This window comes from Sphingomonas pruni NBRC 15498, from assembly GCF_001598455.1.
Taxonomy (GTDB): domain Bacteria; phylum Pseudomonadota; class Alphaproteobacteria; order Sphingomonadales; family Sphingomonadaceae; genus Sphingomonas; species Sphingomonas pruni.
On the sequence record NZ_BCYZ01000011.1, the window covers coordinates 1 to 57,671 of the forward strand.

At 65.8% G+C, this 57,671-nt stretch carries 45 protein-coding genes and 1 tRNA gene (1 of these 46 running past the window's edge); 17 read left to right on the forward strand and 29 right to left on the reverse strand.

Annotation, left to right across the window (positions count from 1 at the left end):
• The first annotated feature begins 168 nt into the window (after nt 1-168).
• Nucleotides 169-2,223, forward strand: a complete 2,055-nt coding sequence (locus SPR01S_RS04940) for an NAD(+) synthase (protein WP_066585750.1) — start codon at nt 169-171, stop codon at nt 2,221-2,223.
• A gap of 99 nt (nt 2,224-2,322) precedes the next feature.
• Here SPR01S_RS04940 and SPR01S_RS04945 read toward each other — a convergent pair whose 3' ends face one another.
• The 6 genes from SPR01S_RS04945 to SPR01S_RS04970 all read right to left on the reverse strand — a co-directional run bounded on the left by SPR01S_RS04945 (nt 2,323) and on the right by SPR01S_RS04970 (nt 11,496).
• Entirely contained in the window at nt 2,323-5,532 is a 3,210-nt protein-coding gene (locus tag SPR01S_RS04945; protein ID WP_066585752.1) for an autotransporter domain-containing protein, read from the reverse strand.
• Between the two features lie 146 nt (nt 5,533-5,678).
• Nucleotides 5,679-8,123, reverse strand: coding sequence for a TonB-dependent receptor (locus SPR01S_RS04950; protein WP_066585755.1), 2,445 nt, complete (start codon nt 8,121-8,123; stop codon nt 5,679-5,681).
• Complete coding sequence (locus SPR01S_RS04955; protein ID WP_066585757.1) at nt 8,120-9,061, reverse strand: FecR family protein; 942 nt, start codon at nt 9,059-9,061, stop codon at nt 8,120-8,122. Before SPR01S_RS04955 ends, SPR01S_RS04950 begins: the two co-directional genes overlap by 4 nt.
• Nucleotides 9,062-9,097: 36 nt before the next feature.
• Complete coding sequence (locus SPR01S_RS04960) at nt 9,098-9,622, reverse strand: RNA polymerase sigma factor (protein WP_066585761.1); 525 nt, start codon at nt 9,620-9,622, stop codon at nt 9,098-9,100.
• Nucleotides 9,623-9,760: 138 nt separating this feature from the next.
• The gene (locus SPR01S_RS04965; RefSeq protein ID WP_066585762.1) at nt 9,761-10,765 is read right to left on the reverse strand and encodes a glycosylasparaginase; all 1,005 of its coding nucleotides are present in this window, start codon (nt 10,763-10,765) and stop codon (nt 9,761-9,763) included.
• The gene (locus SPR01S_RS04970) at nt 10,762-11,496 is read right to left on the reverse strand and encodes a copper homeostasis protein CutC (RefSeq protein ID WP_066585764.1); all 735 of its coding nucleotides are present in this window, start codon (nt 11,494-11,496) and stop codon (nt 10,762-10,764) included. The genes SPR01S_RS04965 and SPR01S_RS04970 overlap by 4 nt, the downstream gene beginning before the upstream one ends.
• A gap of 84 nt (nt 11,497-11,580) precedes the next feature.
• Here SPR01S_RS04970 and SPR01S_RS04975 point away from each other — a divergent pair, with 84 nt between their 5' ends.
• Entirely contained in the window at nt 11,581-13,710 is a 2,130-nt protein-coding gene (locus tag SPR01S_RS04975; protein ID WP_439646723.1) for an AsmA family protein, read from the forward strand.
• Between the two features lie 187 nt (nt 13,711-13,897).
• Here the strand turns inward: SPR01S_RS04975 and SPR01S_RS04980 are convergent, their stop codons facing one another.
• The 16 genes from SPR01S_RS04980 to SPR01S_RS05055 form a co-directional block, all read right to left on the reverse strand.
• Nucleotides 13,898-15,433, reverse strand: a complete 1,536-nt coding sequence (locus SPR01S_RS04980; RefSeq protein ID WP_066585766.1) for a hypothetical protein — start codon at nt 15,431-15,433, stop codon at nt 13,898-13,900.
• Nucleotide 15,434: 1 nt separating this feature from the next.
• Nucleotides 15,435-16,415, reverse strand: coding sequence for a hypothetical protein (locus tag SPR01S_RS04985; protein ID WP_066585774.1), 981 nt, complete (start codon nt 16,413-16,415; stop codon nt 15,435-15,437).
• A gap of 9 nt (nt 16,416-16,424) precedes the next feature.
• Nucleotides 16,425-17,699 (reverse strand): hypothetical protein, encoded by a 1,275-nt coding sequence (locus tag SPR01S_RS04990; protein WP_066585775.1) that lies wholly within the window; start codon nt 17,697-17,699, stop codon nt 16,425-16,427.
• 10 nt (nt 17,700-17,709) lie between these two features.
• Complete coding sequence (locus tag SPR01S_RS04995) at nt 17,710-19,059, reverse strand: hypothetical protein (RefSeq protein WP_066585776.1); 1,350 nt, start codon at nt 19,057-19,059, stop codon at nt 17,710-17,712.
• A 31-nt stretch (nt 19,060-19,090) separates the two neighbouring features.
• Nucleotides 19,091-20,143, reverse strand: coding sequence for a hypothetical protein (locus tag SPR01S_RS05000; protein ID WP_066585777.1), 1,053 nt, complete (start codon nt 20,141-20,143; stop codon nt 19,091-19,093).
• 42 nt (nt 20,144-20,185) lie between these two features.
• Complete coding sequence (locus SPR01S_RS05005; RefSeq protein WP_066585778.1) at nt 20,186-21,982, reverse strand: hypothetical protein; 1,797 nt, start codon at nt 21,980-21,982, stop codon at nt 20,186-20,188.
• Between the two features lie 55 nt (nt 21,983-22,037).
• Nucleotides 22,038-23,492: a S8 family peptidase gene (locus SPR01S_RS05010; protein ID WP_066585779.1), complete on the reverse strand. Its 1,455-nt coding sequence runs from the start codon at nt 23,490-23,492 to the stop codon at nt 22,038-22,040.
• Entirely contained in the window at nt 23,489-24,331 is an 843-nt protein-coding gene (locus SPR01S_RS05015) for a hypothetical protein (RefSeq protein WP_218016707.1), read from the reverse strand. Before SPR01S_RS05015 ends, SPR01S_RS05010 begins: the two co-directional genes overlap by 4 nt.
• On the reverse strand, nt 24,328-24,585 hold the full coding sequence (locus tag SPR01S_RS05020; protein WP_066585780.1) for a hypothetical protein: 258 nt from the start codon (nt 24,583-24,585) through the stop codon (nt 24,328-24,330). Before SPR01S_RS05020 ends, SPR01S_RS05015 begins: the two co-directional genes overlap by 4 nt.
• Complete coding sequence (locus SPR01S_RS05025; RefSeq protein ID WP_066585781.1) at nt 24,582-25,700, reverse strand: hypothetical protein; 1,119 nt, start codon at nt 25,698-25,700, stop codon at nt 24,582-24,584. The genes SPR01S_RS05020 and SPR01S_RS05025 overlap by 4 nt, the downstream gene beginning before the upstream one ends.
• A gap of 23 nt (nt 25,701-25,723) precedes the next feature.
• Nucleotides 25,724-30,139: an N-acetylmuramoyl-L-alanine amidase gene (locus SPR01S_RS05030; RefSeq protein WP_066585782.1), complete on the reverse strand. Its 4,416-nt coding sequence runs from the start codon at nt 30,137-30,139 to the stop codon at nt 25,724-25,726.
• A 4-nt stretch (nt 30,140-30,143) separates the two neighbouring features.
• The gene (locus SPR01S_RS05035; RefSeq protein ID WP_218016708.1) at nt 30,144-30,539 is read right to left on the reverse strand and encodes a DUF3467 domain-containing protein; all 396 of its coding nucleotides are present in this window, start codon (nt 30,537-30,539) and stop codon (nt 30,144-30,146) included.
• Nucleotides 30,540-30,686: 147 nt separating this feature from the next.
• Nucleotides 30,687-31,661, reverse strand: coding sequence for a sigma-54 interaction domain-containing protein (locus SPR01S_RS05040; protein WP_218016709.1), 975 nt, complete (start codon nt 31,659-31,661; stop codon nt 30,687-30,689).
• Nucleotides 31,662-32,084: 423 nt separating this feature from the next.
• Entirely contained in the window at nt 32,085-32,711 is a 627-nt protein-coding gene (locus SPR01S_RS05045) for a 2-dehydro-3-deoxy-6-phosphogalactonate aldolase (RefSeq protein WP_066585792.1), read from the reverse strand.
• On the reverse strand, nt 32,708-33,577 hold the full coding sequence (locus tag SPR01S_RS05050) for a 2-dehydro-3-deoxygalactonokinase (protein ID WP_066585795.1): 870 nt from the start codon (nt 33,575-33,577) through the stop codon (nt 32,708-32,710). Before SPR01S_RS05050 ends, SPR01S_RS05045 begins: the two co-directional genes overlap by 4 nt.
• Nucleotides 33,578-33,581: 4 nt before the next feature.
• Nucleotides 33,582-35,201, reverse strand: a complete 1,620-nt coding sequence (locus SPR01S_RS05055) for a sodium/sugar symporter (RefSeq protein WP_066585798.1) — start codon at nt 35,199-35,201, stop codon at nt 33,582-33,584.
• A gap of 103 nt (nt 35,202-35,304) precedes the next feature.
• On the opposite strand from SPR01S_RS05055, the gene SPR01S_RS05060 reads away from it, so the two are divergent.
• Nucleotides 35,305-36,024, forward strand: a complete 720-nt coding sequence (locus SPR01S_RS05060; protein WP_066585801.1) for a FadR/GntR family transcriptional regulator — start codon at nt 35,305-35,307, stop codon at nt 36,022-36,024.
• Between the two features lie 103 nt (nt 36,025-36,127).
• Here SPR01S_RS05060 and SPR01S_RS05065 read toward each other — a convergent pair whose 3' ends face one another.
• From SPR01S_RS05065 to SPR01S_RS05090, 5 genes are all read right to left on the reverse strand, one after another.
• Nucleotides 36,128-37,291 (reverse strand): aldose epimerase family protein, encoded by a 1,164-nt coding sequence (locus SPR01S_RS05065; RefSeq protein WP_066585803.1) that lies wholly within the window; start codon nt 37,289-37,291, stop codon nt 36,128-36,130.
• Between the two features lie 12 nt (nt 37,292-37,303).
• A complete protein-coding gene (locus SPR01S_RS05070) occupies nt 37,304-38,152 on the reverse strand; it encodes an SMP-30/gluconolactonase/LRE family protein (RefSeq protein ID WP_066585804.1) in 849 nt (282 codons plus the stop codon).
• A complete protein-coding gene (locus tag SPR01S_RS05075; protein ID WP_066585806.1) occupies nt 38,149-38,436 on the reverse strand; it encodes a hypothetical protein in 288 nt (95 codons plus the stop codon). Before SPR01S_RS05075 ends, SPR01S_RS05070 begins: the two co-directional genes overlap by 4 nt.
• A gap of 508 nt (nt 38,437-38,944) precedes the next feature.
• On the reverse strand, nt 38,945-40,822 hold the full coding sequence (locus tag SPR01S_RS05085; protein ID WP_245661880.1) for an NPCBM/NEW2 domain-containing protein: 1,878 nt from the start codon (nt 40,820-40,822) through the stop codon (nt 38,945-38,947).
• A 151-nt stretch (nt 40,823-40,973) separates the two neighbouring features.
• A complete protein-coding gene (locus tag SPR01S_RS05090) occupies nt 40,974-42,077 on the reverse strand; it encodes an SGNH/GDSL hydrolase family protein (RefSeq protein ID WP_066585813.1) in 1,104 nt (367 codons plus the stop codon).
• 444 nt (nt 42,078-42,521) lie between these two features.
• Between SPR01S_RS05090 and SPR01S_RS05100 the strand changes: the two genes are divergently transcribed.
• Nucleotides 42,522-43,505 carry an alpha/beta hydrolase gene (locus SPR01S_RS05100; protein ID WP_066585817.1) on the forward strand — a complete coding sequence of 328 codons (984 nt, stop codon included), beginning with the start codon at nt 42,522-42,524 and terminating at the stop codon, nt 43,503-43,505.
• Between the two features lie 93 nt (nt 43,506-43,598).
• Here SPR01S_RS05100 and SPR01S_RS05105 read toward each other — a convergent pair.
• Nucleotides 43,599-43,688: transfer RNA gene (locus SPR01S_RS05105), tRNA-Ser, on the reverse strand.
• Between the two features lie 134 nt (nt 43,689-43,822).
• On the opposite strand from SPR01S_RS05105, the gene hspQ reads away from it, so the two are divergent.
• From hspQ to SPR01S_RS05135, 6 genes are all read left to right on the forward strand, one after another.
• Nucleotides 43,823-44,203 (forward strand): heat shock protein HspQ, encoded by a 381-nt coding sequence (hspQ, locus tag SPR01S_RS05110; protein ID WP_157081960.1) that lies wholly within the window; start codon nt 43,823-43,825, stop codon nt 44,201-44,203.
• A gap of 164 nt (nt 44,204-44,367) precedes the next feature.
• Nucleotides 44,368-46,812: a TonB-dependent receptor plug domain-containing protein gene (locus tag SPR01S_RS05115; protein ID WP_066585827.1), complete on the forward strand. Its 2,445-nt coding sequence runs from the start codon at nt 44,368-44,370 to the stop codon at nt 46,810-46,812.
• A 140-nt stretch (nt 46,813-46,952) separates the two neighbouring features.
• On the forward strand, nt 46,953-47,333 hold the full coding sequence (gene rplU / locus SPR01S_RS05120) for a 50S ribosomal protein L21 (protein ID WP_066585830.1): 381 nt from the start codon (nt 46,953-46,955) through the stop codon (nt 47,331-47,333).
• An 18-nt stretch (nt 47,334-47,351) separates the two neighbouring features.
• A complete protein-coding gene (gene rpmA, locus SPR01S_RS05125) occupies nt 47,352-47,621 on the forward strand; it encodes a 50S ribosomal protein L27 (RefSeq protein WP_066585833.1) in 270 nt (89 codons plus the stop codon).
• Nucleotides 47,622-47,790: 169 nt separating this feature from the next.
• Nucleotides 47,791-48,342: a GNAT family N-acetyltransferase gene (locus SPR01S_RS05130; RefSeq protein ID WP_245661876.1), complete on the forward strand. Its 552-nt coding sequence runs from the start codon at nt 47,791-47,793 to the stop codon at nt 48,340-48,342.
• Between the two features lie 73 nt (nt 48,343-48,415).
• A complete protein-coding gene (locus SPR01S_RS05135) occupies nt 48,416-49,012 on the forward strand; it encodes a TetR/AcrR family transcriptional regulator (protein ID WP_066585836.1) in 597 nt (198 codons plus the stop codon).
• Between the two features lie 209 nt (nt 49,013-49,221).
• On the opposite strand, the gene SPR01S_RS05140 is transcribed toward SPR01S_RS05135, so the two are convergent.
• Nucleotides 49,222-50,232, reverse strand: a complete 1,011-nt coding sequence (locus SPR01S_RS05140; RefSeq protein ID WP_066585839.1) for a helix-turn-helix domain-containing protein — start codon at nt 50,230-50,232, stop codon at nt 49,222-49,224.
• 131 nt (nt 50,233-50,363) lie between these two features.
• Between SPR01S_RS05140 and obgE the strand changes: the two genes are divergently transcribed.
• From obgE to lptF, 7 genes are all read left to right on the forward strand, one after another.
• A complete protein-coding gene (gene obgE / locus SPR01S_RS05145; protein WP_066585841.1) occupies nt 50,364-51,410 on the forward strand; it encodes a GTPase ObgE in 1,047 nt (348 codons plus the stop codon).
• A gap of 49 nt (nt 51,411-51,459) precedes the next feature.
• Nucleotides 51,460-52,578: a glutamate 5-kinase gene (gene proB / locus SPR01S_RS05150; RefSeq protein WP_066585925.1), complete on the forward strand. Its 1,119-nt coding sequence runs from the start codon at nt 51,460-51,462 to the stop codon at nt 52,576-52,578.
• Entirely contained in the window at nt 52,575-53,480 is a 906-nt protein-coding gene (locus tag SPR01S_RS05155; RefSeq protein ID WP_066585844.1) for an NAD-dependent epimerase/dehydratase family protein, read from the forward strand. Before proB ends, SPR01S_RS05155 begins: the two co-directional genes overlap by 4 nt.
• A 60-nt stretch (nt 53,481-53,540) precedes the next feature.
• Complete coding sequence (locus tag SPR01S_RS05160) at nt 53,541-53,786, forward strand: acyl carrier protein (protein ID WP_066585846.1); 246 nt, start codon at nt 53,541-53,543, stop codon at nt 53,784-53,786.
• Between the two features lie 22 nt (nt 53,787-53,808).
• Nucleotides 53,809-55,071: a serine palmitoyltransferase gene (spt, locus tag SPR01S_RS05165; protein WP_066585848.1), complete on the forward strand. Its 1,263-nt coding sequence runs from the start codon at nt 53,809-53,811 to the stop codon at nt 55,069-55,071.
• A gap of 49 nt (nt 55,072-55,120) precedes the next feature.
• Complete coding sequence (locus SPR01S_RS05170) at nt 55,121-57,067, forward strand: ATP-binding protein (protein WP_066585850.1); 1,947 nt, start codon at nt 55,121-55,123, stop codon at nt 57,065-57,067.
• 201 nt (nt 57,068-57,268) lie between these two features.
• Nucleotides 57,269-57,671: the 5' portion of an LPS export ABC transporter permease LptF gene (gene lptF, locus SPR01S_RS05175; RefSeq protein ID WP_174531868.1), read on the forward strand. Its footprint extends 827 nt past the window's final position; 403 of the gene's 1,230 nt are visible here — the first part of the coding sequence; it begins with the start codon at nt 57,269-57,271; its stop codon lies off the right edge, out of view.

Genomic DNA, 57,671 nt, shown 5'->3' on the forward strand with positions numbered 1-57,671 from the left:
GGGCCCCTGCGGGCAACCGCGAAGCGGCGGGCCGATTTTGGAGCCCGGACGTCGTCGCGCGTCGGTCACGATGCCAAAAGCATCGCTCCCTCCTTGCTCCTCGCCGGACGTCAAAATCGGCTCCGTCACGACCTTGTGGTAATTGAGCACGGACCCTAAGCGGCGGGCATGGCGAAGACCCATCGTTTCTTCTCGCACCACACGCACGAATTCCTGCGCGTGGGCGCCTGCACGCCGGTGGCGAGCGTCGGCGATATCGCCGCCAATGTCCGCGAGACGATCGCGCTGGCGAAACGCGGTCACAAGGAAGCGTGCGACCTGCTCGTCTATCCCGAGCTCAATCTCACCTCCTATGCGATCGACGATCTGCATCTGCAGCAGACGATCCAGCGCGCGACCGAAGCGGCGCTGACCGAAGTCGCCGAGGCGACCGCCAAATTGCGCCCGGTGCTGCTGGTCGGCGCGGCGGTCTCGCGCAATGGCCGGCTCTATAATTGCGCGGTGGCGATCCATCGCGGCCGGATCCTGGGCATCGTCCCGAAGATCTTCCTGCCCAATTATCGCGAATATTATGAGAAACGCTGGTTCGCGAGCGGCGAAGGCGTGGTCGGGGCGGAGATCGACATCGCCGGGCAAATAAGTGTTCCGTTCGGCACCGACCTCATCTTCGCCGCCAGCGACCTGTCCCATTTCATTTTCCATGCGGAAATCTGCGAGGATTATTGGGCGCCTGTCCCGCCCTCGACCTGGGCGGCACTGGCCGGTGCGCTGGTCTGCTGCAACCTGTCGGCGTCAAACGTTCTGATCGGCAAGGAGCGGCAGCGGATGCTCCTGTCCGGATCGCAGTCCGACCGCGCGATATGCGCGTACGTCTTCTCCGCGGCAGGCCCCGGTGAAAGCACGACCGATCTCGCCTGGGACGGCCAGGGCATGGTGCATGAACTGGGCGAGCTGATCGCCGAGTCCGAGCGCTTTCCGGCGACATCGGGCCTGTTGGTTGCCGATGTCGATTGCGGCCGCGTCCGGCACGAACGGATGCGCAACAGCACCTTCGCCGACGCCGCCCGGTTCGCCGGCGTCGACGACGCGGATTTCCGCTTCATCCATTTCGAGGCAAAACCCGATTTCGCCGATGTCGGGTTGAAGCGCGACGTGCGGCGGTTTCCGTTCGTCCCGAACGCGCCCGAGAAGCTCGACGCCGATTGCTACGAAGCGTTCAATATCCAGGTCTCCGGCTTGATCCGCCGCGTCGAGGCAGCCCGCGCCAAACGGTTGGTGATCGGCGTGTCCGGCGGACTCGATTCAACCCATGCGCTGATCGTCGCGGCCAAGGCGATGGACCGGCTGGGCAGGTCGCGCGACCATATCCTGGGCTATACCATGCCGGGCTTCGCGACGAGCGAGGGCACCAAGTCGAACGCCTGGGCGCTAATGCGCGCGCTCGGCGTCGCGGGCGACGAGATCGATATCCGACCCGCCGCCAGACAGATGCTCGAGGATATGCGGCACCCGTTCGCCAATGGCGAACCCGTCTATGACGTGACCTTCGAGAACGTTCAGGCCGGCCTCAGGACCGATTATCTGTTCCGGCTGGCCAATCAGCATGACGGCCTGGTCGTCGGCACCGGTGACCTGTCCGAGCTTGCGCTCGGTTGGTGCACTTATGGCGTCGGCGATCAGATGAGCCATTACGCGGTCAATGCCGGCGTACCCAAGACTCTGATCCAGTTCCTGATCCGCTGGTGCATCCGCACCGATCAATATGATGGCGAAACCGACCGCGTGCTCGACGCTATCCTGGCGCAGGAAATCTCGCCCGAACTGGTCCCCGCCGGTGCCGACGGCGCGATCCAGTCGACCGAGAGCAAGATCGGCCCGTACGAACTCAACGACTTCTTCACGCACTATATCGTCCGCCATGGTCTGGTGCCGTCCAAGGTCGCGTTCCTGGCGCTGAAGGCGTGGGAAGACGCGAGCGCGGGCCGCTGGCCGCGCGATTTCCCCGCCGCCGCGCGACACGCTTACGACTTGGCGACGATCCGCTCGTGGCTGGAGAAGTTCCTGTTCCGCTTCTTCACGATCAGCCAGTTCAAGCGTTCGGCGATCCCCAATGGCCCCAAGGTCTCGGCCGGCGGCGCGCTATCCCCGCGCGGCGACTGGCGCGCGCCGTCGGACGGCACTGCCCAGCCATTTCTCGACGAACTGGCCGCGAACCTGCCCTAGGGCCCATTTAAGCCGTTTCAGCCCAGCTGAAACGGGTATGGTGCCGGCCCGCTCTCCCACCCGACCGGGTGGGGAAACGGATCGGCACCGCAACCGAAATCAGAGTCCGATCTGAAGCGTCGCGCGCAGCGAGATCGCGGCGCGGCTCTGCTGCTCCTCGGCACCCACTTCGCCACCGATGCGGAAGCCGGGCGAACCGCCTGACGCGCGGAAGCGGCCGACCCAGCCGTCGGTGCGCTTGTCCGGAATCAGGGTGAAGGCCTGGCCACCCGCGAAGTTCGCGGTGGTCGCGCCCAGTTCGCCGCCAAGAATCTGGCGGCGCCCCGCCTCGATCTCGGTGTGGAACCAGCCATCCTCCGTCGAGCCGAAGCTGAGGCCCACCGCCATTGTGGCATTGGCGGCGAATTCATCGCTGGTACGCTTGGCGATCGACAGGTCGAACGCCTTGCCGCCGCCCGTCTCGGTATGGGCGTCTTCGTCCAGCCGGTAATAGTCGACCGACAGGATCGGACGGAAGGTCAGGTGACCGACCGCGCCTTCATAGGAAGCGCCGCCGGTGGCCGAGAACAGGTTGCCGTTCCATTTCGAGCTGTTTTTGAGCGCGACCGCCGTGCTGGTGCCGTCATTGCCGGCGAAGCTGCGCTCGCTGGCGAAATTGACGCGCGCCGCGGAGACGCGAGCGAACGGACGCAGGCCGCTCCACTCGCCACGCCAATAGGCGGCGACTTCATACTGGTCGGACGACACCGTATTGTCAGTACCATTGTCGTTGTCGTTGCCGTGCAGATAGGCGAGCGACAGGCCGAAATTGCCGAGCTTGGTCTTGTATTCCGCGCCGCCGGACGTCCCCCAGCCGTTAATGTCGTAGGACGCGGTGTTGAGGAAGCTCTTCGACCCGCCATAGGCGACTTCCTCGAGCCAATAGCCCCAATGCCCCTTGTCGACAAAGGGCGCGCCGCCGTCGGTCAGCATCCGGCCGATCGCGCGCGATCCCGCGCTGACCGCCGCGAAGGTGCCGCCGGCATGGTCCGGCAACATCTGGCGGATCGCGGACTGGAACGCGGTGCCGTCGGTGATGTTGAGGAACGAGTTCGCCACCTTGCTGTCCTGGCTCAACGCGGCATAGATCGCGCCATATGCCGCCGAGCCCGAACGGTTGAGGCCCAGTTCGCTCGCCGTCTTGGCGGCGATGTCGATCGCGATCTGATTGGCGGGACCGCCGGTCGCGATGCTGGTCTTGTACATGTACGGCAGCGCAACGGACGAGGTCGTCAAATTGCTCGCGCCGGTGACCGTGCCAGCCGTCAGGATCGTATAATGGCCGGTCCCGGTAACGAGCCCGGTCAGCTTGATCGCGAGCTTCGAATTGGTATCGAAGCTGGCCGTCCCGGCGACATTGTACTGCGTCGCGGTATTGGTGGTGGTGTTGACGGTGACGCCCAAGGTGCCGCCGCCGGTTACGGCCAAGGAGCCGATCGATACCGGCGTCGTGCCGGTGTTGGTGAACTTGCCTCCGTTGACCGTGACCGCCAGGCCCGAAGCGTTGGCCAGCGTGCCCGAGAAGGTCGAGGTGCCGCCGATCGTCAGCGTGTCCGACCCGCCGCCGAAATCGACCGCGCCGGTATAGGCAGCCGTGCCGGCCAGGGTCATCGTGTCGTTGCCCGCGCCGAACGTGGCGTTGCCGGTCATCGTCGCGTCGCCCGACATGGTGAGTTGGTTGTTGCCCGCACCGAACGTGACATTGCCGGCAAGCGAGCCGTCGCCCAGGTCGAGCGTGTCGTTGCCGCTGCCGAAGCGAACGTCGCCGACGATCGACGGCGCGGTCCCGCTAGCAACGACGATCTGCCGCACCGTCGCGCCGGCCGTGTTGGCGCTGAGGTCCACAGCGATGTTGCGGGTCGATGCCGCGTCGGCGCCGCTGGCAGTGATCGCCCCGCCATTTTCGACCAGCGTCACACTGCCCGATTTGTCGACGATCGCGGTCGCGCCGGCGGCGGTCCCCGCGCTCGCCGAAATCGTGCCGGTGTTGCGGATCGAGGTCACGTTGGCGCCAGCATCGACCACAACGGCTTGCGACAGCTGACCGGCGGTCGAGGCGCCCGTCGCGGTGATCTTGCCCGAATTCACGATGGTCGGCACCGTCGCGCCGGCGCCGATGCGCAACGCGGTCGCATTGGCCGCATTGGCGGTCGCCGCAATGCCGCCGGTGACCTGCATGCCGTTGGTGATGGTGACCGCCCCGCCCAGCCCGCCGATCACGACACCATTGGCGTTCACGCCGGCATAGAGGCCGTTGCCGGTGGCCGTGCCGTTGACGATGAGGCCATAGCCGGCGGTGTTGGCAACGGGACCCAAGGTGACCGAGTTACCCGCCGCGCCGATCTGAAGTGCGGCGGCCGAGCCATAGGAGGTGATCGCCGCCGATCCTTCGTCGGCGTCGGGAATGCCGTCCTTGTCGGTATCGGGGTCCGTCGTGCTGAGCGTCGGCGGAATGGCGAGGATAACGCCGCCACCGACATTGCCGGTGATCGAGACCGCGGGACCGCCCTGGAGCAAATCGTCGGCGTCGAGCTTGCTCGGATCGCTCGGCACCGTCGTGTAGCGATATCCCGTGCTGGAAATTGTGCCCTGCAACGTCAGCGCGCCCGACACGTTGCCGTTGATCAGAACCGCGCTCGATCCGCCGCCCTGTGCCGTGATCGTGCCGGCAATGCGCGCATTGCCGTTGATGTCGCCCGTCTTGACGCCGGCCGAATTGTTGCCGGTGACGGCGATCGTGCCGTCGGTCGACAAATTGCCGTTGAGCGTTCCGCCGAGCAGGATGCCGTAGGAATTGTTGCCCTCGACCGTAATCGAAGCGCCCTTGGCGTTCGTGATCGCACCGGTGAAGGCGCCGCCGGTGCGAATGCCCGCGCGGCCAGTACCCGACGCCAGTGGGCCATCGAGGTCGCCGTCATTGTCGGTATCGGTCGGCGTATAGGTCTCGTCGACGATGATCTTGCCGGTATTGTTGATCGACCCCGTCACGCCGGCGGCCGCGCCGATCCCGGTGGCATTGTCCGAATTGGTGATCTGGATCGTGCCGGCGTTACTGACGCCGTTGTTGCTGTCGATCGTCACCGCCGTGCCGCTGGTGACGGTCACTGATCCCGCCGAAGTGATGCTGACGTCGGACGGCGCGCCGTTATTCGCGGTCGACGTCTTTACCGGCGTGGTGATTGCGGTGGAGATCGTGCTTTGCGCCGCGGCGGGCGTGGCGGCGAACAGGATGACGGGGGTCAGGCAAGTCGAAGCAAGCAATACGCGCATCTGCAATCCCTTTTTCGGATGCCCGTTTGGGGGGGGCGGCACCCGTTCAAAGGCGATGACGGCGCCGCGGCGGCGCAACCTTGAAGCCCGAGGTAAATTTTTGGGACTGCAAGGCCTGCCGCGCGCTTCACGGCTAGACTCAGCGGCTAAAATGCGGCGTCGACCCCGATCCGGATCGTGCGCGGGCGTAGCGGCGTGATCTGCTGTTCGCTGGTGACCGCGAACGGCGTGCCGAGCGCAAAGCGGTTGCCGACCTCATCGGTCAGGTTGGTAACGCTGGCCGTCAGCGCGAAACGATCGAAGGACAGTCGCGCGGAGATCCGCGTATCGAGATAATCGCCCTGTTCCGCCCCCAGGATCGGGCCCACGCCCAACCGCGAACGGCCGGTGTATCGCGCCGACGCCGCGAGGGAGATTTGCGCGGTATCCGACACCGCGAATTCGTATTTGACCGCCCCGCGCGCGACGACATTGGCGATGTTGGGGACGCGGCCATAGGTCACCGCGTCGGCCGCGACGGCGTTGACGATGTGCGAGGTCTGCGGCTTGCTGTTCGGACCGGGGATAACGAAGCTGAGGAAGAAGGGACTGGGATTGACCACCTTGCTGTCGTTCAGCGAAATGCCGCCCTCCAGGCTCAGCCCGGGAGCCGGACGCCAATCGGCCGATGCGGAAACCGTCCAGATCCGCCCATCGCCGATATTGGCCGTGCTCGGCAGCCCACGGCCATCGATGAAATCGGCCTGGATGTTGCGCCACAGGGTCCGCGAGACGCTGAGAGAGACGCCGATCGGGTCGACGCCGGGCACGCCATGCCGCATGCCGAATTCGAATGTCTCCGCGCGGTCGTTGCGAAACCGCCGGACGAAATCGCCCTCGATCGCCAGCCCGCCCGGCCGAAAACTCTGCTGATAGCGAGCGTAGAGCGTCAACCGGCGAAGCGGTGTCGCCGACAGCGCGAACGACGGCAGGAAAGCGCTTTCCTCACGTTCGGCCGTCACATCAGCATTGAGCCGCGCGATCAGCGGCACGACGTCGGCCCCCTCGCCCGTCAACCAGACATGGCTGTAGCGGCCGCCCCCGGTCAGCGTCAGCTTGGGCAGCAATTCGACCGAGACCTCGCCATAGCCGGTCGCCTCGGTAATCCGATTGACCACGCCCGTGGCCGGTAAAGGCATGTCGGGATTGCCCATGGCCCGGCTGAGCCTGGTCGTGTTACGCACCACGCTGGCGCCGAACACCCAGCCCAGGCCATCGGTCATCGGCCGCGACAGGCGGTTTTCGAACGAGAACAGGTCGGTATGGTTGTTCTGCTTGAACAGCCGCTCGGGCCCGTTGGGTTCGGTGGCGTCGTAACGCTCGCTCAGCCGCTGGCGCGCGATCCCGAGCGAGGAGACGAACAGCAGTCCGCTGTCGAAGCGACGGCTCGCCACCAACTCACCCAGCGCATAGGTCGCATCGCTGCCCTGCGGGAGCAGGCTGTCCCGGGTGAGCGGCGGCGCATCGCGATCGGCATATTGGCTGTCGAGATTGCGCGTCTTTTGAAACGTGCCACCCAAGTCGATCGTCCAGCCGCCGACCTTGCCACGCAGCGTCGCACGCCCGCCAAAGATGTTGGAGCGGTTGACATCCTTCTTTCCGAGCAGCGGGTTGTCGATATAGCCGCCCTCGGTAATGCCGTATCCGAGCACGCGAATGCCCAGCGCATCCTCGGCGATCGGCAGGTTGAGCACCCCGGCCAGATCGGCCCCCGGCGCGCCATGCCAGGTCGCCGAGACGCCGCCGGTCAGCGAGCCGCCAATCGTCGTAAGATCAGGCGTATTGCGGATGACACGGATGATCCCGCCGAGCGATCCGGCACCGTATAGCGTTCCTTGCGGCCCCTCGAGCACTTCGACCGATCCGACATCGTAAAGCCTGAGATCGGGATCGGGCGCGTTGTAGGTCAGGCGCACGTCGCCGAAATATTGGCCGACGGTTGCCTGGGTCGGTCCGGTGAAGCTCGAATCGGCGATGCCGCGGATGAACAGCTTGTTGCGGCCGGCTCCGAGATAGGTCGAAGACACGGTGGCAACCCGCGAGACGATGGCGTCGGTGCCGTTGTCGGGATCGCGGCCCAGGTCGAGCCCCCCGATCACGGTGACCGCGCCGGGAAAATTCTGCAGGCGGGTGTCGCGCTTGCTTGCGGTTACGACGATATCGTCCGCGGCCTGCGGCTGGGGCGCTGGCGGTGGGGAAACCGGCCGTTTCGCCGCGATGGCGCGAGGGATCGGCTTGGGCTTCGGCGGTGGAGCGGGGACGATCCGCCACACGCCGGGCGCCGGAGATACAGCGCGAGCCGACGTTCCCCTCAACAGTAGCGAGAGGGCGCGTCCTGCGCCCATCGTACCGCGCACCGCGCCGACTGGGCGGCGAAGCAAGCCGGGATCGTTCACCGCGACGACGATGCTGACGCGCGCCTGCGCGCCGAGTACCGCGATCGCTTGGCCGAGCGTCCCGGCAGGAATGTCGATCGCCTGATCCTTCGCCTCGGCCGGCGATGCGATCAGACAAAGCCCCGCCAGCGCCGCGGGGCCGGCGAAACCCCTCATGGTCCGGCGATCACCCACCCTTTGCCTGAACGGCGCACATTCGCGCCGAGAAGGATATTCAGTCGCGCCATGGTCGGCTCGACACCACCGTCGAGCCGCACCACGCCACGGAACGGCCGCGCGGCGACCGTGTCGCCCACGCTGACCGGCACCCCGAGATTGCGCTGCAGGTCGGCGGCGACCCGCGACAGCGGCGCTCCGTCATAGAAAAGCTGGCCGCTGCGCCATGTACCGACATCGGCCGGGCGAATCGCGCTCAACCGGCCGGTGCGCTGTCCCCTGGCGAGCGTGAAGCGCTGGCCCGCAGGCACGTCGATGCCGGCCTTGCCCGGATCGACCACCACCATCCCTTCGCTCACCGCTAGGTCGAGCGCGCCGTCGCCGGTCGTCACTTCGAACGTCGTGCCGGCATCGACCAGCGTCGCATCGGCGGTTTCCAGCCGGAATGGGCGCGTCGGATCGTGCTTCACGGTAAACAGCACCTGGCCGCGCTCCATCCGCGCGAAGCGCTGATCCTTGCGATCGAGCTCGATCCTGGTTTCGCCGTTCAATTCCAGCTTGGTGTCGGCGAGGACCAAGGTGCGGCGTTCGCCTGCGGCAGTCTGCACCGAATACAGATCGCGCGACGGCCAGGCAAGCCAGGAGCCGGCGGCAACCGCGAGCGCGACCGAGGCCGCGAGCGCACCGCCCAGCCAGCGGCGACGCGAAGGGACGACCGGCTCGTCGAAATCGGGTTCGGCTTCGGCCGGCCAGCTAACTCCAGCCAACAACTCATCCAGATCGCGGTCGGCGGCGGATGTTTCGGCGTAAGCGCGCGCATGCGCGGCATCCGCGGCAAGCCATGCCTCGAACGTTTCCCAGTCGTCGAACGAGGGATCGCGCTGGCGGATCAGCCAGGTGATGGCTTCCTCCTCCATCTCGCGCGTCCAGTCGGTCATGTCCGCCTCCTGTTAGCGAAGACGGACTCGGTCGGGTCAAACCTCATCGATCGACCTCCGATAGTCGAGCAGCGCGCGATAGGCGCGCCTGAGATCCGCTTCCACGGTGCTCAGGCTGACCCCCAATTCGCGCGCGATATCGCGTTGCTGGACGCCATCGATACGATGACGGCGAAAGATCGTCGCGGTGCGCGCGCCCAATCCGTCGAGTACAGCCTGCACGCCCGCCAGCGTCTCGCGCGCCACCAGGCTGCGGTCGGGCGGCGGCGCGTCGGACCGGTCGGGCTCTGTCGGACCGGCGGCATCGCTCCAATCCTGCTCGCGCCGCTCGGCCTGGCGCCGCGAGCGGAAGCGATCGACCATCAAATTGTTCGCCGCGCGATAGAGATAGGACAAAGGTTGGGCGACCGGTCCGGCATCGGCCGTCGCCACACGCACATAGAGGTCCTGAAGCACGTCTTCCGCCGCATCCCCCGCGCCGCGCGAGATCAGGAATCGCAACAGCTTCTCCCTGTTCGCGAGGATGACGGCCTGAAGGCCGGAGGGAGGGAGGTCGTCCATAAGCGGCGCGAAGGCATAACCCGAAAGGGATGGCGACGCCCAGTACGGCCTGCGCCGCCGCTTATCCAGCCCCATTGCAGGCAGCGACTCCGGGCCGAGCCGCTACCTTTGACCGCGACCCCTGGACTGCATCCACTTTTATGGGGCTTGGCTGAACAGGCTGGCTGAAGGCAGCACTTCGGTCGCGCCCGAATGCCGCGTCACGGCATAGGTGAAGCCGGGAAGCAGGGCATAAGCTCCGATCCTGCCATCCTGACCCAGCGCCAGGAAACCCACTTGCAACCCCTTGATCGCGTCGCCGCGCATCTGGGCAATATGTTTGACGGCTTCCTCGCACGCCGCCTGGGGGGACAGCCCGGCGCGGATCGAGGCAACGACCCGAGCGGTCCCGGCGATCCGCGTCACTTCCTCTCCGACGCCGGTCGATGCGGCAGCACCCACCCCCTTTTCGAGGAACAGCCCGCACCCGGCCTGGGGCGAGTCGCCGACCCGCCCGCGCATCTTGAATGCCATGCCCGACGTCGTGCAGGCCGCCGCCATCGCGCCGTCCAGGCCGCGCGCCATGATCCCGAGCGTGTCATGGTTGAGCTTGGAACCGGGCGGTCCCGGCAGTCGGTTCTCGATATTGGCGATCGGCCGGTATTTCGCGGTCTTGAGCCACTCGCGCCAGCCTTTCTCGGCTTCGGGCGTCAGGAGGTTGGTGCGCTTCATGCCCTGGTCTAGCGCGAAGCGGGTCGCCCCCTCTCCGACCAGCAACGTATGCGGCGTCTTTTCCATGACCAGCCGTGCGACCGAAATGGCGTGGACGATGTCCTCCAGCGCGGCGACCGCGCCGACGCCGCCGCGATCGTCCATGATGATCGCGTCGAGCGTCACATGGCCGTCGCGATCGGGATAGCCGCCATAGCCGACCGAGTGATTGGTCGGATCGGCCTCGGGCACCCTGGCTCCCGCCTCGACCGCGTCGAGTACCGAGCCGCCGGCCTTGAGGCGCGCAAGCGCCGCTTCGTTCGCAGCCTTGCCGAAATCCCAAGTGGACAGCACGGCGACCGGATCGCTCTCACCCGCTTCGGCCGCGCCCGCTGCGAACACGGCCGCCGCGCCGATCGCCAATGCACCGCGTCGCGAAATGCCGTCGTTCATGTCTCACTTCCCTTTGTTGTCAGCGCTGTGCGCAACCGTTGCACGATGACCCGATCGGTCGCACGTCGCGGCCCCGTTGCAAAGCCGAGCCGCAGCGTGGCGGCATCGGGTTCGGGGCCAGGACGGCTGGCCGATCCATGGACCTCGCGCACGCCAGTGCCGGCGATGATCCGCTCGATATTGTCGGGCGTGACGCCCGAGCCCGCGATGACCGACAGCCGCTCCCCCGCGGCAGCGACCATCCTCACAAGCGTTGTCATGCCTTCGATCGCGGTCGGTGCGCCGCCCGAGCTCAGAATTTTGTCATAGCCGAGCGCAATCGCCTCGCCCACAGCCGCGACGGGATCGGGGACGAGATCGATCGCGCGGTGCAGTACGATCGCCACATCACGCGCGGCGTCACGGAACCGTGCCAGCGCTTCGCGGTCGAGTTCGCCATCGGGGCGCAACGCACCGACCACAACTCCGTCGACACCACGCGCCCCAGCCGCGCCGATCTCCTCGACCATCAAAGCCACATCGTCTTCGCTATAGACGAAGCCGCCCGCGCGCGGGCGGATCATCATATGCACCGGACACCCGGTCCGCAGCGCATGATCCAGCAGGGCCGCGGACGGCGTCAGGCCGCCGAGCTCGAGCGCCGAGCAAAGCTCGATCCGATCGGCCCCGCCGGCGACCGCGACACCGACCCCGGCCGCATCGTCCACACAGATTTCCAGGATAGCGCTCACAGCTCATTCCTAAGCGGCTTCGGCTCATCTTGCCAGCGTGGTGGCGAATGAACCTTTCAAGGCATTCGCGCGATTCAGGTGGCGATGGATATGACCGCGCCTCCGCCCAAGGACGTGACCGGTGAAAAGCCGGCCACGGGCTTTTTTGGCAGCCGCGCCTGGCGGATCCTTCGCAACAGCCTGGTCGGCATACTCGCGACTCTCTTCATCATCTGGCTCGTCCTGTTCATCACCAAAGGTCGATTCCTGAAACAGCCCTTCGAGAGCGTCACGACGCGGATGGCGGGCCGCGATGTAAAAGTGGGAGGAGACTTCCAGCTCTATTTCGCGCCGCTGAAAATCAAATTCTACGCGGAGGGTTTGAGCATCGCCAATCCGAAATGGGCGACCAGGCCCAATCTGTTTCAGGCGCAAAAGATCGACATGCGGGTTTCGCCGTTGAGCATGCTCTTCGGCAATCGCCGCATCTACTGGCTCGACCTGACCGGCGGTTCGGGCGACCTCGAATGGAATGCCGGCCATACCGCCAACACCTGGACGTTTGCCGATACGGGCGGCAAGCCGTTCAAATTGCCGCGGATCGACCGCGCGACGGTCGTGGGCACAAAGGTGCGCTATGTCGACCCACGGATGCGGCTGCTCGCCGATCTGGGGATCGACCCGATCGCCGCCACCAACAAGCAAATCGGCAAGGCGGTCGAAGTGCACGGAACTGGACAAATCCGCGACACGCCGTTTCGCCTTGTCGCGCAGTTGAGGTCGCCGGACGCGACGCTCGACCGCGGCGAGAACAAGCTGGTCGCGCGCGCCTGGGCCGCAGGCAACGTGATCGATGTTGCAGGGACGCTGCCCTCGGCAACGGACATCGAGGACGTGCCGCTGCGCACGCGGGCGCGAGGCCGCAACCTGGCCGACCTGCTCGGCATTATCGGCGTGGTCCTGCCCAACACCCGCGACTATGCGTTGCGCGCGCAACTGGTGAAGGACGGAGCCGAATATCGCTTCACGCATATGACCGGCCGGTTCGGCGATAGCGACCTCGCCGGACGGCTGACGATCGCCAATGGCGAACGGCTGCGGCTCGATGCGGCATTGGCGACGCGCGAACTCGATATCGTCGATGCCGCGCCTTTCATCGGCTATAATCCTGATATCGTCGCAGCAAAGGGCGCTGTGGCCGCCGCCGCGGCGACCGGAGCCGCACCCCAGCGCGTGCTACCCGACGCCGCGCTGCCGGTGGCCGAATTGCGACGTTTCGATGCCGGGCTGCATTGGACGATCCAGGATATCAAGTCGCGTAACGTCCCTATTTCGCATGTCGACCTGACGCTGGCGCTCGATCGCGGACGGCTGGCGCTGTCGCCGCTGAGCTTCGCGATGGCGCGGGGGAACGTCGCATCGGACCTGATCTTCGACACGCGAGCGCGGCCGGCCCTCGACACGTACGACATTCGTCTATCGCCGACGCCTATGGGCCGACTACTTGCCGGCTATGGCGTCGACGAGTCAGGCACGAGCGGCACGATAAAGGGTCGCATCCAGTTGAAGGGGCGCGGCGACACCATCCACGATTCGCTCGCGACCTCTTCCGGCCGTGTGGCGTTCATCATGCCGAGCGGCAGCTTCTGGACGCGTAACGCCCAGTTGTCGGAACTCGACATCGGCACGTTCGTCCAGAAGATGTTCGAGCACAAACTGAAGGAGCCGGTGCAGATCAATTGCGGGCTGATAGCCTTCACCGTGCGCGACGGGATCGCCGCTGCCGATCCGATCATCATCGACACCAAGAAGAACGTCATCCTCGGCCGTGGCGGGCTGAGCTTCAAGAATGAAAGCCTCGACCTCGCATTGCGCGCCGACGGCAAGCAATTCTCCTTGTTCTCCGCCCAGTCGCCGGTCGGGCTCAACGGCTATTTCGCCAGGCCGAGTATTCAGGTGATTAGCCCGGAGTTGCTCGCGCGCGCCGGCGGCGGCATAGGTTTGGCCACCGTCGCCAGTCCGCTCGCCGCCATTCTCGCTTTCATCGATGTCGGTGACGCGAAGAGCGCTGCATGCGGTCCAATTCTGGCCGGCGCTCATGCCCAGGCGATGCGGACCACGAAGGGCAAGCCGCGTGACGATGTCGGCAACGGCACCACCGCCAAATCGGAGACCGGCAAGGAATCGGCTGCGGATCGCAAAAAGCAAAAGAAGAAGTTTCTGGGCATCTTCTGACGGCGAAAACACCGGCGTGGATAGAGCGAGGCGGGAAACGGCGCGCAGTCCCCCGACAACGTCAGCTTTGCATCGAAAACCAATATTTGCGAAGATCGGTTCGCGAGGTGCTCGTTATCGAAATCCCGACGGCCCGGAACGCGGGACATCAAACCCACAGCCAATGTTGACGGCTATTGCGTCAGCCTCAGTGCGACGGTGCTCCGGCGGGCGATGCTGGCGCATCTGACGCCGGCGTGCTTACCGGGGGCGAACCGGCGGCTGGAGGGGGCCGGGTACCGGTTCCGCCCGCTGGCGGCTGCCCCCCTGTCACCGGCGCCGCTGCCGCCGGCGCGCGCCCGACCGGAGCCTGGTGTGCGGGTGTCCCCGGAGCTCCGGCAGCGGTTCCTCCGGTCGGCGCAGGTCGGCTCGCAGCCGGCTGCGCAGGGGCAGGGGCAGCTGCAGGTGCCGGCGTTGGCGACGGAGGTGCCGGCGGCGGGCGCAGGCCGGCATCCAGCCGCGCGGCGCGTGCCGCCTCGTCGGCCGATTCCGCCGTCTGCCGCGCGGTGCGGTCGCTGGCGATCCGCGCCGCCTCGGCATCCGGATTGATCGTGTTGACGCGGATTCGCTCGACGTCCTGGACACCCGCCAGCCGGGTGAGCGGGACGTAGTCGGTGCGGAACACGAGCTCGACCCCGCTGCTCAGATTGACGTCCGTATGCATGTTCTCGGTGGTCTGCGTGCGATCGGTCGTGACGTAGCCGATCGTGTTCTGGACCTTCGCCTCCGCGCCCCAGGGCCCGAACTTGGCATTGACGCTCGCGTTGGTCGTATTGTGCAGGTCGAATTGCGAGCCACGGTCATTGGTCGCCGCGCTGGTCGCGTCGATGTGAAAGTTCATCGCGGCGTTGAGCCGCCCGCTTTCGATGACGATGCGCTGAAGACCCATCTGGATCATCGTCGCGAGCAATTGCTGGCGGTTGCGCGCCAGCGTCTGCTGCACGAACGGCACCAGCGTTTCGGGGTTCGATCCGGGCGGCACCGGATCGCCCGCTGGGATGCCGAGCGTGCTGCGCAGGATCGCTTCGGATGGCGGCTGCGCGCCCGATTTGAGTGCTAGCCGGGTAGAGGCGGCGCGCTCCGCCTCGATCTCTGCCTGGCGTTCGCGGCGTTCGTCGGGGCTGAGGCCGCTCAGATCCTCGGGCATGCCGTCGCTGTCGTCGCCTCCCTGCACCTCGTATGATGCGGGGAAATGTTCGGCGAGCCATTGCCGCGCGCCGCCGACGCCGACATTGCTGTCGGCGAAACCCTCGGTGGTCTGCGCGACATTGCGGATCAGCTCGACGAAGGCGGTGAGCTGCTGCTGGTTCGAATCGTTCATCGCCTTGAACACGCCGGTGATCAGCTCGGTCACGAAGCGCGGGAACGACACCGCGTTGAGCACGGCCTGGGTCGTGCCGGCGACGCGATCGACGGCGACGCCCGAAAATTCGGAGCCTGCATTCTGTGCCAACGCCAGCACGGGGCGCGGACGCCGGACGCCCTGCAGGTCGTCATGGTCGAGCGCGGCCGACCCGATCTTGACCAGGCCGCGAGCAAGATCGCGCCGCGTGGTCTGATCGAGCGCGTTGAACCCCTGCTGGGTCGACAGCAAGGCGTGGACATTGTGGCGGACATCGTCGCGCGCACCAGGTTGGCCCGGCCGCGCGGCCGGCACCGGCGCCAGAAAGGCGGCCGACGCCATGTCAGCCGCCCAGCGCGGCCCAGGGCGAGCTCGCAGGCGGTGGCGGAGGGGGCGGTGCGATCGTCGCGGCGGCGGGCGAGGAATCCCCCGCGACGCTTTCGCCGATACTGAGCGTCGCCTCGATCCAGTCGGCGGCCGCGCCCACCACCGCATCGCCGACGGTGACCAACGGCGCAGCGCCCGACGCCTGGTCGGCGATGTCGGCGAGCCAGGCGATCACCGTCATCCCGGCCTTGCCGCGATGGACATAGGGGGTTGGCTGGACCGGCTGCTGATGGGCGGCGCGAGCGATGCCCGTTACCACGTCCCACACGTCGCGTGCGCCGAAGGCATGGCGCAGGTCCGGATGGCCGACGATCGCGAAGGCGTCCTTGAGCATCTGGACGATCTCGTTCGCCATGAACGCGGTGATCCCGCCGCTCGCCTGGGCGAGGTTCTGGACCAGCGCCCGCACGGCGGCGCGCACCCGCGCCTGCTGCGCGCTGCCGCCATAGGGATTGCCCGCCGACAATTCGTCGAGCTTGTAGAGCGACTCGCACAATTCCAGCATGCGATCCTCGAACTGGAAATTGCGGTCGGCGTCGGCCGCGGCAGGTCCGGTCGAGGTACCGAACAGGCGCGAGAAGAAGGCACCACGTTCGGCCGCGCTGACGCGTTCGTTGCGGTGGCGCCACCATGTCGCGACCAACTTTTCCGCGCCGCCCAGGTCCAGGGCCGTCGCGCCGGTGGCCGACAGGCCCGCGAGCGTTTCGACAGCTGGAATGATCCCGGCGGGCTCGAGATCGGCGGCAAGATAGAGCGAGGCCAGGGCGCGCAATTGCGCCTTGTCGACGCGATCGGTCGCGGCGTCGGGAATGTCGATATCGCCGAGCTGATCGAGCGCGAAGGCGAGGCCCGGCGCGGTCGCGCGCGCCACCAGCCGTTCGCCGGTCGACAATGCTGCGCTAAGCTGGGCGTCGGCGATCGGGGCGATGGCGGACATGCCCATGGCTCAGTGGGTTCCCGCCGCGGGCGTGGTGGCGGCTTTGGCGTTGGGATTATACGGCGTCGAATTGCCCTGGATCACCGACATCATCTCGGGCGTCGCCATCTTGTCGAGCGGCAGATAGTCGCTCTTGAAATTGACCCGCACCTCGCCCGACAGCTTGGCCTTGACCTCGGCCTTGGATTCGCTGGTCTCATCGAGCGCGGAGCCGACCGTCGCGACATGTTCCTGCGTCGCCTCGAACGCGGCGCTGGCGCTATAGGGCGTGTACCAGCTGCCATATTCGGCCTTCATGCTCTCCTTGTATTTCTGCGCCGAGCGGTCGTTCATCGACGCGGTGTAATGGCGGTTGGCGGTGTCGCTCGCGCGCATGTCGAAGATGACCTTGGCGTTGATCGACCCGTCGGTGATGACGATGCGGTTGATCCCCAGCATGACCATCGAGGACAGCAATTGCTGGCGCTGCTTGGCCATTTGCAGCCGCGCGGCGGTGACCAGCCGCAATTCGGCATTGGCATCGCTGAGGTCGGTGACCGGTGGATTGACGTTCATGTCGCGGCTGATCTCGGCGAGGCGAACCTCCGCATCCTCGCCCGTCGCCTCGAGCCGTGGCGGCGGCTGAGCGGCGGTGTCGCCATCGGCGAAACTGTCGGCATTGCTGCCGGTGCCGACCGACAAGGTGTCGGGATAGGCATCGGCGAGATAATCGCGCCCCGACGCCTCGCCGATATTGTCGCGCATGAACTGGTCGGTGGTCTTGGCGACATTGGCGATCAGCTCGCCATAGGCCCGCATCTGTTCGATCGAGCTTTCGACGATCGCCTGAAAGACGTTCTTGATCAGCCCGCCGACGAACTTCGGAAAATCGACCTTCTGGACCATCTGGCCGAATTGCTCGACGCCCTGCTGCGTCGCACCCGCGACGAAATCCTTGCCGGCAAAACCCGGGCTTTGCGACAGCGCCTTCTTGGTATCCTCGACCGGGTCGGCCAGCGCGCCGGCGATCGGTGCGGCGGACGCCGGTGCGACCGGCGCGATCTCGCCGCGCGCCTCGCGGCCGGCGATTTCAGAGCGAACCCCGTTCGGATCGGCGATGTACGACAGCACGCGTACCGTGTCGGCGGCGATCTTCTTGCGTTCATCATCGGGCAGATCGAGGAACGAAGGGATGGCGGTCAGCAGCCGCCGCACCTCCGGGCGCGTGGCGTCGAACGCCTCCGCGCTGGTCGGCGGGAGACCGCCGGGAGAAGGCGACGGGCGCGGTGGCGGGGCGACGAGCATCGCGACCGCCTCAAGCCGCCGGTGCCGGGGCAGGCGCCAGCGCCGGTGCCGGTGCCGCCGCGGCGGCCGGGGCCGCCCTGGGGCTCGGCACGACGTTGGGGTCGGCCGGGGTGGCGTTGCCCTGGATCGCGGCGATCATCTGCGGCGTCGCCATCTTGTCGAGCGGCAGATAGTCGCTCTTGAAATTGACGTCGACCGCGCCCGACAACTGGATCTTGGTCTGGAGCGCGGCGGTCGACGATTCCGACGCCGCGGTCTGCGCCGTGATGATCGGCTTGTTCTCGTACTGATATTCGCCCTTGGCGTAATAATCGGCGCTGTAATCGGTATTGCCGTCGCTACGGCTATAGTCGCGCTTGCCGCCGCTGTCATACTTGCCCGAACCCGACGACGTCTGCTGGACGTTGCCATAGCGGTCGCGCGCCATGTCGGCGGCGGTCGCGGTGCGGCGCTTCGACATCGTGTCGTTGGCGCGCACGTCGTAGATGATCTTCGCCGAGATCTTGCCGTCGGTGACGACGATGCGGTTGATCCCCATCAGCACGATGCTGGCCATCAATTGCTGCCGCTGGCGCGCGAGCTGCATCCGGCTGTTCTCGATCAGCGCCTTTTCGACATTGGCGTCGGACAGATCGAGGCTCTTGAGCGCACCATTCTCGAACTGGAGCTTGTTGTTGACCTGCTTGAGTGCTTCGCCTTCGTCGACACCCTCCCGCAACTCGAGCTTGGGGCCTGCGGGCTGATCGCCCCAATCGTCCTCGCTCTGACCGATCTGGAACAGATCGGGGAACTGGTCGACCATATTGTCCCGCCCCTGATTGTCCGAGACATTGTCGTCCATGAACTGGTGGAGCGACTTGGCGACTGAGGCGATCATCTCCTGATACGCCTGCATCTGCTCGATCGAGCTCTTGGTAATCGACTGGAACACGCCGCTGATCAGCGCCGAGACGAACGACGGAAACTGGACCTGGTTGAGCAGTAATCCGGCGGTGTTCGCGGCCGCGGTCGCCGCGTCCGCCTTGAACTCGTCCTTGCCGATCGCATCGACCGCGGCGTTGCGCTCCTGCCAGCTCGCTTCCGCCGCCGACTTGTCGTCGCCCTCGGCCAGCGCTTGCGCCGCCGGCTGGCCGATGCCGCCGGGGATACGGTTGCCCTGGATGCCTTCGGGCCGGGCCAGATAGTCGGCGATCAACGCGGTGTTGCGCGCGATGTCCTGCTGATCGCCAGGCGACATCCGGCGGAACGCATCCGACTGGGTGAGCAGTTGCGCGACGCTTTGCCGAACGTGCGGGTCGGGCGTCGGCCCGGCGGCGGGCCGGCTGGGCGGAGGAGCGATCGATTGGGCGGCGGCGTACATGGCGAACCTCGCGGGGAAAGCGTCTTTCGGGTCAGGCGGCGGCTTGCAGCGCCTCGGGCGGCAATTCGAACTCGACCGGGCGCAGATAGAGACTGACGCGCGGCGGCGCGGTCGCGTCGGTGCGCAGGCTGACGATCGAGAACCGCCCCGGCCAATGCTCGTCCTCCGGTGTGAACGCCCCCATCCAGCGTTCGAGCGCGGCCAGCCCGCGCGGTCGTTCGGCCAGCCCCATGGTGAGCAGGCTGAGGAAGCTGGGCGGTACGTCGGGGATCGCCGAGAGCAGCACGTAGATCTCGAAATCGGGGCCGTTGGGCCCTTCGCCGAACGCCAGCAGGGCGCCATGCGCTGGCAACTCGAAACGGCCGCCCAGCACCAGCCCGAGCATCTGCATGATACCCGGCAAACGATGCCCGATACCGAGCACGTCCATCACCGGCTGCAGGTCGGCGAGCCGCAACGGCTCGGTGCAGGCGAAGGTCAGCCGTTGTCCGCCCATGTCGCGCTGCGCCGCCATCGTCGTGAACAGCGGCTTCAATCCCGGCACCAATTGCAGAGCGGCCTGGACGATGCGGCCGAGGTTGATCGGCATGTCGTCGATCATCCCGCGCCCGTCGGGCAGCTCGTAATAGACTTTCGACGCATAGAGCCCGTCGCGGTCGAAGCTCGACCCGAAGAATGCGCCGTAATCGAGCTTGCCGCCGGGCCGCGCGAAGCCGCGATACGGTTCGCTCGCCTGGTCGAACCAGCGAAGGGCGTCGCGCCCCATGAAGCTGCCGACCAGTCGCCGCATCTCGCGCGTCGATTCGTCGCGCCGGTCGATCGACGATGCCTGGGGCGGCAACGGTTCGATCGTGAAGCGCAGCTTGCCCGGCTGGGTCTCCGAGAAGCTCGGCTCGAAGGGCGCAGCCATCGGCAACAGCGCATTGTCGCGATAGCGCGGATCGTCGGCCGGATAGGCAAAGGTCCGCATGAACAGGTCCCGCGACGGCGCGAACGGGTCGGCCGTGCCAAGCGCGCGGGCCGCGCTCTTGAGCCGGTGTTCGACCCGCTGCACCAGCGGCGCGTCTCGTGAAGGAAATGGCATTGTCTGTTCCTCAAGCGTTCGAGGGTGGACGACCGCCCGGGGTCAATGCGGGCGGTGGCCATGGCCGTTGGCGTACGCGGGATAGGCCGGCATACCGCGCCCCAGCCCGACCCCGAGGTCGCCGATCCCGTCGAGCATGTCGCGGGCCATGGCGGGGATCTGGATCGGCTTGGAGGTCATTTGCGGCGCCTCGCGCGGCTGCGACAATTCCTCGATCTGGCTGTCGGTGGTCGCGGTGTCGGCGAGCCACAATTCGCAGGCGTTGACGAGGTCGTAGTCGGTCGGATCGATCGTCGAGCGATGCGTCGCGGCGACATCCGGGTTGCGCACCTGATCGATGTCGATGATCGGCCCGGTAGCAGCATTGACCCGCACCACGTTGTTGGCGAGCCAAGCCGTGATGATCGTCCCGCACGTCGCCAGCGTCCGATAGCGCGAGCTGGTCTTGGCCCCGCCCAGTTCGTAGGTGGCGACCTGATCGACCACCTGCCACATGTCCTTCGCCCCGTACGAGCCGAGGATCTCTGGATCCTGGAGCAGTCCGATCATGAACTTGACCTGCGACTGGATCTCGCGCGCGGCATAATGCGCCATGCCGTAACCATGGAGCGAGAGGTTGCCGGCGAGATCGCGGGCCGCCTTGCGCACCTGCTGATGGCTGATCGGGCTCGGCGTCGCCGAACGCAGCAATTGGTCGACCTCGCTCTGGCGGATGAACGACGACACGGACGAGACGAAGCGAATCCACAGATCGTTGAACTCGCGATTGACCATCCCGCCGGGATCGCCGCCCGGAATGCCGAGCGTGATCGCGGCAAAGTTCTTGCGCTCCTGTTCGGACATACGGTTGGGCGCCTCGCGCCAGTAGCGATAGAGCATCTTGCCGGCATTGCCCGGACCGATCGGCAGCATGCCGTGCTGGAATTGCTCGACGATGCGGTCGACGACCTGGAACACCTTGAGCTCCTCGAACATCGCCGAGACGATCATCGGACCCATCACGCGGACATTCTCCGCGACGATGGTCTGATCGGCGAGATCCTCGAGGTCCGGCAGGTCGATGCCAAGGTCGGCGATGCTGTCCTCGCCGCCGATATTCTGGACCTGATCGAGCACTTCGTTGACGCGGCGGCGCAATTGCGGCTCGGTGACGGTAACCTTGCGCTGGGCAAGCCCGCGCAGCACCGCGGCATATTCCTGGGTGCTGACCCCCGGTGCATCGCCGCCACGTCCGTCCGGATCGCCCTCGCGCGCCAGCAGCACCAGAACGCGGTCGGCAAGCTCGCCATAGCTCCGCGCCTCGCCCACCGCGGCGAAGAATTGCCGCGTGAATGCGTCCATCAGCGGATGGTTGACGTTGGGATAGATTGTCAGGCCGTTGCCCTTGCCACCCGCGGCGATGGTCATTCCCGTCCTGTTGGTGTGCTGCGGCACCAGCATGACCGGCGGCGGGGTCGCGCCGTCGAGCGCGAGGATACCCATGGTCAGCGCGACGATCGAGTAAGGCTGGTTCTCTTCCACATCGAACAGCAACTTGCCGCCATCGACTTCGGTACGCAGCTCGGGATTGATCAGCGATTGCGTGTTGAGCAGGGTGCGCGCGCCGACGAACAGCGGATCGCAGACCTCGTCCATCTTGCTGTTGTTGCGCTGGCTCTTGGCGATCTCGTCGAGGATCTTTTCCGACAGCTCTTTCTCGGCCTGTTCGGCGGTGCTGAGTGCGCGGCCCTTCTTCTCGATCGCGACGAGGCGTGCGACCGTGTTGACGTGGCGATCGTGTGCGATCCGCTCGCGGTCGGCGAGGTCGCGGAACCGGGTTTCGGGATTGATCATGCTCATCTTGGTGTCTCCTTGAATTCGTTCGAGATTGGCTGGTCAGCGTGGGGATGTCGGGTCAGCCGTCATCGGCGCCTCCATCGTCATCCCCGTCGGCCGGCTGGCCGAGCGCGCGGTCGAGATCCTGGTCGAGTGCGGCGAGTGCCGCGGCGGCGTCGAGAATGCCGGCACCGCAGCCGCTGACGCCGCTCGCGGCAAAGGGCTGTGCGGTGCGCATCAGGATGTCGCGCACCGTCTCGGCATCGATTGGACGCGCGCGGCGATGGCTACGCGCGACGAGCAGGGCGGCGGCGCCGGCCGCGAACGGTGCGGCGAAACTGGTGCCGGTGGCATATTGATATCCCTCGATCGCGGTGGTCAGCACATGTTCGCCGGGCGCACACAGGGCGACGTGCCCGCCGCGCGTCGAAAAGGCGGTCGGACGCCGGTCCGACCCGACCGCGCCGACCGCGATCACATCGGGATAAGCGGCAGGCCAGTAGATCGTCTCGCGCCCGTTATTGCCGCTCGCGGCGATCAGGATACAGCCGCGCGCAATGGCATAGGCCACGGTGTCGGCGTGCGGTTTCGGGCTGTGCGGCGCCAACGCGGAATCGTCGGTCCCGAAGCTCATGTTGATGACCTTGGCGCCGAGATCGACCGCGAGCTTCATCGCCATGTCGAGATCGCTGATCGCGCCCAATCCGACCGCGTTGGTCTTGCCCGGCAGGCGCGCCGCGGCGAGCGCGCGCATCGGGATGATCCGGCACGCGCCACCCAAACCGCGCGGCATCCGCAGGCCCTCGCCGGCAATGATGCCGGCGCAGCCCATGCCATGGCCGACGAAACGATCCTCCGGATTGCCGTCGCTGCGGCGGTGATCGCCGAGCAATTGCACGCCCGGCGCAACGTCCGCGCTTTCGAGCCGCACCGTGTCGAACCCGGCGCGGAACGTGTGGGGGAATTCGGGATGCTTCTCGACCCCGCTATCGACCAGTCCGACGACGACGCCGTCGTCGCCCGGCTCGATCGCATGAGCCTCGGCCAGGCGCACCATCTCGCGCGGCGCCCAGCCATCGTCAGTGTCCGGCGCGGCGAGCGCATGGGCAGCGTCGAACGGCGTCACCGCGACGTAATTGGGTGTGGCGCTTTCGACCGTCGGCAGTTGCCCGAGCGTCTCGCAGAGTTGGCCGACCGGCGTACCGGCGGGAACGCGCAGCATCAGCGTCCGCGCCATCCCGGTCTGCTGCTCGATCGCATCATAGCCGAGATGACCATGTCCGGCACCGTGCGCGCCCGCCGCGGAGAAGATCCGCGCGGCGCGGAACCCGCCAGTTCGTTCGCGGATGATGCGGTCGATCGCACCGCCGTCGATCGAGGTCGCGGCGGCGAGCGCCCCGCGCGCAATGTCGCGGACCGTGGGAACGTGCGCCGGCGCTTCGCCCAGCGCGAGCTTGAGCATCAGGCTGGTCGGCAGACTGTATTGCCGTTCGCCGGGCGATGCCCAGGGCGTGCCAAGTGCGCGGATCGTCATTGCCGCGTCTCCGTCACTTCGGGGATGGCGGCGATGCCGATCGGCGCCAGCACAGGCTCGGGCGCGGCGTCGGCCGTCCGGCGGACCGGGGCGAACGCGCTGAGGTCGAAACTCATGGCGGTCGACAGCGCCGGTTCGGGCGCGATCGCGAGTTCGCCGGCCCATTGGTCGTGGCCCGGCGCGAGCAGCAGTTCGTTCGACGCGGATTTCAGGATCGACACCGGTTTGTCGCCGATCCGGACGTGCGGGAACAGATTGCCGCGAACGAGGTTGCGCCCGGTGACCCGGATCATCGGCGGCGCTTCGGGGTCGGCACCGGCGGCCGGGCGCACCGGCTCGACACGCTGGACGAGAGGTTCGGACGAACGATCGAGCGCCTTGCGCAGCCGGTCGATCGACAGGTTGGTGACGCGGCCGATCGTGTGGACCGAGCCCTTTTCCTCGGCGCGCTGGAGCTGTTTGACGGTCCGCACGCCTGCCCATTCGAGCCGCTTGCGTTCGTCGCTGGTCAGTTCGTCACCGAGCTCGTCGAGCGGCTGGTCATCGGGATCGTCCGACATCGCCACGGCATTCTCCTCGATCGCCGGGCGGGTGATCGCGGTGAACACCAGGTGAAACATGCTGGTGTCGGTTTCCCCAGGGCCGGCGGGGCGAATGCGGATCTCGCTGTCGGTGAACTCGACATGCGCCCGCAGATCGAGATTGATATCCTTGATCGCGAAGGTCAGCGGCAGGTTGAGATTGCGTGCCTTGATCGCCATCGCCGACTGGGCGTTGTCGAGCTGACTCTGCACGGCCTGGATGAAGTCTTCGAGCCGAAGCGTCGCGGTGCCGTTCATGCCGCACCTCCGTCGGCCGGAACCGCGTGCCAGGTCACCGCGAGCCGGGCAGGCTCGGGATCGAACGCGGTGCGCGTGACGAATAACGGCACGTCGCCGATCAACTCAGTGCCCTCGGCCGACCTCACCAGACGCACGTCGATCGGCAGTGTCATTTCGAGCGACCGCGCGCGGACGGCACCGCCGCCGCCCATCAAGTGCGCGGCATCGGCGAGATCGCCGAGCAATTCACCGAGGGGGCGGCGGCCGTTCATGCCGGCGCTCCGGCGGGCGCCGGCGTCGCGACGGGCGCGGGCGCCACGGCCGGTGCCGGTGCCGGCGGAGCGGGCAAGGCAGCGGCTGCCGGTGCCGACGCGGGAACCGGGGCAACAGGCGCAGCGCCGGATCTCGGCGTCGCCTGGCGGCTGTGGCGCTCCAGCAATGTCCGCTGCGCGTCATCGACAAAGCGGTCGAGCGGCAGCGTTTCGGATGCGAAGTTGATCTTCACGTCGCCGAACAATTCGGCCTTTAGCTCGCTGTCGGACTGCGCATTGACGCCGACCGTCGAGACCTTGGTGATCGCGCCCTCGCTGCCGCGCGCTCCCCAGGTGGTGCCGCCGGTGCCCGGGTCGTTCGAGGTGGCATATTGGACCGCGGCATTGTCGGTCGCAGCAGCGCGAAAGCGCAGCCGCGCGCCGATCGAGCCATCCTTGATGACGACGCGCTGCATGCCGAGCAGCACCATGGTCGACAAGGTCGACAGGCGTTGCTGCGCGACGCGCTCGCGCGCCTTGGGCAGGATGTTGTTCTCGAGCGTGTCGGCCGAGAATTCGTTGCCGTCCTCTCCGAAGTCGGCGAGCCAGCTCGGTTCGGATGTATCGCCGCTGCCGTCGTCGCCGCTGCCGCCGCTGGGCTTGGTGAGCGGCGCGAGCGTATAGTCGCCGCCATTTTGCACCAGGGTGACGTCGCGCGGATATTGCTCGACCAGCCAGGCACGCGCCTGCCCCTGGGTGACATTTTCCTGGGCGAATTGGTCGAGCGGCTTGGACACCGCGCTGACCAGGTCGGCAAAAGCCTCCATCTGCTTGATCGAGCTGTCGACGATCGCGTCGAACGTGCCGTGCACAAGCGACGCGACGAAGGCCGGAAAATCGATCTCGTCGGACAAGGCGCCGGCGCGCCGCCCGAGCGCGTCGGTCGCCTTTTCCTTGGGCGCGGTCGATCCGTCGCTGGTCGTCGTGCCCGACGCCGGCAGCACGCCGTCGGTCGATCCGTCGCCGGCGGGCGCGTTCGGATCGGCGATCTCGCGCCCGAAGGCGTCGCGCGCCATCGCCATCGCGGGGGCGACGGTGCCGCGCGCCGGCGGCGGTGGAGGGATGAGGCGAGCCATCGGCCGTTATCCGCGCGCCGGGCTCAAGCCGGCTGCAATTGCTGTTGCGGGACCGGCGCGGGGGCTGGCGTTGGCGCGGGTGCGGAGGACGCGACTGGTTCGGCTGGCGCGCGATCGGCACCATGCCGGGTCTGCTGGCGGCCATCGCCCGACAGCGTCACCTCGCTGACCGCGACCTGATCCTCCTCGCCCGAGCGGCTGAAGGTGGTTGTCACCCTCACCTTCAATCCGCCTCGTTCGGGCGTCGATCCGTTGCGGCAGATGTCGGCGCGCACCGTCGCGCTCCAGCCGTCAAGCACCTGGCCCTCGGTCGGGGTGATGGCGATATCGCCGACCGCGCCGTTCTGGAATTTCCAGTCGATCGCGACGCCAGCCTGGGTGCGTCCGCTCGGCCCCTCGATATAGGGCCAGTCGTCAAGCACCACGCGTTCGCCTGGCATTGCCGGCGTGCCTGCCCCGCCCGCGAGCGCGTTGTCGGGCAGCACCATGCCGGCAAGCTGCGCGAGATCGTAATTGCGCCCGTTCTTGCTGCTGGCCTGGCGCGTCAGCGCGGTACCGACGCCGAGCCCGCATTCGCCCGCCGACGGATCGGCCAAGGCGTGGGTCCGGGCCGCCGCGCGGCGCGGCGGGGTCGCCGCCAGGGAAAAGGCATAGCCCGCTCCCGTCGCGCTGCCGCGGTTGATCGTGTGGCCGAACGTCCCGCCCGAATGAAGCAACTGGATCCGGTCGATATTGCCCGCCGCCTCGAACTCGGTGGTGAAGGCGTCATAGGTCATGATGTACTGGCTGCCGGTCTGGTGCGTGTCGGCATAATTGCCCGGCGCGCCCGGCGTGCCCACGACGCGGTCCCAGGGATCGGTGATGCGGACGTAATAGGCGCCGTCCTTGCGATACATGCCGGTGACGACGATCGCGTGGATGCCGGGGACGTCGGCGGTGACCCAGATCGGTCCGTTCGCCTCGAGTACGGCGCGGAATCCCTCTGGCGTGTAGCAGGCATTGGGTTCGACCGTCAGGCCTATCGCATTGGCGAAGGCGCGCTTGTCGCCGGGCGCCAGGCCGCTGGTCAGCGAGCTGGTGAGGTTGTGGCATTGCGCGATCAGCTCGGGCGAGACGCTCTGGCGGTCGCGCCAGCCGATCACCATCGCCGCGGCGGTCGCCCAGCAACTGTTGTCGGTCGGTTGCGGGATCGGATAGACCTCATCCCAATTGATCGACCAATCGTCGGCATCGAGCGCGCGGGCGCTGCCATAGCTTTGCGCGGCCGCGGGATCGGGCAGCGCGAAACCGAACGCACGCAGTCCGGCGCAGACGGTCCCGAAATTGGTCGGCAGCGCCCGGCTCGGGTCGGCGGCATAGGCATCGAGACCGGCCTTGCCCGCAGGCGTACCGCCTGGTGCCGCCTCGTTCGCCGCCATTAGCAGCGCGAGGTCCCGCGCATTGCTCGCGGTAGCGAGCTGGGCAAGCTGGGCCGAGACGCTCGCGCCGATCGCAGTCTCGTCGAGCGCACCGCTCTGATCGGCGGCGCTTTGCGGGAAGACGATGAAACTGACCGGGAAATTGTTGTTGAACCGGCTGCCGCGGCCGCTGCCGCCGAGATTGGTACCGACCTTTTGCGAGCCTTCGCCCAGCGCCGAGCTTTGCGCTCCGCCCGAATCGACGAAGTAGAACGGGCTCTGCAACGCCTGATCGTGACGAATGGCGAGGCCGAAATCGCCGAGCGCCATGCCCTGATCGCGAAGCTTGCCCGACAACGCGCCATAAGGGACGCGCGAGGCGTCGAAATAGCGCCGTTGCGCGTAAGCCGGTTGCGACGCATCGGCCGCGCGCGCGGTCTGCGAGACGTAATAGCCGGGCGACGGGTCGCCATTCTTCGCCTGCTGGATGACCGGATAGCGGCCCTTCTTCTCACGCTCGGGGCGTTGGTCGAGCAACGCGTTGCCGTTCGCCACCTGGGGATCGGACGGCGTCATCGCGACCACGCCGACCCAGCGGCCATCGTCGCTGACCGCGTTGGCGAGGTTATCGTCGCCGGTGTCGTCGGGGTGATAAGCGGTCGGCGAGCCATCGAAATCCACGTTGGGATGGCCGAAGAAGACGAACGCGACCGGTTGGTCGGGCGCGGTGTCCCACGCCACGGCGGTCAGCTTCACGCGCTTGTAGTCGACCGTGTGCCAAGGGCCGGGCACGTCGGCGAACACCAGGGACGAACCCGCCATCGCATGCGACAGCTGAGCTTTGCGCCCGGACGCGCGCGCTGCCACCGGCCGCGCGCGCGTACCGAGCGACTGCGCCGCCGCGGCCGGAAGCGGCTGGATGGGAATCCAGCTGGTGCTGATATCCTGATCTGTCGGCGCCATCAGCGAGTCCGGCCCCTTGCCGTTCGCGACCGGGTCATAGGAATAGACCAACTGGCGGTTGATATACAGTTCGTGCGCCGGGAATCCGTCATGATCGCCGACGATCATCACCTCGGGGCCGTTGGCGCCTTGCTTGAGATAGATGGCGATGTCGGAATCGATGTCCGGCGACGTGATCAGCGGCAAGGCCCCGGCCATCTCGATCGACACGACCGAACTCTGGCTGGTCATCGCCAGGACGCTGCGACTGGTGGTCGATGCGCCCTGATAGATGCGCAGGTTCGAATCACTGACCGCCAGCCGGGCGCGGCGCGACGGTCCCGGGCCGCCGGCAACCTTGTCCATCCACCAATCGGGCTTGCCGTCGACATGGTAGGTGTAGGTCGAATCGTAAGCGGTCGATTCACCCCAGTGCCGATCGACCGTGCGCAGATTGCTGATGCCGCTATCGGCGCCCAAGGTCAGCGTCGCGGTGATCTCGGCGCGGCTGGTGCCCTGGTCGTAGCTGAAGCCGCGATTGTCGCCGCCGAAATCCTCGCCGCCGATCAGGTGGCTGCCAAGGTCGTAGTCCGACATCGGCCCCTTGATCAGCGGCGACGGGATGAACGCGCGATATTTGATCTCGATCGTGCTGCCGCCGCCATCGAGCGCGTTCGCGACGCCCAGCGACTGGCCGACCGGTTGCGGCTGCGGCGCGCAGAATCGGTTGCTCACCAGGTTCATGAAGTGATCCCAGTCCCAGGCGCCATCGGGGCAGGAGCCGTGGCTGGTATGGGGATCGGCTTCGCGATGGCCGATGATCGTCGTGCGATCCGGAGTCAGCCCGTATTTGTCGCACAGATAGGTAACGAGCGCCGCGGACTCGCAATATTGCGTGTCGGTCGGCGGCGTATAGGGATAACATTGCTGGCCGCCGCCCGGTTTCGGGTAGCAGGCGCCGCCTTGCTTGATCGCGACATGCTCGATGCCGATACTGCGGCGGTTGGCGCCTTTCGCGTGCCAGGCGGTGTCGGCCTCATTGACGAACTGGACGATCTCGCCGTCCTGGCCGACCAGATAATGCGCGCTGGCCTGCGCGCCCGCCGCGGTGAAGGTGTTGACCGTGCTCGACGTCGTCGGCGCGTCGGTGATGTGGATGACGATACGGTCGATCGTCGTGCCGTTGCGCCCCGCGGTGAAGGCCGGCGACGGAGCGATGCGCGAGACGCCGCTATAATCGGCGGTGGTCAGCGCCAGCGCGCTCGCCTGCGCTTCCGGCGGCGATGCGGAATCGTCGCTATAGGGTGCAGCATCGATCCCCATATTCTCCGGATCCACGTCGAAAGCCCGTCCGAAGGCGAGACCCGCCGCGGTGGCGGCCGGCGCGGTGGTAGTCGAGGGTGGGGTCGTGGGGGCAGGTGCGATCGTACTTGGCGTCGGCGCGGTGGCGCTCGGCGTCGCCGTGGCAGGGCTCTGGCCGTCGGCCTTGAGCGGAGGAAGCGGCCCAAAGCCGTCATCATAAGGTACATCGGCGGGCGATGGCGGGGCAGCCGAAGGCGACGACGCACCGCCGCTGGCGGCCGGCGCGGGCTGCCCGACAGCGGGCGCGGGCGCGGCCGGCGTCGTCCCCGGCTGGGCGCGGTCACCGGCCCATTCGGCGACGGACGCGGGTCCAGCGATATAGGCGCCGCTGACTCGCGTCGGGAACATCCGAACGCGCCGCAACGCCCGGTCGCTCAACTCTCCAAGCGAGATGTACGGGCTCGACGCTGTGGGCATCACGTCGACCGTCCAATCGGTCGCGGTCGGCGGCGTCGCCGTGGCAAGCCCGAACCACAATTTGTCGGCGGAGATGAACCGCGCCAGCACTTCGGGCGGCACGACATAGACCGCTTCGCCGCGCGACAGCGACAATATCCCGTGCTCGCGGCTGGTGTAGAAAGTGGATGGCGTCCGCCCCTCCTTCTGGGTGAAATATTTCAGGTCGGTCGCCAGCACGACTTCGGCGACGCGTGGCGGGCTGTCGGTCCAGATGGTGAAGCTGAGCATCGGGAACCGGTCGGTCACCTTCAGGCTTCTGGGGCGGAGTTGCGCTGCCATGATTCTACCTCTCGTCACGATTTGGGTGCGCGCGGCCGTCGGCGGCGGTGCGCTTGCGGCGCGCGTTGATCGCGCGCCGTTCAAATTCTTGCGGGTTGATGATCGACAGGTCGCCGTCGAGTTCGGCAATGTCGGGGATGTCGTGGTGCGCGCGTTCGAATTGCGCGATCGACTGGTTGAGCAAGGTCGCCAGCAGCTTGGCATGAACCGGGCTGACCGCGATCCGGCTCATCAGCTGGATGTCGCCCGATTGCGGCTCGACCTGCCCGGCATCGAGCAGGAACTCGAACGCATTGTGCCCGACTTCGAAATAATTCGCATAGCAGGCGAGCGGCGGCCGGTCGTGGCGCGATAGGGCGCCTGCCGGATAACGGTCGGGTTCAAGGTCGGCTGCTTTCACGGGACCTCTCGCGTTGCGATGAGGATCCATCAGCAAGGCGCGGGCCAAATCGGCCGAGCGGCGCTATCGGTCTATTTTACAGGGATTTTCTCGGCGGCCTGGCAGACCAAGCTCCCATTTCGGGTGTCGCATGTTACACCTTGGGTGTCACCGAGTGACATCGTCGGAATCGGCGTCCGGGGCGGGATCGAGATCGTATTTGGCGAGCTTGCGGTACAGCGTCATGCGCGACCAATTCATTTGCCGCGCCGCCTCGACCTTGTTCCAGTTGGTTTGGCGCAGCACGTTGACCAGCCGATCGCGCTCGGGCTCGCCGGCCGAGCGGTTCTGTTCGAACAGCCGGCGGAAGGCGGGCGGCAGATCGCCGACTCCGACCGCGCGACCGTCGGGCGGATCGATGAACAACGCCTCGACCATGTTGCGCAATTCGCGGACGTTGCCCGGCCAGTCATAGCGTCGCATGCGATCGAGCAAGGCTGTGTCGGGTCGCCCTACGTGCAGCGAGCGGCGGCGGTTCTGCTCAGCGATGAACTGATCGACGATCGGGCCGATGTCCTCGGGCCGCGCGCGCAGCGGCGGCATTTCGATCCGCGCGACGTTGAGCCGATAGAACAGGTCGGCGCGGAAGCGGCGCTCGGCGACGAGTTCCTCCAGTCGCTCGTTGCTCGCCGCGATGATCCGCACGTCGACCGCCTGGCGGCGCAGCGAGCCGACCGGGATGACGGTGCGGTCTTCCAGCACGCGCAGCAGCTTGGCCTGCGCGGGCGGCGTCATCTCGCCGACCTCATCGAGAAACAGGGTACCTCCGTCGGCCTGGACGAAACGGCCCGGGAAGCTGGACTGCGCGCCGGTAAAGGCGCCGCGTTCGTGGCCGAACATCTCGGATTCGAACAGGCTGTCGGGGATCGCCGCGCAATTGACCGCGACGAACGGTCGCGCCGCGCGCGGGCCCAGCCGATGCACTGCGCTGGCCACGCGCTCCTTGCCGGTGCCCGTCTCGCCAGTCACCAACACGGTGGCGTCGCTCAACGCAACCTTGGCGAGATAGCCGCGCAATTGGGAGATCGCCGCGCTCGCGCCGAACAGGCCATCCCGCGCCGCAATGTTCCCCCCTTGGTTCAAGACGAGCCCCATCGTTCGGCCCGCGCGCTCCCGAACGCGGCCGTTCCAGCGAAAGCTGCCCTACCGACAGGTAAACCTGCGGCGTCGGGTTCTTCCAATGTACGTGACGATCGGCGTTTTCGCCCTGACAGTCGTGTCTGCGACCTGTCGTTGCATGTTACGGCAAGGTTCGCTGAGTCGACAAATCAAATCCGTCCCGAAACGGACGGTTCACCGACACAAAAACCCGGCCTATCTCAATATTATGCTTACAGGCGGAGCAAGCAATCGCGCAGCAGCACCCACTGCAAAGGGCAAGTACCGACGCCCGCGCGATCCCGATACCGCCCTTGTCGTTGACCGTGAGTCCGATCGACAATGGTGCCGCTCGCCGGCGCCAGACGCGACCGGCGGTCGAGCGTCCGATCGGTCACGTCCAATTCGTCAGGCGAGCGCCGCCACGAAGGCGCGGGCATTGGCGCCGACCGCATCGGCGCTCAGCCCCGGCTTGTACAGCGCGGAGCCGAGACCGAAACCGGCCGCCCCCGCCTCGCGCCATGGACCCATGCCGTCCGGCACAATGCCGCCGACCGGCAGCACCCGCGTCTCTCGCGGCAGAATCGCGCGCATCGCTTTGAGCACTGCTGGGCTGGCTGCCTCGGCCGGGAACAGCTTGAGCGCCGTGGCTCCCGCATCGAGCGCGGCCAAGGCTTCAGTCGGCGTGGCGATACCGGGCAAGGACACCATCCCCGCCGCGACACTGGCGCGGATGACGTCCGCGTTCATGTTGGGTGAAATCACCATGCGGCCGCCAGCCTCGCGGACGCTGTCGACCTGGGCGGGGGTGAGGACAGTCCCCGCCCCGATCATCGCGCGGTCGCCGATCGCCGCCACCAGCCGTGCGACGCTGTCGAGCGGATCGGGCGAATTCATGGGCACTTCGATCAGTGTGAAGCCGGCCGCGACCAGTTGCTCGCCGATCGCGACCACTTCATCGGGCCGCACGCCGCGCAGGATGGCAACCAGCGGGCAGGCGGCAAAGGCGGCATCGAAGGCGGCAATATCGGTCACGATAGAAAGGCTCCCAATCTGGTGATGCCGGCGACGAAGGCGGCATGGCTGTCGACGATCATCGCGGCGCGACCATTGGCCTTGACCGCCGCGGCGTACAGGCCGCCGAGCATCAGGTCAGCAATGATATAGGCGGTGTCGAACGAGTGTTCCGCGACACGCGCGGCGACGTCCGCGCCGATGATCAGACCGCTGGCGAAAGGAGCGGCGTCGGCATCGTCGCGTAGGCCGAGCAGTTTCGCTGCGCGGATGCCGAACAGCGAGGCGGTCAGGTCGCGTTTCGCTCCCGCACGTGCGCCCTCGAGAAAGGCGTCGCCGAGCACGACCTCGGCGCCGAGTTGCGCCGCCAGGATGCCATGCGATCGCACCAGCCCGAACAGTTCGCCGGTCATCGCGGTGGTGAAGCACGCAATCCGCCCGCTGGCCATCTCCACCCATTTGCAGTGCGTGCCCGGCTGGACGAGCATCGCATCCGCCGGCGCCAGCCCGCCGGCGACGGCACCGAGCAATTGCACTTCTTCGCCGCGCATCACATCGCCACGCTTGCCGTCGACGAACGACACGCCCGGGACGATCGCGGTGCGCGCATCGATCCGCAACAGATTGGCGCCAAGGTCCTCGATCCCGGCCGGCGCCGCTATGTACGCCGCCTCTCGCCAGCCGATCGTCGATCCGACCATGCCCGCCATCAGCACCGGCAGGTCGCCGAACCGCGCACGGATCGCGGCGAGCTCACCGGCGAAGTCGCTCACCGCGGTGACGCCGAGCGCATCGCGCTCGGTCGCCACCACCGCGCCGTCCTCGATGCGATAGACGCGCCGGTTGGTCGTGCCCCAGTCGATCGCGAGGAATGGACGCGCGCTCATGCGCTCACCACCAGGTCGCATAGAGTGCGATGAGGATCAGCACGATCAGGCCGGCGGCGATGTTGAACCCGGCCGTCGTTCGGAACGAAACACCGCGCATGGTGATCAGATTGCTCTCCGCGCGGGCTGGGCGCAGCAGCGATACAATTACCGCCAGCGCCAGCGCGACGAAAAAGACGATCGACATGCGGTTGATGAACGGGATCGCGTTCAGCGCCGCCGATCCGCCCCAGCTGGCCGGGAACCAGAAGATGAAGCTGACCACGACCGACGCGATCGCGCCGACCAGCGCCCCCATCTCGGTCGCGCGCGGCCAGAACAGGCCGAGCAGGAAAATCACCGTGATGCCCGGGGTCACGAAGCCCGAAAATTCCTGGATATATTGGAACGCCTGGTCGAGGCTGCCGAGCAACGGACGCGCGGTCAGCATCGCGATAATGATCGCCGCGATCGCCGCCACCCGGCCGACCAGCACCAAATGCTTCTCATGCTCGATCGATCCGGCTGCGTTCTCCGCCCGCGTCTGCACACCTTTCCTCTTGGCGTAAATGTCGAGCGTGAAGATCGTCGCGATCGAATTGATCTTGGACGCGGTCGAGGCGATGATCGCTGCGATCAGCGCCGCGAAGACCAGGCCGAGCAGGCCGGTCGGCAACAACCGCATCATCGTCGGATAGGCCTGGTCGGGCTTCGCCAGGCCCGGCGCCAGAACCACGGCGGCGATCCCCGGCAGCACGATGATCACCGGCATCAGCAATTTGAGGAACCCGGCGAACACCACGCCACGTTGCGCCTCCGACAAGCTCTTCGCCGCCAGCGCACGTTGGATGATATATTGGTTGAACCCCCAATAGCTGAGGTTCGCGATCCACATTCCGCCGACCAGCACGGCGATGCCGGGCAGGTCCTTGTAATGCGGATTGTCGGGCGACAGGATCATGTCGAAATGGTCGGGCACGCGCCGCGTCAGCTCGGTGAAGCCGGCGATGACCCCCGCGTCGCCACCGATCTTGCCGAGCGTCAGATATGCGATCACCAGTCCGCCGAGCACGAGCAGCGTGACCTGGACGATATCGGTCAGCGCCACCGCCTTGAGTCCGCCGCGCAGCTGATAGAGCAAGGCGAAGGCGCCGAGCCCGACCAGGGCGACATCCTGGTTGAGGCCGGTCACTTGCGTCACCGCGATCGAGCCCAGCCAAATGATGGAGGTCAGGTTCACGAACACGTAGAGGATCAGCCAGAACACCGCCATCACGGTGCGGATGGTCGGGCCGAAACGCTGTTCGAGGAACTGCGGCATCGTGTAGATCTTGTTGGCGAGGAAGATCGGCAGGAACCATTTGCCGACGATCAGCAGGGTCGCGGCCGCCATCCATTCGTAGGACGCGATGGCGAGACCGATCGCATAGCCGGACCCCGACATGCCGACGATCTGCTCGGCCGAGATGTTGGCCGCGATCAGCGACGCGCCGATCGCCCACCAGGGAAGGTTCTTGGACGCCAGGAAATAGTCCGACGAGTCCTTGGTATGCCCTGCCTTTTCGCGGCTGACCCATTGGGCAAGGCCGAAGATACAGACGAAATAGATCAGGACGACCGCTATATCGATGGTGGCGAGCTGCATTCGCTTCCCTTCCCCTCCGGCCCACCGCTCGCTATGCCAGATTATGCGCTCGGCCAATTATATGATCTATGGTATCTAACAGCCGATTGGGAGCACGCAAGCGATGTCGACCGATCCCGATGAAGTTCGTACCTCGCTCGGGCGCAACCTGACCTATGGATTGCTCGACGCGCTAGGCAAATCGATCGTCACCGGCGGCTATGACGGCAAAGTCTTCCCGACCGAGGCCGCATTGTCAAAGCAGCATGGTGTCAGCCGGTCGGTCACGCGCGAGGCAGTCAAGATGCTGACCGCGAAAGGTCTGCTCAGCGCGCGCCCGCGCCAAGGCACGATCATCGAGCCGGCGAGTTCGTGGAACCTGTTCGACCCCGATGTGCTGCGCTGGCTGCTCGATCGCAAATTCTCGATCGAGCTGCTGCGCAATTTCAGCGAGCTGCGTAGCGCGATCGAGCCCTCGGCGGCGGCGTTGGCGGCAACCGCCGCGGACCGGGCCGGGCTTCAGCTGATCCGGGCGGGATTCGAACGCATGAAAGCGGCGGAAGCGGGTGAGGACGACGCCCTCGAGGCCGACATCGCCTTTCACCTCGCGATCCTGCGCGCCTCGGCCAATCCGTTCTTCGCCCAGTTCCGCGACGTCGTCGCGACCGCGCTGCGGACCTCGATCCGCTTCACCAACCGTATCCAGGGCCGCACCGCCGATCTGGCGGCGCACCGCGCGGTGATGGTCGCGATCGAGGGACGCAAGCCCGAGGCCGCACGCAAGGCGATGGGCAAGATCATCGCCGAGGTCATGGCGCTGATCGCCAATCCGCCGGCGGCGTGAATATTCGGGACATCTCGACAATTGGGCCGGTCCTCACTTCGCCGGACCTATCCCGCGCGACTGCGAAGAGCTGGGAAAAGCGGTTCCTGGTCGGGAGCTCCGATTAGCGACGGCTACTGGCAGGGCGGGCGGCGCCCTGCCCGGTCGTCAGGCGATAGGTCATGATATTGCGATAGGTCTGGCCGGGCGCGAGGCGCGCAGAGCCGAAAGCCGGCTGGTTGGGCGTATCGGGAAAGATCTGCGGTTCCATCACGATCGCATCGCCTTCGCGATAGATGCGCTTCGCCTTGCCCGAGGAGGTCCCGTCGAGGAAATTGCCCGAATAGAATTGCAGACCCGGCTGGTTCGACCACAATTCGAACCCGCGGCCCGAGGCGGGGTCATAGACCTTGGCCATCAGATGCTCGCTTGGCGTGACGCTGCGGCCGATCACCCAATTATGATCATAGCCGCGGCCATAGACGAGTTGACGGTCGCTGGCGTCGCGCACTCGCTCGCCCACGGCATGGGGCACGCGGAAATCGAAGGCGGTGCCAGCCACCGGGCGGAACTCGCCGGTCGGAATCGCGCCGTCGTCGGTCGGCAGATAGCTGTTGGCCGGGATCGTCACCATCAGCCCCATGGCGCCGTTGGCCGAGCCTTCGCCCGACAGGTTCCAGTAAGCGTGGTTGGTAATGTTCGCGAGGGTGGGCGTGTCGGTTGTGGCGGTATATTGGATGCTGAGCGCATTATTCTCATCGAGCGAATAGGTCGCATCGACGGTCATCGTTCCGGGATAGCCCTGGTCGCCATCCTTGCTGACATAGCGCAAGGTGACCGACGCCGCCGGCCCCGATTTCACCGACACCACCGACCACAGCACCTTGTCGAACCCGATTGTACCACCATGCAGCGAGTTTTTGCCGTTATTGACCGGCACGCGATAATCGCGCCCATCGAGGGTGAAGCGGCCGCGGGCGATACGGTTGGCGAACCGTCCCACCGTCGCCCCGAAATATTGCGGCGTCTTGAGATAGTCGTCGATCTTGTCATAGCCGAGCATCACGTCCGCTCGCTTGCCGTTGCGGTCCGGTATCATCAGCGATTGCAGCGTCGCGCCGTAGGCGATGACCGTCGCCGAGACGCCCGCCTTGTTGGTCAGCGTGACCGCCGGCACCGCGCGCCCGTCGGGCAGCCTGCCAAAAGTCGATTGGCGCGCCTCGGCCGCCATCGCCGGGGTGGCGACGCCAATCAGCAATGCAACCAGCACGATCGAGCGCAGGGCCATGTCAGTTTTCCTTCATCCGCGATATTGATAGGGGGTGCGGCCGCGACATCCGGGATCGACCTCGAACAGGCAGCCCGCTTCGGCCTCGTCCACGCCGTCGGCTGCCGAGGTGACGAACATCCGATCCAGCGCCTCGCCGGCGAAGGCGACATTGGTGATCTGCGATGCCGGCAGGGCGAGCGTCCGTTCGCGCCGGCCATCGGGATCGAACCGGGCGACGCACGACCCGCCCCAGCACGCCACCCATAGATGCCCGTCTGCGTCGAGCGTCATGCCGTCGGGATGACCCCAGCCGGGCTCGAATACGATATGCGGCGTGCGCGCCCCGACGCTGCCGTCGTCATGGAACGGATAGCGAAAGATCGTGTCGAGCGCGGTATCTGTGTGAAACAGGAAATCATCGCCGATCGCCGGACCGTTGGGGATCGTATAGCCGTCCTCGATCAGCGTCGCCCGACCGTCCGGGTCGAGCCGATAAAAGGCTCCGCTCGGCCGATCGCAGGACAAGGGCATCGACCCCGCCCAGATCCGTCCCGCGGCGTCCGCCTTCGCATCGTTGAAGCGATTGCCGTCGCGCTCCGGCTCAGGTGCGGCGATCGGCGCGATCGCCAACGGATCGAACGATAGCGCCACGAACGCGCGGCCGAGCCCGGCGACGAACCCGCCTTTCTCGCGCTCGATCAGCCAGCCGATCGTGTCGGGCATTTCCCAGCTATCGACCCTGTCGTCGGTCAGGCGTAGGCGATTGACCCGCCGCCCGAGGATGTCGACCCAATAGAAGGCGCCTTCGCGAGCGGACCACAAAGCCCCCTCCCCGAGCACGTCGCGACGGTCGCGCGCGATGACCCTGACAGCGTTCACGAATGGCTGTCCCGGTGAAGCCCGTACCGGGCGATGCGCTGATATTTGACCCCCGGCTCGAGCACCGCGCCGGTATCGACCTGCCCGGTCACCCCGCGCCGGATTTCCTGCCACGGCGTCTGCGAGTCCGTGGTAACCGCCTGCGCCACCGCGGCAAGTTCGGCACGGTGGCGATCGCGCTTGGCGGCGACGACCAATATGTCCGCGCTCCGCCGCGCAAGGTCGATGGGATGGTCGCGATTGTCGAACCGCGCGCGGCTGCGCAGCCGAAGGTGATCGGTCATGCCGCACCTCCCGTCTTCGCGCGCCACTGAAATCCCATCAGCCCCCTCGTCCTTTTCTCCCGTGCACCGGGCCTTTGTCGTTTGGGTTGATAGCGCCACGCATCATGGACAGAAACCCTATTTGTCTTACAAAATAAGTACGGGATTGGAATGCGCGAGCCGCGCCAGCATAGCCGCGCTCGCATAAGGGCTCACGATTTGGACGCGGCCGTCGTTTATGCGCGCATTCGGGGGAATTGGGCTGCCGAACGGGGGCGGATATCGACGGCGAACATGGGCCAAAATCGGTTCCGAGAGAAGCGGACGGGATCATGGCAGACAGGGATTCTGCGTTCGAACAACAGACCATCGACATTCCGCAGCGACAGCGGAAATCGGACATACATCAGCAGCACCAAACGGATTACGTCCGGTGGTGAGTTGAGGGGCGGAATGGGTTAGATGGATGCCCTCGACTTGCGGCTCATTCGCCCCAAAATCATCTGCGCCGTTCTTCCGACAGCACGCTCTAGTCGTTGAGCAGCGCCGCGTTGCCCCAAGTGACCACCGTAGGCACCTTGTTTCTGGCCGACTTGCCGCGCGCCACCAATTCGACAATCTTCACACCGGCAATATTGGCACGCAACGTCTGCGCAGCCTGGCCAAAACGGGTCGGCCTGGATATCGCTAGCAGCTTGCCGTCTCCATAAACGGCAAAGGTAACAACGTCGTCCGTATCGAACGTCGAATCGTCGACACCGACGTCCGCGATGAAGCGGCGGAAATTACCATCGGCCCTTAGCTCGAACCGTGAATTGGCGAGAACGCCGAGGCCGGTCCCATACATCTTGCCTTGGATACGCAACGCCTGCCGATAGGGGGTAGCATCGGCCTGTGCGCCGCCCCATCCGGTATAGGCCGGGGGCTCCCCCGTGTCGGTCGTGCTGCCCCAGGGGGTAATCATGCGATGGATCGTGGGGTCCGGTTGGGGAATGGATACCCCATCGACGGCCGGATTCACTCGTCCGGGCATTTCCGACAGATAGATGCCGTCCGCCAGGCTGCGAGTGCCGGCGGCATCAAATATGGCCGTTTCGCGCGGCTGGAGATGGATCTTCATTTCCCCCGAAAAAGCCGGGAGCGTCGCCCCGGTCCAGAGATTCCTGAGGGCGATCGGGGCGCTTCCGGAGAATTTCAAATGGTTGGCCGTCAGCGTCACGTCGGCCGACGCGAGCCCTCGATTGAAGATCGCCACGGCTTTGTGACCATTACTGAGCAACTTGACCAGGATTTGAACGTCATCGGTATCATAAGCCAGCACCGCCTGGTTGCCCGCCGGATCCTGGTCGACCGCGATGATGTCGCCGTTGCCGAGAATGTCCATAAGCGGCTGTGGCGCTTTCCTCAGATCATATCCGATCAAAAGCGGCGCCGACAGCATCGACCAAAGGGCGAAATGCGACTTCGCTTCCGTCAGATGCTGCTCGTCGAAGTCGCCCTGCCCGACGAAGAGCATATCGGGATCGTTCCAGGAGCCGGGATGCGCATAGAGCGCCCGATTGGCCGCGCTGTCGAAATTCGCCAGCATCCGTGTCCAGCTCGGCGTCAGGTCGTCGCTGGTCCGCGAAAGATTGCCCACGTCCTTGCCCCAGGCACGCACATCGGCCGATCCCCAGGCGCAGATCGAAAACACGTAGTCGCCATTGGGCTTGGAGCGCTGCAGGGCATTGGCGACTTGCTGGTAGAGGTTGCGAACGGCGGAGATGTCGGTCCGACGAATCTCCTTGATGTCGACGAGCGGCCCGAGCGCGCGATACTGCCCGGATCTGACACCCTCGCTCTCTGGCCCGAACGCGCGGATGCCGCAGCCATCGACCTTGATGTAGTCAAATGCCCAGTCGCCGAAATACAGTTGGATGTCCTGATCGATATGGCCGTACAGCCCGACCTCGCGTTCGGCGGCAGTGCCTTCGGGGAGGTTCGGCGCATTGGGGGCGAAAGCCTGCGAACAGGTGTTGGCCCCGATATCCGAATAGATCCCCGCCTTCAGGCCCATAGCGTGAATGCGATCGGTGAACGGTTTGAGACTGGTCTGTTCCGTCCCGCCGATCGCAGCGGACGGAAAAGTCGACGTGCGGACAATCATCCGGCCGTCCGGCATCCGTCGCTTCAACCACCAGCCGTCATCGATGTTGATGTATCGATAGCCCTTGCGAGCCAAACCGCTGTCGACGATCGCCTGGGCGGAGGCCAGTATCTTCGCTTCGGTGACATCCGTGTGGAAGGCATTCCACGAGTTCCAGCCCATTGGCGGGGTTGCGGCCCGTCCGCTCGTGACTGCGGTCCATCGTCCGGTAGGCGACAGCGGGTCGTTTGCCGCCCAGGCCTCGCCGTGGATCGTCAGCATCAGCGACACGCTGAGGAGAGACGTTAGAACAGACCGTGTCATGCCTTACCCCAATTCAACTTTGCAATCACACAGAAGCTTTCCGGCAATTGCCCGCGAACACCGCTTGCCGTCTTACCGATGATGCGCTCGGTCCGGTCCGCAGGAGCCCTCATTCCGACTTCCCCGCGTCGATCACCTTGCTCAGCGCGTCGGCGATCGTCCGGTCGTCGGCGGTCGACGGATGAGAGTCGCAGCCGGTCATGGCCAGCCCGCGCACGGGTACATAGTCGATCCGGCGCTCACCGGCGGCGCGTAACCTGTCGACCACCTTTCGCACTTCGGCATCGATTTCTCCGCCGGCCAGATCGGTCGCCCACAACACAAATCGCGCCTGCGGATTGCGTCGCCGCAAATCCTGGATGAAGCGGACATAGCTTGCCTCGTAATCGGCATGCAGCGCGTCGCGCGTGGCCCATCTCTCGCCGGCCTTGAGCGGCGTGGAGAAATCGTTGGTGCCCAAAGCGATGACGATGAATTGCGGTCGCCAGTCGGTACCGGAATAGCGCTGGGCCTTGTCGAACAGGATGAAAGGATAGGCCTCAGGCAGCGTGTCGGCGGCGAAACCGCCATAGTTACGAACGACCCCGCGCCCCGAAATCGCATTGACCTGGTAATCCGCCCCGTACCGTCGGGCGATCACCCCCGCTATTCCCTGGGAGGTGTCGGTAGTGGCCCAGACCTGGTCGGCAGTGCACTGGCGGCTCGGCGAAGTATTGCCGTAGCCGACTGTATGGGAATCGCCGATGAACTCGATCTGTCGGGCGCGGGCGCGGACGGGCATCGCCTTCGTCCCTGGCGCTGGATAGAATCCGCCAAAGCTGCTCGGCCCCGCCTGTCCCTCGGTCACGACCTCGACCCGCACCCGATGCGGTCCGGGCGAAAGACCGTCGAGCAAATACAATCCTGCGCTGGGCTTAACCAATGGCAGTGGCGGACGATCGTCGACCAGGACGTGCAGAATGACGTCGCCTGGTCCGATCTTGAAATAGACCGCGGTGCCCCTAAACGCCGTCTCGAAATAGCTGCCGGGCCATTGGCGTTGATAATTGGGGGCGGCCGCCGTGCCGCGCTGTATTGCGCGCCCGCCGATGCGGATCGGTAGCGGCGTCCCGAGCGTCCCGAGGTCGAGGCGAGGAACGATCCGCACGTCCCGTGCGGTCGCCGGCGCCACGCTCGCCAAGGCGAGAACGGCCGCTGCAGCCAGAATCTTCATGCGCACCTCACTTGCTGAAAATCGAGAGACCGCGCGACGATCTCCGGATCGCGACCGATCCGGCCTGGCCGAGGCCATTAAGCGCCGCCGCGATTGCGAAAAACGCCGGCATCATTCGCACAAGGCGCATCGTGGAGGGCGACCACCGCGCGAACAGCGAGCTTTCGGATTCCGAAACTTGGCCCGGCACGGCCACGGTCGACGCATGGATACCCGACGTCCGCCCGCCTTCTTGCATGTCCCCTCCACTCCGTTTGCCGGATATTCGAGCGCCGAGCGATCTCGCTCCAACAATCCCGTCGCCGTGAATTCATCATATTGTTTGACCCGTCAACAAAAAATGATAGCGCTACCTTGGGTCGACGCGAACGGCACCAAAGAGGCCGACCGCGACCCAAGGGCAAGCCGCGGTTTCCGTTTCGCGACGCTAGGAAGGATGTTCTCATGACGCTCTCACGACGCGATCTCGTCAAGTCCCCCCTGGTATTGGCCGGCGCCTCGGCGATGGGTTTGGGCGAGGCAGCGATGGCCCAGCCGAGCTCGACGATGCCTGGGGAAATCGTTGAGTTGTGGCCGCGTCCGCCAGCGGGCGCGCTTCATGCGGACATGGCCGAGATCGTCGAGCAATCCTCGTCGGACCCGTCCCATAGCAGCCGACGGATCAAGGGCATATCGAGGCCGCGAATGATCGCTCTTCGGGCGGCGCAGCCGAATGGCGCGGCGATGCTGATCATTCCCGGCGGCGGCTTCGCCTGGAATTATTTCGAGCATGAAGGATACCGGATAGCCGATGTGCTGAACCGTGCCGGGATCACCTGCTTCATACTGCTCTATCGTCTGGCCCAGGACGGATGGACCAACGCGGCAAGTGTCGGCCCCGCCGACGCCCAGCGCGCGATGCGCCTTATTCGCGCCCAAGCACCGCGCTTCGGCCTCGACCCGGCGCGAGTCGGCGTCATGGGGTTCAGCGCCGGCGGCTTCCTGGCGGCGACCCTTGCCACGCGGCATTCCGCGTCATTTTACGCGCCAATCGACGCGACGGATCGGCTCGAGGCGCGACCGTTGCTGGCGGCGCCGATCTACCTCGTGCAGACCATCGACCCGGCTTATGCCTATGGCGGCGCGGCGCCGTCCTTGTTCGGCAGGTCGCCGACCGCGGCCGAGATTCGGCAATGGTCGCCCGATCTCAACGTCACACCGGCAGCGACACCAACTTTCCTGCTGCACGCCGAAGATGACGATACCGTACCCGTCGCAAACACCACAAAGCTGCGCGACGCGATGATCGCGGCCAAGATCACGGTGGAGACGCATTTGTTCAGCCGAGGCGGTCACGGCTTTGGATTATGGCCCCAGCCCGGCGCGCCCGATGGCCTGTGGCTACCGCTGTTCCTTCACTTCGCGCGGCAGGAGAAGTTGATTGCCTAGGATCGTGTGCAGGGGTCCGAAGAGAGCCTCAGCGCCTGGTCCAACAGCCGAAATTGGTAGTCGGTACGTAGCACGTGACGGCCGAACAGCCCGTGGCGGAGAGGGTGGGATTCGAACCCACGGTACGGTTACCCGCACAACGGTTTTCGAGACCGTCCCAATCGACCTCTCTGGCACCTCTCCGCGCTGGGGGTCCGCACCCATATGCGCTGCCTGGACAGTGCGGATGCTGGTCGAAGGCGGCGCCTCTAACGTACGCGAACCGGCTGCGCAAGCGGTCCGCTTGTGCGGCGCCGAAGAAACTCTACATTATGATCATGACTCGTTCCCAACCTCATGATGTGCTTTCGCAATTCGGTGTGCCGATGCCGGCGGTCGCGACCGCGCGGTTCACGATCGGGGATGTCGTTCGCCACCGGATGTTCGACTTTCGCGGCGTGATCTTCGATATAGACCCGGTCTTCGCGAATACCGAAGAGTGGTATGAATCGATCCCTGAGGATCTGCGCCCTTCCAAGGAGCAGCCTTTCTACCATCTGCTCGCCGAGAATGGCGAGTCGAGCTACGTCGCCTATGTCAGTCAACAGAACCTGCTTCACGACGACAGCGAGGAACCGGTCGATCATCCGGCTATAGACGGACTGTTCACCGGCTTTGCCGACGGACGCTACAATCTACGCCGCGAGCATCGGCACTAGGGCAGGCGCCCACCGATCGACCAATGTGTGACTTTTGTGCACCGCAAGAAAAACTTGCGATGCATCGCTCTGCCCCACGTCTAGGAATGTTACCGACCTGTGACGATATTCGTCGCGACAGGGTGATCGGGGGCGCGAGCCCCCGCGTATAAAGGGGTAACTTCATGAGGCTCAACCGCACCGCATTGGCGATCGCCGCTTCCACGATCGCGCTGGCAACCAGTCATGCCGCTTTCGCTCAGGACACGCCAGCGGCGCCGCAAGCCGAGCCGGCCGCCAGCGATCAGGACGCCGCACCCGGCAGCGAGATCATCGTCACGGGCACGCGCGTTGCCGGGCGCACCAAGCTCGACACCGCATCGCCGGTCGACGTTCTGAGCGGAAACAGCCTCCGCCAGCAGGGAACGACCGAGCTTGGCGCCGCGCTTGCGGCGGTCGCGCCGTCGATCGACTTTCCGCGTCCCTCAGCCGTCGACGGCACCGACGCGATCCGCCCAGCAACGCTGCGCGGCCTATCACCCGACCAGACGCTGGTGCTGATCAACAATGTTCGCGCGCACACCTCCGCGCTGCTCAACATCAACGGCTCGGTCGGCCGCGGGTCTGCGGCGACGGACCTAAATACCATTCCGACCGTCGCGCTCGACCGCATCGAAGTGCTGCGCGACGGCGCGTCGGCGCAATACGGGTCCGACGCGATCGCCGGCGTCGTCAACCTCCGCCTCCGCGAAGCGCGTTCGGGTGGCGGCGTGTCGACCACCTACGGTTTCTACAATACCGATATCGAGACCGCGCGCGGCGATCGCCATACCAATGGCGAGCACACCGTATCGGTGTCAGCATGGCAGGGCATCGGCTTCGGCCAGGACGGCTATCTGACCATCTCGGGCGAATTCGTTAATCGTCAGCCTACCAACCGCGCCGATTTCGACCCGCGCGTGACGCCCAGCGTCGTGACCGGCCGCTTCGGCGATCCGGCGGTTACCCAGTACAGCCTGTTCGCCAATTTCGGCACGTCGATCGGTGGCAATTGGAAGCTGTATGGCTGGGCCGGCTATCAGGATCGCGACAGCCGCAGCGCGGCCTTTCCTCGCCTGCGGACCGTCGTGATCTCTGGTGCGAACACCGTTGGCAACACCTTGACGCAATATCCCAATGGTTTTCTGCCGATCATCAATACCAAATCGCGCGATATCAACACCGCGCTGGGTCTGAAGGGCGATCTCGCGGGTTGGGACGTCGATCTCAACGTCTCCTACGGCCGCAACAAGATCGGTTTCCGCACGCTGAATTCGGCCAACTACACCTATGGCGCGTCGACACCGACCAGCTTCTCCGACGGTGCGTTGATCTATGACCAACTGGTCGGCGGCCTCGACGTGTCCCGCAAGTTCGACGTGTTCCAATCGCTCAACGTCGCATTTGGTGTCGAGGGGCGTCGCGAAGGCTTCCAGATCCAGGCGGGCGAGCCCGCATCTTACAATTCCGGCACCGCATTCCCGCTCGCCCAGCCCGGCGCGCAAGGTTTTGTCGGCTTCGCACCGGTCAACGCGATCAATCGGCATCGCCAGAACGGATCGGTCTATCTCGATCTCGAAGCGCAGGTCACTGACAAGTTCCTGATCGGGATCGCTGGTCGCGGCGAGGACTATTCGGACTTCGGCACGACCGGCACCGGTAAGGTTTCGCTGCGGTACGACTTCGCTCCGTGGTTCGCGCTGCGCGGCACCGCATCGACCGGCTTCCGCGCGCCGGCGCTGCAGCAGCAATATTTTACCTCGGTCGCGTCGGTGATTCAGAACGGCTCGCCACTACTGACCGGCCTTTACCCGTCGGTTTCTCCGGTAGCCACGGCATTGGGCGGCTTGCCGCTCAAGCCGGAAAAGTCGACCAACTTTTCCGCCGGCACGGTGATCCGCGTGGGCGGGTTCGACCTGACCGTCGACGGCTATTACATCAAAATCCGCGACCAGATCGGCCTGTCGGAGAACATCCAGGCGAGCTTCAGCCCGCAAGTCGCGGGAATCCTGGCGCCCTATGGCGTGCAGGCGGCGCGCTTCTTCATCAACGGCCTGGCATCGACCACGCAGGGCATCGACGCGGTTGCGCATTACCGGCTGAAGTCAGCTGGCGCCGGCACGTTCGACTTCACGATCGCGGCCAACGTCAACAAGGTCGACATCACCAAGGTACCGACGTCGACTGCGGTCAACCTCAATCCGGCCCCCACGCTGTTCGCGCGCAGCCGCATCCTGACGTTCGAGCAGGGTACGCCGGGCGAGAAGATCACCGGCTCGATCGACTGGTCGCTCGACAATCTCGCCGCGACCGCACGCGTGACCTATTATGGCGACGTCAACCAGCCGGGCACGGCGGCCAGCGGTGCTGCCGATATCCATACCGGACAGCACGCGATCACCGACTTTGAGCTGCGCTACCAGCCCAAGAAAGGCGCGCAGGTCGCGCTCGGCGTCAACAACCTGTTCGACATCTATCCGGACAGGACCATCGCGGCGAACAACACCACCGGTGTGGTCGGCTTCCCGTTCTACTCGCCGTTCGGGTTCAACGGGCGCTATCTCTATGCGCGTGTGGGCTTCAACTGGTAAGGGACAGGCAAGACACGGCGGCGCGGTCACAAAACCGCGCCGCCACGGTTGACAGAATCACCTCACTCCCTTAGGCGCGCCCCTTCAACCGTGGGGCCCCGGCCTTCGCGGGCATACGGATTTGAAAGAGAAATAGGGCCATGTTCGCAGTCGTGCGCACGGGCGGCAAGCAATATCGCGTCGCCGCCGGAGACAAGATCGTCGTCGAGAAGATCGACGGAGAAGCCGGTAGCTCGGTGACGCTGGGCGACGTCCTGCTCGCCGGCGAGGGCTCGGACCTGCAGTCGACCGACGGCCTGACCGTCGCCGCCGAGATCGTCGCACAGGCGAAGGGCGAGAAGGTCATCGTCTTCAAGAAGCGCCGTCGTCACAATTATCGCCGCCGCAACGGCCACCGCCAGAACCACACGATCCTGAAGATCGTGTCGATCGGCGCCGCCGAAAAGAAGGCCGCGCCCAAGAAGGCCGCCGCCAAGAAGACTGACGAGGCCGGCGCTGAAGCCCCGGCTGCCGAAGCTTAAGTTCGAGGAAGAGTAGAGATGGCACATAAGAAAGCAGGCGGTTCGTCGCGCAACGGTCGCGATTCGGCTGGCCGTCGCCTCGGTGTGAAGAAGTTCGGCGGACAGGAAGTCGTTGCCGGCAACATCATCGTGCGTCAGCGCGGGACCAAATTCTATGCCGGCCGCAATGTCGGCATGGGCAAGGACCATACCCTTTTTGCGCTTACCGACGGTCGCGTGACCTTCCACGAGGGCAAGCTCGGCCGAAAGTTCTGCTCGGTAGACATTATGGCGCAAGCCGCAGAATAACGGGCAACCGCACGGGTTGCCCACCAGGGCGACCCGGGTCTCGGGCTAACCAGAGACCGAACAAGGGAGACGGGTCGCCCCGGCTCCCTTTTTTCATGCTCCCTCCACTTCCGGGTCGCGGAAACGTCATATCGACGTGCGAGCGGCCCGGCACGACACGGAGAGTGAGATGTTCGCGCGGACCAAGAGACTGACATTACGCCCCGGCTGGCCCGAGGACGCCGCCGAGATCGCGCAGGCGATCGGGCACGAGCAAGTCGTGACCAAGCTGTCGCGGGTGCCGTGGCCCTATACCGAGGCACATGCCGCCGAATGGCTGGCGACGTCGCGCGCCAAGGACAATGTGTCGCTATCGATCCTCGCGCACGAGGAAGCTACCCCACGCCTGGTCGGCGGGATCGGCATCCACCCTGCTGAGGATATGGACGGCCACGAGCTCGGCTATTGGTTGACTCCCGATGCCTGGGGCCGTGGCTATGCGACCGAGGCAGGCCGCGCCGTCTTAGGAATCGCGCGCTATGCGATGGGCTTGAAGAGCCTGCGTTCGCGCTATTACGTGGACAATCCGGCCTCGGGCAACGTGTTGAGGAAGCTCGGCTTCAGGCCGACCGGGCGGATGAATACCTATAGCCTGGCGCGCCAGCGTGAGGCCGAGAGCATCACGCTGGCGCTCGACTTCGACGCCGATGCGCCGCTTTGCCGAATGCCGATCGCGGCCTGAGTCTCAATCCGCCGCCCGGGACCGCGCCGGGCGGCGGATTGATTTCATGCCCGGAAGCGCCGAGAGGTCATCCATGTCCGTGACCCCGCTTCCGATCCGCCGTCGCCTGAGCCCCGAGGAATCGCGCGAAGCCGCGCTGGAGGCGGCCCGCAGCCTGCTCGTCGAACTCGGCCCACAAGCGGTGACATTGAAGGCGGTGGCCGCGCGCATCGGCCGGACGCATGCCAATCTGCTCCATCATTTCGGCTCCGCGGCGGGGCTGCAGAAAGCGCTGATCGAGCGGATGGCGGAGTTCATTTCGACCACCATCCGCGAAACCGTGATTCGCCAGCGCGCCGGCGATCAGAATCCGCGCGAAGTCGTCGACCTGGCGTTCGACGCTTTCGACACCGGTGGCGCGGGGGCGCTCGCCAGCTGGATGATCCTGTCGGGAAATGAGGACGCGCTCGACCCGATCCTGAAAGCCATCCACGATCTGGTCGACGAATTGACCGAAGGTCATTCGAAACAGGATCGCCCGATCGAGGACGAGACGTTGCAGCTCGTCATCATGGCGCTCGGCGACGCCTTGTTCGGCGCGCCCCTCGCCCGTGTCCTCGGCCTGCCGCGCGACCGCGCGCGCCAGCTAGCCTTCGAAGCATTGTCCGCCGGAAGCGCGACAAGGGGCTGACGTCCCGGCGCGATTGGAACACGGTCAATAGCGGGTGGGACGCTGACCGCCTTCCCGCCGGGGTCAGGCATCCTAGATCGCGTCTATGCCTTTCGTCCCCGAAACCAATCCTTTGATATGCCGAATCCTTGGACATCGCCGCTCGCAGCGCGTCTGGCACGAGGGCGATGGTTATCGCGCCCAGTGCAAACGCTGCGGCGTGGACTTGTTCAGGCCGCGTGGAGCGCCGAGCTGGCGGACGTCTGCGGGCGCCCGCGACTGAACGCGCGATAATCCGACGGGGTCATGCCAAAGCGCTCGCGGAACAACCGTCCCAGATAGGCTGCGTCGCAGAAACCCCAGCGCTCGGCGATATCGGCGATCCGGTCGTGATCGGACGGATCACTCAACGTTGTGGCGACGCGTTCCAGCCTTCGCCGCATGACATAAGCGTGGACGCCGCCCTCAGCCGCGAACAAACGGTAAAGCGCCGATCGCGACACGCCCAAGGTGCGGCATAGATTGGCGACGGAAAGCGTCGCCGAACCAAGTCGCATCTCGATCTCCGCGCGTGCCCGCATAAGTGCTGCTCCCGCGACGGCATCGGGAGCGGCTTCACCACCCCTGCCCTGCGCGACTGCAACCGCCAGCAGATCGAGCACCGATGCCGCCAGGCGGCCGCCTTGCTCGACCGGCAGGCGATCGGCGCCGCGCCAAATCTGCAACAGGTGTTCGCGCAGCAACGTCGCCGTGTCGGGAGCGATCGTTAGCCCGTGCAGCGATGCGACGCTGGGCAGGAATTGTTCGGCAAGCGCGCGGGGTACATGGAAATAGGCTGTTGAGCTTGCTTCCGAGACGTGCGCCTGCGGCTGCGCCATGTCGGTCAACACTATCGATCCGGTTGACCCGGCGAACGGCGTTCCATTCATGTCGCCCAGCGCGCCGCCCCGGAACCGGACGTTGACCACCAGGTCGTCGACGCCGTCGGCCGCCACCATGGCTCGCGTGCGGTCGAAATACTGACCGGTGATCGTCGAGAAGTGGATTTTGAGCGGTCCCAACGTGACCAGATCACTGGCGACATCGAACGGCTCGTGAGGGCGTGTCTCGTAGAGACGGCCTGCGGTCGAGGGCGATCGACCCCGCCAGGCGTCGTGGCGATCCTTTTCCGGAAGGTCGGCGGTTGAAAAGCGCCCGGTGAAGATCGCCGTTCCGACTGGATATTGGATACAATTGACCACGACGCGCCCCCTCGCCGGTCCTCTTATGTGCGCCGCAACAAAATAGGTAAACAACGCATTGGCCATCTGGTCCAAATTCGGGAATGGCGGTTGGGGGTTAGCAGCGCGCCCTTCCGTCGCTACAGCGGGCCATGCATTTTCTCGATCAGGCCAAGATCTTCGTCCGTTCGGGCGCCGGCGGCCCCGGCGCCGTCAGTTTCCGTCGCGAAAAGTTCGTCGAATATGGCGGTCCCGATGGCGGCGACGGCGGCAAGGGCGGCGACATCGTGTTCGAAGCGGTCGCCGGCCTCAACACGTTGATCGATTTCCGCTACACTCAGCATTTCCGCGCGCCGCGCGGGACCGGTGGCGCGGGATCGAACCGCACCGGCGCCGGTGGCGACGATCTCGTGATCAAGGTGCCGGTGGGTACGCAAATCCTCGCCGACGATGAGGAGCGGTCGTTGCTCGCCGACCTGACCAAGGTCGGCCAGCGCATCGTATTCCTGCGTGGCGGCGATGGCGGCCGCGGCAATGCCAGCTACAAGACGTCGACCAACCGCGCGCCGCGCCAGCATGGCACCGGCTGGCCGTCCGAGGAAGCGTGGGTGTGGTTGCGCCTGAAGCTGCTCGCCGATGCGGGGCTGGTCGGACTGCCCAACGCCGGCAAGTCGACCTTCATCAACCAGGTCACCAACGCCCAGGCCAAGGTCGGCGAATATGCCTTCACCACCACCCGGCCCCAATTGGGCGTGGTGCGGCACAAGGGACGCGAATTCGTCATCGCCGACATTCCCGGCCTGATCGAAGGTGCGGCGGAGGGCGCCGGCGTCGGCGACCGTTTCCTGGGGCATATCGAGCGCTGCCGCGTGCTGCTCCATCTGGTCGACGCCAATGATCCCGACGTGGCCGAAAGCTATCGCATCGTGCGCGACGAGCTCGAAGCTTATGGCGGCGGGCTTATCGACAAGCCCGTGGTCGTCGCGCTCAACAAGATCGACACGCTCGACGATGAGCTGATCAAGGCGTTGTCGCAGGAACTGGAAGAAGCCTCGGGCGCGGAGGTGATCCCGATTTCCGGCGCGAGCGGCGTCGGCGTCGATTGGGCGCTCGACAAATTGCTCGAAGCGATCCCGAGCAACGAATCGCCGGTCGACGACGACGGCGTCGAGGATGAAGTGCGATGGTCACCGCTCTGATCGTATCGCCGGTAGCGGGCCGGCGCGGCGCCCGCTAAGCGAAAGCGCGATGCCGGAGATTTCGCCCTTTGCCGCCGCGCGCTGCCCGCGCCTGATCGTCAAGGTCGGGTCGTCGCTGCTCGTGACGCCGGAAGGCGAGGTGCGGCGCGATTGGCTGGCGGGCGTCGCGGCCGACATCGCCGCGGCCGCGCGGCAGGGACAGCAGGTCGCGATCGTCTCGTCGGGCGCGATCGCGCTCGGCGCGCGGCGGCTCAAGCTCGCCAAGGGTGGACGCGCGAGCCTGGAAGACGCCCAGGCGGCGGCGGCGACCGGCCAGATCGCGCTGAGCCAGGTCTGGGCCGAATGTCTCGGCGCCGAAGGGCTGACCGCGGCCCAGATGCTGGTCACGCTCGACGATCTCGAGGATCGGCGCCGTTATCTCAATGCCGCGGCGACCCTGGGCCGGCTGCTCGGTCTCGGCGTGGTACCGGTGATCAACGAGAACGATTCGGTCGCGACCGAGGAAATCCGGTTCGGCGACAACGACCGGCTGGCGGCGCGGGTCGCACAGGCGGCGGGCGCCCAGGGCGTGCTGCTGCTGTCTGATATCGACGGCCTTTACGACCGCGATCCTTCTCAGCCCGGCGCGACCCTGATCGAGCGCGTGACGCGGATCGACGGCGCAATCGAGGCGATGGCCGGCGGATCGCTATCGGGCATGGGCTCGGGCGGCATGATCTCCAAGATTCAGGCGGCGAAGATCGCGACCCGCGCGGGCATCGCGCTGGCGATCGCTTCGGGACGGGTCGACCACCCTTTCGCGCGCTATGTCGAGACCGGGCACGGCACCCTGTTCCCCGCGCAGCGCAGCGCGCCGGCACGCAAGGCGTGGCTGGGTGGACGGCTGACGGTGCGCGGGACCGTCCATATCGATGCCGGCGCGGTCGCCGCGCTCAACGAAGGCAGGAGTCTCCTCCCCGCCGGCGCGACGCGGATCGAAGGCGCGTTCGCCCGCGGCGACCTGATCGCGATCGCCGGTCCGGACGGCGTCGTCGCCAGCGGGCTCGCCGAATATGACGCCGCCGAGGCGACGCGGATTGCCGGCAAGCGTAGCGACGAGGCCGCGGCGATCCTCGGCTATGCGCCGCGCGCCGCTCTGGTCCACCGCAACCATATGGTGTTGGCGTGACGCTGATCGCGGTTACCGGCGGCACCGGGTTCGTCGGCAGTCACCTGATCGAGCACGCGCTTGCCGAGGGCCATCAATTGCGCGCGCTGACGCGCCGGCCGCAACCCGACCACGCCGGCATGACCTGGGTAGAAGGTGCGCTCGGCAATCCCGACAGCATGGCGGCCCTGGTCCAGGGCACGGACGCCGTCCTGCATATCGCCGGTGTGATAAACGCGCCCGATCGCGCCGGGTTCGCGGCGGGCAATATCGAAGGGACGCGCGTCCTGATTGCCGCGGCCGAAGCCGCCGGGATCCGCCGTTTCGTCCAGGTCTCGTCGTTGACCGCGCGCGAACCCGATCTGTCGCTCTATGGCTGGTCGAAGGCCGAGGCGGACCGATTGCTGATGGCAAGCACGCTCGACTGGACCATCGTCCGCCCGCCAGCGATCTTCGGTCCGCGCGACCAGGAGATGCTCGAGCTGTTCAAGCTGGCGAAGCGCCATGTGCTACCGCTGCCCCCGGCCGGCGGGCGAATGTCGGCAATCGCGGTCGGCGAACTCGTGCGCCTATTGCTGGCGCTTTCCACCAGCAACGCTTTGATCCGCGAAATCGTCGAGCCCGATGACGGTGCCCCCAACGGCTGGGACCATCGCGACTTCGCCCGCGCGATCGGCGCCGCGATGGGCAGCAAAATCGTGCCTCTTCCCCTACCCCGCCCGGTACTGAACGCCATCGCCGCGCTCGACGGCCTGTTGCGCGGCAAGAACGCCAAGCTGACTCCCGACCGCGTAGCCTATTTCTGCCATCCCGATTGGGTCAGCCACAAGACGCCGCCGAAGGACATTTGGGAGTCCCGCCAGGATACCCGATCGGCGCTGGCAGCGACGGCGCAATGGTATCGCGCCCAAGGGTTGCTATAACGCCGGCCAATTCCCGCCGCATTTGGCGGGCAACGCCTTCGCGAGAACAAGGGAAAAACCATGAGCGACCGCGCAGCAATTTTCGACACCGTCACCGGCCTGATCCAGCCGTTCAACAAGAAAGGCGTCGCTTTGTCGGACGCCACCACGTTCCAGCATGACCTGGAATGGGATTCGCTGACCGTGATGGATTTCGTCGCGGCGATCGAGGACGAGTTCGACATCATCATCACGATGAACATGCAGGCCGAGATCGAGACGGTCGGCCAGCTCGTCGACGCCGTCCAGAAGCTCAAGGCCGCCTGATCCGGTGGATGGGGAACAGAGAATGACCGACGCCATCGACACCGCCGAAGCCCTTCCCGAGAATCCCGCGTCCGTGGCGCCGGAAACGGACTTAATGTCCAAGTTCGACGGCCTGATCGCCGAGCGCCAGGCATTGCTCGACAGCGGCGTGACCGATCCGTTCGCTATCGTGATGGAGCAGGTCAAGTCGCCGACCGAGGCGGTGATCAAGGGCAAGGACACGATCCTGCTCGGCACCTACAATTATATGGGCATGACGTTCGACCCCGACGTCATCCAGGCGGGCAAGGATGCGCTCGACCAGTTCGGATCGGGCACCAATGGCAGCCGTATGCTCAACGGCACCTTCCGCGACCATATGGAAGTCGAACAGGCGTTGCGCGATTTCTACGGCACGACCGGGGCGATCGTCTTCTCGACCGGCTATATGGCCAATCTCGGCATGATCTCGACGCTGGCCGGCAAGGGCGAGTACGTCATTCTCGACGCCGACAGCCACGCCTCGATCTATGATGGCTGCAAACAGGGCTATGCCGAGATCGTCCGCTTCCGCCACAACGACATCGAGGATCTCGACAAGCGCCTCGGCCGGCTGCCCAAGGAACCGGGCAAGTTGGTCGTGCTCGAAGGCGTCTATTCGATGCTCGGCGATGTCGCGCCGCTCAAGGAAATGGTCGCGGTCGCCAAGAAGCACAATGCGATGGTGCTGTCGGACGAAGCACATTCGATGGGCTTTTACGGCCCCAACGGCCGCGGCGTGTACGAGGCACAGGGTTGCGAAGGCGATGTCGACTTCATCGTCGGCACCTTCTCCAAGTCGGTCGGCACGGTCGGCGGCTTCTGCGTGTCCAATCACCCGAAGTTCGAGGCGATCCGCCTCGCTTGCCGGCCCTATATCTTCACCGCCAGCCTGCCGCCGTCGGTCGTCGCGACAGCGGCGATGTCGATCCGCAAGCTGCAGCACGCACATAACAAGCGCGCGCATCTGTGGGAAAATGCCAGGCAATTGCATGGCGGGCTGACCCGACTGGGGTTCAAGCTCGGCACCGAAAATCCGGACAGCGCGATCGTCGCGGTGATCCTGGATGATCAGACCCAAGCCGTGATGATGTGGCAGGCGCTGCTCGACAGCGGGGTCTATGTGAACATGGCGCGCCCGCCGGCGACTCCCGCGGGCACCTATCTTCTGCGGTGTTCGCTATGCGCAGAACATACGGCCGATCAAATCGCGACGGTGTTGGAGAAATTCGAAGCGGCAGGGCGGGCAGCGCACGCGATAAATTGAGGGAACCTGCGGGGTTTCCTAGATTCAACCGATTCGGTACAAGACGGCCATGAGCGGGAACGACGCCGAGCCGGGGCTCGTCGATCAGGCACGCACGGTCTGGCGGGGCATTGCCCTGGCGGTGATGGCGTTACTCGGCACCGGCATCGTCGTCGCGCTGATCGTCATCCTGTCGGATACGACCGCGCAGCGCGATCGCGCGCTGAAGGCGCAGAGCCATAGCTACGACGTCATGATTCTGGCGCGCACGCTGTCGGGCACGATCGCGCATGCCGAAGCGGCGCTGGGGCGGTATGTGATGAGCCGCGACCAGTTGGTCGGCCGCGAATATTATGACGAGTGGAGCTCAGCGCGGAACCAGATCGACCGGCTCGATGCGCTGACCAGCGACAATTCCATGCAGCAGCATCTGATCGACCAGCTGCGCGCCACCTATGAGGAGCGCGGCAAGGAACTGGCGATCACGGCGCTCAGCACGTCGTACAAGAAGGACAGCCAAGCCTATTCTCGCTTCTACGCCGCGGGCAAATCGGCGACGTTACGCGATATCGACCGCCAGCTCGACGCGATCATCGACTCCGAACACGACCTGCTCGACAAGCGCGTCGCGGCGGCGGCGGCGTCAATCCAACGGTCCAACACCGTAGCGATGATCCTGGCCGTATTCGGCATGCTGATCCTGATCGCGGCGGTCGTGCTCGGCTGGTTGACGATCGGCGTGATGCGCGAGCGTGCCGTCGCACGTGCCGACGCCGACATCGAACGCGAACGGTCGGCGGCGCTCGAGGATGCGGTAAACGAGGCCACCCAGGCCTTGCGCGCGCAGGAGGCCAAGCTGCGCCAGGTGCAGAAGATGGAGGCGGTCGGCCAGCTGACGGGTGGCATCGCCCACGATTTCAACAATATGCTGGCGGTCGTTCTTGGCGGCCTGGAACTCGCCCGACGCACCTTGAAGAGCGATCCGGCAGGCGTCGGTCGTCATCTCGACAATGCCACCGAGGGCGCTCATCGCGCCGCCGCGCTGACCCGGCGCCTGCTCGCTTTTTCGCGCGAGGAGGCGCTCAACCCCGAGCCGCTCGCGCCGATCGCCACGATCGAAGGCATGTCCGACCTGCTCGATCGCACGCTGGGGGACGCGATCACGGTGGAGACGAGCGACGACGGCTCGTCCTGGCATATCTGGGCCGACCGCCACGAACTCGAAAACACCATCCTCAACCTCGCGGTCAACGCGCGCGATGCGATGGATGGCCGCGGACGGCTGACGATCCGGGCCAGCGCGAAGACACTCGCCGCCAATGAGATCGGCCACTGCCTGGCCGGGGACCATATCGCGATCGCGGTCAGCGACACCGGCTGCGGCATGGCGCCCGAGGTTATGGAGCGGGTATTCGAACCGTTCTTCACGACCAAGCCGGTCGGCAAGGGCACCGGGCTGGGTCTCAGTCAGATCTTCGCCTTTGTCCGTCAATCGGGTGGCGAGATCGCAATCAGCTCGGTCGAGGGCGAAGGGACCACGGTCACGCTGTATCTCCCACGTCATTTGGGTGTCGGAGACGTGGTGGCGAAAGCGGAAACGGCGACGCCGTCCGCGCCGCCGTCCATCCGCGGCCTCGGCGTGCTGGTGGTCGAGGACGATCCGCGCGTCCTCAACGCCACGATCGGCGCGCTCGAGGAATTGAAGCACCGCGCCGTGCCGTGCCCCGACCCGCTGGACGCGCCGCGCATCCTCGACGATCTCGGGCCATTCGATCTCGTCATCACCGACGTGCTGATGCCCGGCCAGACCGGCCCGGAGATGATCGCCGGATTGCTGGCGCGCCGGCCCGATCTGGCCGTGCTGTTCGTCACCGGTTATGCCGGCGAAGGGTCGGCGGCCGATTTCGGCGGGCGACCGGTTTTGCGCAAACCGTTCACCATCGCCGGGCTGGAACGCGCGATCGCCGATGCGGTCGCGGATCGGCCGACGCCGACCGACCAATTGGCCGCCGAATAGAGCATCGCGCGGAAAAGTGGGTACCGGTTTTCCGCGACAAGCAATGCGTCCACGAAAAACTAGCGCGGCGTGTCCGATTCAGAAATCGAGCATGCCGCTCTAGCAAGTTTTTCCGGCTGACGCGGACCGAATGCCGCCCTATAGCCGTTCGATCATCTCCCCAGCCGCTCCCGGCCGAGAAGGACCCTTTTTCCGTCAGCCATGAAGTCCATCGATCGCTACATGGCCCGGCTGATCGCGTTGCCGCTTTTCTCCACGTTGGTGATCGCGGCGATGCTGCTCGTGCTCGACCGCATGCTGCGGCTGTTCGACTTCGTCGCGACCGAAGGCGGACCGATCAGCGTCGTGTGGCAGATGCTGGCCAATTTGCTGCCCGAATATTTCGGTCTCGGCATCCCGATCGGGCTGATGCTCGGCTGCCTGCTAGCCTTTCGGCGACTCGCGACATCGTCGGAACTCGACATCCTGCGCGCCGTGGGCATGAGCTACGGTCGACTGCTGCGCGTACCGTACATGTACACGATCGTCCTCGCGATCCTGAACCTGTTCATCGTCGGCTATGTCCAGCCCAAGGCGCGCTATGCTTACGAGAATTTGCGCTACG

Excerpts from the sequence above, each read along its gene's own strand:
- SPR01S_RS04940 (WP_066585750.1), top strand. The coding sequence starts at position 169 with ATGGCGAAGACCCATCGTTTCTTCTCGCACCACACGCACGAATTCCTG.
- SPR01S_RS04945 (WP_066585752.1), bottom strand. The coding sequence starts at position 5,532 with ATGCGCGTATTGCTTGCTTCGACTTGCCTGACCCCCGTCATCCTGTTC.
- SPR01S_RS04950 (WP_066585755.1), bottom strand. The coding sequence starts at position 8,123 with ATGAGGGGTTTCGCCGGCCCCGCGGCGCTGGCGGGGCTTTGTCTGATC.
- SPR01S_RS04955 (WP_066585757.1), bottom strand. The coding sequence starts at position 9,061 with ATGACCGACTGGACGCGCGAGATGGAGGAGGAAGCCATCACCTGGCTG.
- SPR01S_RS04960 (WP_066585761.1), bottom strand. The coding sequence starts at position 9,622 with ATGGACGACCTCCCTCCCTCCGGCCTTCAGGCCGTCATCCTCGCGAAC.
- SPR01S_RS04965 (WP_066585762.1), bottom strand. The coding sequence starts at position 10,765 with ATGAACGACGGCATTTCGCGACGCGGTGCATTGGCGATCGGCGCGGCG.
- SPR01S_RS04975 (WP_439646723.1), top strand. The coding sequence starts at position 11,581 with ATGGATATGACCGCGCCTCCGCCCAAGGACGTGACCGGTGAAAAGCCG.
- SPR01S_RS04980 (WP_066585766.1), bottom strand. The coding sequence starts at position 15,433 with ATGGCGTCGGCCGCCTTTCTGGCGCCGGTGCCGGCCGCGCGGCCGGGC.
- SPR01S_RS04985 (WP_066585774.1), bottom strand. The coding sequence starts at position 16,415 with ATGTCCGCCATCGCCCCGATCGCCGACGCCCAGCTTAGCGCAGCATTG.
- SPR01S_RS04990 (WP_066585775.1), bottom strand. The coding sequence starts at position 17,699 with ATGCTCGTCGCCCCGCCACCGCGCCCGTCGCCTTCTCCCGGCGGTCTC.
- SPR01S_RS04995 (WP_066585776.1), bottom strand. The coding sequence starts at position 19,059 with ATGTACGCCGCCGCCCAATCGATCGCTCCTCCGCCCAGCCGGCCCGCC.
- SPR01S_RS05000 (WP_066585777.1), bottom strand. The coding sequence starts at position 20,143 with ATGCCATTTCCTTCACGAGACGCGCCGCTGGTGCAGCGGGTCGAACAC.
- SPR01S_RS05005 (WP_066585778.1), bottom strand. The coding sequence starts at position 21,982 with ATGAGCATGATCAATCCCGAAACCCGGTTCCGCGACCTCGCCGACCGC.
- SPR01S_RS05010 (WP_066585779.1), bottom strand. The coding sequence starts at position 23,492 with ATGACGATCCGCGCACTTGGCACGCCCTGGGCATCGCCCGGCGAACGG.
- SPR01S_RS05015 (WP_218016707.1), bottom strand. The coding sequence starts at position 24,331 with ATGAACGGCACCGCGACGCTTCGGCTCGAAGACTTCATCCAGGCCGTG.
- SPR01S_RS05020 (WP_066585780.1), bottom strand. The coding sequence starts at position 24,585 with ATGAACGGCCGCCGCCCCCTCGGTGAATTGCTCGGCGATCTCGCCGAT.
- SPR01S_RS05025 (WP_066585781.1), bottom strand. The coding sequence starts at position 25,700 with ATGGCTCGCCTCATCCCTCCACCGCCGCCGGCGCGCGGCACCGTCGCC.
- SPR01S_RS05030 (WP_066585782.1), bottom strand. The coding sequence starts at position 30,139 with ATGGCAGCGCAACTCCGCCCCAGAAGCCTGAAGGTGACCGACCGGTTC.
- SPR01S_RS05050 (WP_066585795.1), bottom strand. The coding sequence starts at position 33,577 with ATGAGCGCGCGTCCATTCCTCGCGATCGACTGGGGCACGACCAACCGG.
- SPR01S_RS05055 (WP_066585798.1), bottom strand. The coding sequence starts at position 35,201 with ATGCAGCTCGCCACCATCGATATAGCGGTCGTCCTGATCTATTTCGTC.
- SPR01S_RS05060 (WP_066585801.1), top strand. The coding sequence starts at position 35,305 with ATGTCGACCGATCCCGATGAAGTTCGTACCTCGCTCGGGCGCAACCTG.
- SPR01S_RS05065 (WP_066585803.1), bottom strand. The coding sequence starts at position 37,291 with ATGGCCCTGCGCTCGATCGTGCTGGTTGCATTGCTGATTGGCGTCGCC.
- SPR01S_RS05075 (WP_066585806.1), bottom strand. The coding sequence starts at position 38,436 with ATGACCGATCACCTTCGGCTGCGCAGCCGCGCGCGGTTCGACAATCGC.
- SPR01S_RS05085 (WP_245661880.1), bottom strand. The coding sequence starts at position 40,822 with ATGCTGACGATCCACGGCGAGGCCTGGGCGGCAAACGACCCGCTGTCG.
- SPR01S_RS05090 (WP_066585813.1), bottom strand. The coding sequence starts at position 42,077 with ATGAAGATTCTGGCTGCAGCGGCCGTTCTCGCCTTGGCGAGCGTGGCG.
- SPR01S_RS05100 (WP_066585817.1), top strand. The coding sequence starts at position 42,522 with ATGACGCTCTCACGACGCGATCTCGTCAAGTCCCCCCTGGTATTGGCC.
- hspQ (WP_157081960.1), top strand. The coding sequence starts at position 43,823 with ATGACTCGTTCCCAACCTCATGATGTGCTTTCGCAATTCGGTGTGCCG.
- SPR01S_RS05115 (WP_066585827.1), top strand. The coding sequence starts at position 44,368 with ATGAGGCTCAACCGCACCGCATTGGCGATCGCCGCTTCCACGATCGCG.
- rplU (WP_066585830.1), top strand. The coding sequence starts at position 46,953 with ATGTTCGCAGTCGTGCGCACGGGCGGCAAGCAATATCGCGTCGCCGCC.
- rpmA (WP_066585833.1), top strand. The coding sequence starts at position 47,352 with ATGGCACATAAGAAAGCAGGCGGTTCGTCGCGCAACGGTCGCGATTCG.
- SPR01S_RS05130 (WP_245661876.1), top strand. The coding sequence starts at position 47,791 with ATGTTCGCGCGGACCAAGAGACTGACATTACGCCCCGGCTGGCCCGAG.
- SPR01S_RS05135 (WP_066585836.1), top strand. The coding sequence starts at position 48,416 with ATGTCCGTGACCCCGCTTCCGATCCGCCGTCGCCTGAGCCCCGAGGAA.
- obgE (WP_066585841.1), top strand. The coding sequence starts at position 50,364 with ATGCATTTTCTCGATCAGGCCAAGATCTTCGTCCGTTCGGGCGCCGGC.
- proB (WP_066585925.1), top strand. The coding sequence starts at position 51,460 with ATGCCGGAGATTTCGCCCTTTGCCGCCGCGCGCTGCCCGCGCCTGATC.
- SPR01S_RS05160 (WP_066585846.1), top strand. The coding sequence starts at position 53,541 with ATGAGCGACCGCGCAGCAATTTTCGACACCGTCACCGGCCTGATCCAG.
- spt (WP_066585848.1), top strand. The coding sequence starts at position 53,809 with ATGACCGACGCCATCGACACCGCCGAAGCCCTTCCCGAGAATCCCGCG.
- SPR01S_RS05170 (WP_066585850.1), top strand. The coding sequence starts at position 55,121 with ATGAGCGGGAACGACGCCGAGCCGGGGCTCGTCGATCAGGCACGCACG.